Annotated in this window: 56 protein-coding genes, 1 other RNA gene and 2 pseudogenes (2 of these 59 cut by a window edge); 51 read left to right on the forward strand and 8 right to left on the reverse strand. The window is 31.1% G+C overall.

Going from position 1 to position 57671, the window contains the following annotated elements; translation table 11 throughout:
- From hflX to V7Q02_RS04360, 9 genes are all read left to right on the forward strand, one after another.
- On the forward strand, window positions 1-1114 hold the 3' portion of the coding sequence (hflX, locus tag V7Q02_RS04320; protein ID WP_333859751.1) for a GTPase HflX. 719 nt of this gene lie to the left of the window's left edge; only the last 1114 of its 1833 coding nucleotides appear in the window; its start codon lies off the left edge, out of view; its stop codon occupies window positions 1112-1114.
- A gap of 169 nt (window positions 1115-1283) precedes the next feature.
- A complete protein-coding gene (locus V7Q02_RS04325; protein WP_333859753.1) occupies window positions 1284-2180 on the forward strand; it encodes a nucleotidyltransferase domain-containing protein in 897 nt (298 codons plus the stop codon).
- Window positions 2181-2306: 126 nt separating this feature from the next.
- Window positions 2307-3677, forward strand: coding sequence for an aminotransferase-like domain-containing protein (locus V7Q02_RS04330; protein WP_333859754.1), 1371 nt, complete (start codon window positions 2307-2309; stop codon window positions 3675-3677).
- Between the two features lie 157 nt (window positions 3678-3834).
- Entirely contained in the window at window positions 3835-4476 is a 642-nt protein-coding gene (locus V7Q02_RS04335) for a YigZ family protein (protein WP_333859755.1), read from the forward strand.
- Between the two features lie 136 nt (window positions 4477-4612).
- Window positions 4613-5353, forward strand: coding sequence for a YebC/PmpR family DNA-binding transcriptional regulator (locus tag V7Q02_RS04340; RefSeq protein ID WP_333859756.1), 741 nt, complete (start codon window positions 4613-4615; stop codon window positions 5351-5353).
- Between the two features lie 163 nt (window positions 5354-5516).
- A complete protein-coding gene (locus V7Q02_RS04345) occupies window positions 5517-5900 on the forward strand; it encodes a tyrosine-type recombinase/integrase (protein ID WP_333859757.1) in 384 nt (127 codons plus the stop codon).
- A 39-nt stretch (window positions 5901-5939) separates the two neighbouring features.
- On the forward strand, window positions 5940-6467 hold the full coding sequence (locus V7Q02_RS04350; RefSeq protein ID WP_333859758.1) for a dihydrofolate reductase: 528 nt from the start codon (window positions 5940-5942) through the stop codon (window positions 6465-6467).
- The gene (locus V7Q02_RS04355; RefSeq protein ID WP_333859759.1) at window positions 6461-7045 is read left to right on the forward strand and encodes a hypothetical protein; all 585 of its coding nucleotides are present in this window, start codon (window positions 6461-6463) and stop codon (window positions 7043-7045) included. Before V7Q02_RS04350 ends, V7Q02_RS04355 begins: the two co-directional genes overlap by 7 nt.
- A 171-nt stretch (window positions 7046-7216) precedes the next feature.
- Window positions 7217-7888, forward strand: a complete 672-nt coding sequence (locus V7Q02_RS04360; protein WP_333859760.1) for a hypothetical protein — start codon at window positions 7217-7219, stop codon at window positions 7886-7888.
- A gap of 405 nt (window positions 7889-8293) precedes the next feature.
- Here the strand turns inward: V7Q02_RS04360 and lepB are convergent, their stop codons facing one another.
- Window positions 8294-8788, reverse strand: coding sequence for a signal peptidase I (lepB, locus tag V7Q02_RS04365; protein ID WP_333859761.1), 495 nt, complete (start codon window positions 8786-8788; stop codon window positions 8294-8296).
- A 307-nt stretch (window positions 8789-9095) separates the two neighbouring features.
- Between lepB and V7Q02_RS04370 the strand changes: the two genes are divergently transcribed.
- The 27 genes and pseudogenes from V7Q02_RS04370 to V7Q02_RS04500 all read left to right on the forward strand — a co-directional run bounded on the left by V7Q02_RS04370 (window position 9096) and on the right by V7Q02_RS04500 (window position 33798).
- Entirely contained in the window at window positions 9096-9335 is a 240-nt protein-coding gene (locus tag V7Q02_RS04370) for a BhlA/UviB family holin-like peptide (protein ID WP_333859762.1), read from the forward strand.
- A 149-nt stretch (window positions 9336-9484) separates the two neighbouring features.
- On the forward strand, window positions 9485-10951 hold the full coding sequence (locus V7Q02_RS04375; RefSeq protein WP_333859763.1) for a cell wall-binding repeat-containing protein: 1467 nt from the start codon (window positions 9485-9487) through the stop codon (window positions 10949-10951).
- Window positions 10952-11112: 161 nt separating this feature from the next.
- The gene (locus V7Q02_RS04380; protein WP_333859764.1) at window positions 11113-11406 is read left to right on the forward strand and encodes a hypothetical protein; all 294 of its coding nucleotides are present in this window, start codon (window positions 11113-11115) and stop codon (window positions 11404-11406) included.
- Window position 11407: 1 nt separating this feature from the next.
- Complete coding sequence (locus V7Q02_RS04385) at window positions 11408-11923, forward strand: hypothetical protein (protein WP_333859765.1); 516 nt, start codon at window positions 11408-11410, stop codon at window positions 11921-11923.
- A 112-nt stretch (window positions 11924-12035) separates the two neighbouring features.
- Window positions 12036-12173, forward strand: a pseudogene (locus tag V7Q02_RS04390) (YebC/PmpR family DNA-binding transcriptional regulator); the annotation flags it as partial.
- A 206-nt stretch (window positions 12174-12379) separates the two neighbouring features.
- Entirely contained in the window at window positions 12380-13204 is an 825-nt protein-coding gene (locus V7Q02_RS04395) for a ComEC/Rec2 family competence protein (protein WP_333859766.1), read from the forward strand.
- Between the two features lie 52 nt (window positions 13205-13256).
- Complete coding sequence (locus V7Q02_RS04400; protein WP_333859768.1) at window positions 13257-13853, forward strand: hypothetical protein; 597 nt, start codon at window positions 13257-13259, stop codon at window positions 13851-13853.
- A 172-nt stretch (window positions 13854-14025) separates the two neighbouring features.
- On the forward strand, window positions 14026-14616 hold the full coding sequence (gene ruvA, locus V7Q02_RS04405; protein ID WP_333859770.1) for a Holliday junction branch migration protein RuvA: 591 nt from the start codon (window positions 14026-14028) through the stop codon (window positions 14614-14616).
- Between the two features lie 14 nt (window positions 14617-14630).
- The gene (ruvB, locus tag V7Q02_RS04410; RefSeq protein ID WP_333859772.1) at window positions 14631-15683 is read left to right on the forward strand and encodes a Holliday junction branch migration DNA helicase RuvB; all 1053 of its coding nucleotides are present in this window, start codon (window positions 14631-14633) and stop codon (window positions 15681-15683) included.
- Between the two features lie 49 nt (window positions 15684-15732).
- A complete protein-coding gene (queA, locus tag V7Q02_RS04415) occupies window positions 15733-16758 on the forward strand; it encodes a tRNA preQ1(34) S-adenosylmethionine ribosyltransferase-isomerase QueA (protein WP_333859773.1) in 1026 nt (341 codons plus the stop codon).
- Window positions 16759-16772: 14 nt separating this feature from the next.
- Window positions 16773-17903, forward strand: coding sequence for a tRNA guanosine(34) transglycosylase Tgt (gene tgt, locus V7Q02_RS04420; protein WP_333859774.1), 1131 nt, complete (start codon window positions 16773-16775; stop codon window positions 17901-17903).
- Window positions 17904-17940: 37 nt separating this feature from the next.
- The gene (yajC, locus tag V7Q02_RS04425) at window positions 17941-18249 is read left to right on the forward strand and encodes a preprotein translocase subunit YajC (RefSeq protein ID WP_373844703.1); all 309 of its coding nucleotides are present in this window, start codon (window positions 17941-17943) and stop codon (window positions 18247-18249) included.
- Between the two features lie 55 nt (window positions 18250-18304).
- Entirely contained in the window at window positions 18305-18691 is a 387-nt protein-coding gene (locus V7Q02_RS04430) for a TIGR04086 family membrane protein (RefSeq protein ID WP_333859776.1), read from the forward strand.
- A 124-nt stretch (window positions 18692-18815) separates the two neighbouring features.
- Complete coding sequence (scfA, locus tag V7Q02_RS04435) at window positions 18816-18953, forward strand: six-cysteine ranthipeptide SCIFF (protein ID WP_333859777.1); 138 nt, start codon at window positions 18816-18818, stop codon at window positions 18951-18953.
- A 76-nt stretch (window positions 18954-19029) separates the two neighbouring features.
- The gene (gene scfB / locus V7Q02_RS04440; protein ID WP_333859778.1) at window positions 19030-20400 is read left to right on the forward strand and encodes a thioether cross-link-forming SCIFF peptide maturase; all 1371 of its coding nucleotides are present in this window, start codon (window positions 19030-19032) and stop codon (window positions 20398-20400) included.
- 147 nt (window positions 20401-20547) lie between these two features.
- Window positions 20548-21822, forward strand: a complete 1275-nt coding sequence (secD, locus tag V7Q02_RS04445; protein WP_333859779.1) for a protein translocase subunit SecD — start codon at window positions 20548-20550, stop codon at window positions 21820-21822.
- A gap of 1 nt (window position 21823) precedes the next feature.
- Window positions 21824-22705, forward strand: coding sequence for a protein translocase subunit SecF (gene secF, locus V7Q02_RS04450; RefSeq protein WP_333859780.1), 882 nt, complete (start codon window positions 21824-21826; stop codon window positions 22703-22705).
- A gap of 171 nt (window positions 22706-22876) precedes the next feature.
- Window positions 22877-23728, forward strand: a complete 852-nt coding sequence (locus tag V7Q02_RS04455) for a DHH family phosphoesterase (protein WP_333859781.1) — start codon at window positions 22877-22879, stop codon at window positions 23726-23728.
- 125 nt (window positions 23729-23853) lie between these two features.
- Complete coding sequence (locus V7Q02_RS04460; RefSeq protein ID WP_333859782.1) at window positions 23854-24372, forward strand: adenine phosphoribosyltransferase; 519 nt, start codon at window positions 23854-23856, stop codon at window positions 24370-24372.
- 99 nt (window positions 24373-24471) lie between these two features.
- The gene (locus V7Q02_RS04465; protein ID WP_333859783.1) at window positions 24472-26652 is read left to right on the forward strand and encodes a RelA/SpoT family protein; all 2181 of its coding nucleotides are present in this window, start codon (window positions 24472-24474) and stop codon (window positions 26650-26652) included.
- Window positions 26653-26727: 75 nt separating this feature from the next.
- Window positions 26728-27177 carry a D-aminoacyl-tRNA deacylase gene (gene dtd, locus V7Q02_RS04470; RefSeq protein WP_333859784.1) on the forward strand — a complete coding sequence of 150 codons (450 nt, stop codon included), beginning with the start codon at window positions 26728-26730 and terminating at the stop codon, window positions 27175-27177.
- Window positions 27178-27262: 85 nt separating this feature from the next.
- Window positions 27263-27862 carry an MBL fold metallo-hydrolase gene (locus V7Q02_RS04475; protein WP_333859785.1) on the forward strand — a complete coding sequence of 200 codons (600 nt, stop codon included), beginning with the start codon at window positions 27263-27265 and terminating at the stop codon, window positions 27860-27862.
- Between the two features lie 42 nt (window positions 27863-27904).
- Complete coding sequence (locus tag V7Q02_RS04480; RefSeq protein WP_333859823.1) at window positions 27905-29353, forward strand: coproporphyrinogen III oxidase; 1449 nt, start codon at window positions 27905-27907, stop codon at window positions 29351-29353.
- 34 nt (window positions 29354-29387) lie between these two features.
- The gene (gene hisS, locus V7Q02_RS04485; protein ID WP_333859786.1) at window positions 29388-30638 is read left to right on the forward strand and encodes a histidine--tRNA ligase; all 1251 of its coding nucleotides are present in this window, start codon (window positions 29388-29390) and stop codon (window positions 30636-30638) included.
- An 84-nt stretch (window positions 30639-30722) separates the two neighbouring features.
- A complete protein-coding gene (aspS, locus tag V7Q02_RS04490) occupies window positions 30723-32504 on the forward strand; it encodes an aspartate--tRNA ligase (RefSeq protein ID WP_333859787.1) in 1782 nt (593 codons plus the stop codon).
- 108 nt (window positions 32505-32612) lie between these two features.
- Window positions 32613-32789, forward strand: a non-coding RNA gene (gene ssrS / locus V7Q02_RS04495) — 6S RNA.
- A 58-nt stretch (window positions 32790-32847) separates the two neighbouring features.
- Window positions 32848-33798 carry a DMT family transporter gene (locus tag V7Q02_RS04500; RefSeq protein WP_333859788.1) on the forward strand — a complete coding sequence of 317 codons (951 nt, stop codon included), beginning with the start codon at window positions 32848-32850 and terminating at the stop codon, window positions 33796-33798.
- Between the two features lie 17 nt (window positions 33799-33815).
- Here the strand turns inward: V7Q02_RS04500 and V7Q02_RS04505 are convergent, their stop codons facing one another.
- Complete coding sequence (locus V7Q02_RS04505; RefSeq protein ID WP_333859789.1) at window positions 33816-34487, reverse strand: DUF6483 family protein; 672 nt, start codon at window positions 34485-34487, stop codon at window positions 33816-33818.
- Window positions 34488-34695: 208 nt separating this feature from the next.
- On the opposite strand from V7Q02_RS04505, the gene trhA reads away from it, so the two are divergent.
- The 4 genes from trhA (at window position 34696) to V7Q02_RS04525 (ending at window position 39946) form a co-directional block, all read left to right on the forward strand.
- Window positions 34696-35343: a PAQR family membrane homeostasis protein TrhA gene (gene trhA / locus V7Q02_RS04510; protein ID WP_333859790.1), complete on the forward strand. Its 648-nt coding sequence runs from the start codon at window positions 34696-34698 to the stop codon at window positions 35341-35343.
- 200 nt (window positions 35344-35543) lie between these two features.
- Window positions 35544-36107, forward strand: a complete 564-nt coding sequence (locus V7Q02_RS04515; protein ID WP_333859792.1) for an MEDS domain-containing protein — start codon at window positions 35544-35546, stop codon at window positions 36105-36107.
- A gap of 529 nt (window positions 36108-36636) precedes the next feature.
- Complete coding sequence (gene gabT / locus V7Q02_RS04520; RefSeq protein WP_333859793.1) at window positions 36637-38013, forward strand: 4-aminobutyrate--2-oxoglutarate transaminase; 1377 nt, start codon at window positions 36637-36639, stop codon at window positions 38011-38013.
- A 220-nt stretch (window positions 38014-38233) separates the two neighbouring features.
- Window positions 38234-39946 (forward strand): methyl-accepting chemotaxis protein, encoded by a 1713-nt coding sequence (locus tag V7Q02_RS04525; RefSeq protein ID WP_333859794.1) that lies wholly within the window; start codon window positions 38234-38236, stop codon window positions 39944-39946.
- 49 nt (window positions 39947-39995) lie between these two features.
- Here the strand turns inward: V7Q02_RS04525 and V7Q02_RS04530 are convergent, their stop codons facing one another.
- The 4 genes from V7Q02_RS04530 to V7Q02_RS04545 all read right to left on the reverse strand — a co-directional run bounded on the left by V7Q02_RS04530 (window position 39996) and on the right by V7Q02_RS04545 (window position 43199).
- Window positions 39996-41849 (reverse strand): sensor histidine kinase, encoded by a 1854-nt coding sequence (locus V7Q02_RS04530; protein ID WP_333859795.1) that lies wholly within the window; start codon window positions 41847-41849, stop codon window positions 39996-39998.
- Between the two features lie 104 nt (window positions 41850-41953).
- Window positions 41954-42088, reverse strand: a complete 135-nt coding sequence (locus tag V7Q02_RS04535; RefSeq protein WP_333859796.1) for a cyclic lactone autoinducer peptide — start codon at window positions 42086-42088, stop codon at window positions 41954-41956.
- A gap of 18 nt (window positions 42089-42106) precedes the next feature.
- On the reverse strand, window positions 42107-42745 hold the full coding sequence (locus V7Q02_RS04540) for an accessory gene regulator ArgB-like protein (protein ID WP_333859797.1): 639 nt from the start codon (window positions 42743-42745) through the stop codon (window positions 42107-42109).
- Window positions 42732-43199: a hypothetical protein gene (locus V7Q02_RS04545; RefSeq protein WP_333859798.1), complete on the reverse strand. Its 468-nt coding sequence runs from the start codon at window positions 43197-43199 to the stop codon at window positions 42732-42734. Before V7Q02_RS04545 ends, V7Q02_RS04540 begins: the two co-directional genes overlap by 14 nt.
- Window positions 43200-43939: 740 nt before the next feature.
- On the opposite strand from V7Q02_RS04545, the gene V7Q02_RS04550 reads away from it, so the two are divergent.
- The 4 genes from V7Q02_RS04550 to V7Q02_RS04565 all read left to right on the forward strand — a co-directional run bounded on the left by V7Q02_RS04550 (window position 43940) and on the right by V7Q02_RS04565 (window position 46840).
- Window positions 43940-44131, forward strand: coding sequence for a hypothetical protein (locus tag V7Q02_RS04550; protein WP_333859799.1), 192 nt, complete (start codon window positions 43940-43942; stop codon window positions 44129-44131).
- Between the two features lie 27 nt (window positions 44132-44158).
- A complete protein-coding gene (locus tag V7Q02_RS04555; RefSeq protein ID WP_333859800.1) occupies window positions 44159-44299 on the forward strand; it encodes a hypothetical protein in 141 nt (46 codons plus the stop codon).
- Between the two features lie 591 nt (window positions 44300-44890).
- On the forward strand, window positions 44891-45862 hold the full coding sequence (locus V7Q02_RS04560) for a sensor histidine kinase (protein ID WP_333859802.1): 972 nt from the start codon (window positions 44891-44893) through the stop codon (window positions 45860-45862).
- Between the two features lie 78 nt (window positions 45863-45940).
- Window positions 45941-46840, forward strand: coding sequence for a tRNA 2-thiocytidine biosynthesis TtcA family protein (locus V7Q02_RS04565; RefSeq protein ID WP_333859824.1), 900 nt, complete (start codon window positions 45941-45943; stop codon window positions 46838-46840).
- 79 nt (window positions 46841-46919) lie between these two features.
- On the opposite strand, the gene V7Q02_RS04570 is transcribed toward V7Q02_RS04565, so the two are convergent.
- Together V7Q02_RS04570 and V7Q02_RS04575 are read right to left on the reverse strand one after the other, a co-directional pair.
- Entirely contained in the window at window positions 46920-47339 is a 420-nt protein-coding gene (locus V7Q02_RS04570; RefSeq protein ID WP_333859803.1) for a hypothetical protein, read from the reverse strand.
- Window positions 47340-47478: 139 nt separating this feature from the next.
- Window positions 47479-47919: a cell wall hydrolase gene (locus V7Q02_RS04575; RefSeq protein WP_333859804.1), complete on the reverse strand. Its 441-nt coding sequence runs from the start codon at window positions 47917-47919 to the stop codon at window positions 47479-47481.
- Between the two features lie 197 nt (window positions 47920-48116).
- Here V7Q02_RS04575 and V7Q02_RS04580 point away from each other — a divergent pair, with 197 nt between their 5' ends.
- The 7 genes and pseudogenes from V7Q02_RS04580 to V7Q02_RS04610 all read left to right on the forward strand — a co-directional run.
- Window positions 48117-49166, forward strand: coding sequence for a cell wall-binding repeat-containing protein (locus tag V7Q02_RS04580; protein WP_333859805.1), 1050 nt, complete (start codon window positions 48117-48119; stop codon window positions 49164-49166).
- Between the two features lie 568 nt (window positions 49167-49734).
- Window positions 49735-53667 (forward strand): cell wall-binding repeat-containing protein, encoded by a 3933-nt coding sequence (locus V7Q02_RS04585; RefSeq protein ID WP_333859806.1) that lies wholly within the window; start codon window positions 49735-49737, stop codon window positions 53665-53667.
- A 136-nt stretch (window positions 53668-53803) separates the two neighbouring features.
- On the forward strand, window positions 53804-54265 hold the full coding sequence (locus tag V7Q02_RS04590; RefSeq protein WP_333859807.1) for a hypothetical protein: 462 nt from the start codon (window positions 53804-53806) through the stop codon (window positions 54263-54265).
- A 573-nt stretch (window positions 54266-54838) separates the two neighbouring features.
- A complete protein-coding gene (locus tag V7Q02_RS04595; protein ID WP_333859825.1) occupies window positions 54839-55162 on the forward strand; it encodes an Ig-like domain-containing protein in 324 nt (107 codons plus the stop codon).
- A 321-nt stretch (window positions 55163-55483) separates the two neighbouring features.
- Window positions 55484-55843 (forward strand): annotated as a pseudogene (locus tag V7Q02_RS04600) (nucleotidyltransferase substrate binding protein); the annotation flags it as partial.
- 1 nt (window position 55844) lies between these two features.
- Window positions 55845-56153 carry a nucleotidyltransferase domain-containing protein gene (locus tag V7Q02_RS04605; protein WP_333859808.1) on the forward strand — a complete coding sequence of 103 codons (309 nt, stop codon included), beginning with the start codon at window positions 55845-55847 and terminating at the stop codon, window positions 56151-56153.
- Between the two features lie 291 nt (window positions 56154-56444).
- Window positions 56445-57671 carry the 5' portion of an ATP-binding protein gene (locus V7Q02_RS04610; protein ID WP_333859809.1) on the forward strand. It continues 471 nt past the right edge of the window, so 1227 of the gene's 1698 nt are visible here — the first part of the coding sequence; its start codon is at window positions 56445-56447; its stop codon lies beyond the right edge, outside the window.

A 57671-nucleotide genomic window follows, 5' to 3' on the forward strand; every position in this document is an offset into this window, starting at 1 on the left:
TGTGGGAAAAGGGAAAGTGAGCGAGATAGGTATTCTTGCCCAAATTCATAATGCTAATGTAGTGATTTTTGATGATGAGATATCCGGCTCACAGGCTAGAAATTTGGAAGAGAGTTTGAGAATAAAGGTAATAGACAGAACTACATTGATACTTCATATATTTGCTACTAGGGCTAAAAGTAAAGAGAGTAAAATGCAGGTAGAGCTTGCCCAGCTTAAATATAGATTGGCTAGACTTTCAGGACTTGGCATAGCTCTTTCAAGAACAGGGGGAGGTATAGGTACCAGGGGACCAGGAGAAAAGAAGCTGGAAACAGATAAAAGGCATATAAGAGAAAGAATATATGAGATTAATAGGGAATTGAAAAAGATAAAGACTGTGAGAAAAGTACAAAGAGAAAAGAGAAATGAAATATATAATGTGTCTTTGGTAGGTTATACTAATTCCGGGAAATCTACCTTGAGAAATAAGTTGTGTGAGATAGCTGTTCCTAAAGAAAATATTATAAAGGAAAAGGTGTTTGAAGCGGATATGTTGTTTGCAACGCTGGACACTACCACCCGTGCTGTGGAATTAAAAGATGGAAGAACCATTACAATAACTGATACTGTAGGATTTATAAATAAGCTTCCTCATGATTTGGTAGAAGCTTTTAAATCCACTTTGGAAGAAGTTTATTATGCTGATTTACTACTTCATGTAGTGGATATATCTTCAAAAGATGCATATCAGCATATAGAGGCGGTAGATAAGGTTTTAAACCAGCTTGAAGTAATTGATAAACCAGTACTTTTAGTATTCAATAAAATAGATAAAGGTAAAACAGAAGAAGTGGAAGATATAAAGAATAGATATAATGCTTTAGAAAGCATATATATATCAGCAAAGCAAGGTATTAACCTAGAGGTCCTTTTAGAAAAAATATCTCATATGCTGCCAGGAAGCATAAAAAGGGTGGAGTATTTGATTCCATATACAGAACAGGCTGCGGTAGCTTTTATACATAGAAATTGTAAAATAGAACAGGAAGATTACAGGGAACATGGAACTTATATAAGTGCCTTGGTAGATGAAGAAGTTTACAATAAGTGTAAGAAATTTATAATTGAATGACAAACTGCGTTTTAAAATTGGGATATTGAAAAAGAGTGGAGCATAGAAGTAATTACTCTTCTTTAAATCTTCCTATTGTATTCTTATAAAAATATATTATATAATATATAAAAATTCAGAATAATCTTTGTTTACGGGAATTTAAATTTAAAGGAGGCGTGCAATTAATATGGGAAGAACTATATTACAGTATCAGAAAGCTTTTAACAGTGCTATTAATAGATTTAAAGCCAATAAATTGGTTCTGGCAGTTATGGTTTTTGGAAGTATGGTTAGTGGAGATTTGTGGGATGAATCAGATATTGATTTACTTGTGGTATTTGATAATAAAAGAACCGGCTTAAAAGATATATATACAGAAGAAAAAGGTATACCAATTCATGTTAAACTCATGAGTAAAAGTAATTTTTTGCAATCTTCTGATGAGGACTTAAAGGGAGGTTTTATTCATAGAATAATATCTTCTTCCAGGTTGGTATTTTCAAAGGATATGGAAATAACCTCCCAATATGATGTTGGCAGATATTATCCTGACTTGGACAGAGAAAGGTGGAATATGGTATATCTTGGTGAACTGTTTAAAAATATAGGATTATGTAAAAAGTATCTTCAAAATGATGTCATATATACATCCTATATTGCAGCAGTACGTTCTGTGGAGGAATTTTCAAAGCTATATGTAAATTCTTCTGGTCATATGATAAGTAAAGATGCGGTAACTATTGCAATGAATTTAAATAATAGTTTTAGAAAATATGTTGAGGAGTTATTTTTCAATAAATCGGATATGGCTGCAGCTATAAATGATACTATGGATTATTTTAAAAAATATATAGATAAGAATATAAGAAATATTACAAAAATACTTTTAAACTATATGAGGGAAAAGGATTCTTTCTTAAGTTCTGAAGATATAAAAAATGATAGGTTATTTTATAATTACAATATAAATATGGAAGAAATATTAAATAGTTTATGGCAGAAAAATCTACTAAAAAAAGATACAAGAGATTATAAGATGAAAGATGGAACTGTTTTGACCCAGGAAAATGTATATTTTATGTAATTATTAATATTATTAACACTGATTAGTAAAAGTGTTGCATAGATATATCGTAATATATGGGTATTAAGACTTTAGGAGGTGAATCTTATCTTAGACAAATATTTTATACATCTAAAGGAAGGAGAAATGCCCAAGTATCTGTTGATAGAAAAACATATAAAAAAATTAATTGATGCCAATATAATAGAGGATAGAGAAAGATTGCCTTCTATAAGAAATTTAGCTAAACTTTTGAATGTAAATAATATTACGGTGATAAATGCCTATAAAAAACTTCAAGCTGAGGGATATGCAATTCAAAAAATAGGAAGTGGCACTTATGCCAAAAAAAAGGATGTACATAAGAACTTTAATAGGGAATATTCTAAAGCTTTAAGAAGGATATTTAATGAGGAAAAGGTACATTATGTAGATTTTACAGGAGAAACTCCCAGTGGGGAATTTTTTCAAATAGATTTTTTCAAAGATGTTTTAAATGAAGTGTTGGATAGGGATGGAGCTAAAGCTTTAATTTGTCAGGAATCTTTGGGATATGAAGGTCTTAGAAGCAGCATAAGTAGTGTTTTTTGGAATAATAGTGTTGATAAAGAAGATATACTTATAATTTCCGGGGCACAGCAGGGAATAGATTTGATTTCAAAGGCAATATTAAATATAAATGATAGTGTAATAGTTGAGAAACCAACTTATAGTGGTGCTTTATCAGTATTTAAATGGAGAAAAACAGAGATCTTTGAGGTACCTGTTGAAAAAGATGGAATTAATGTGGACAAGTTTGAAAAAATACTTAAAAAAAACAACATAAAATGTTTTTATACCATGAGTTATTTTCAAAATCCTACAGGAATAAGTTGTAGTAATTATAAAAAGATCCAAATATTAAAGTTGGCACAAATATATGATTTTTATATAATAGAAGATGATTATCTTTCAGAATTAATTTATGATAACAGCATAAGGTATAATAGTTTTAAAAGTTTAGATAATAACGATAGGGTGGTATATATAAAGAGTTTTTCAAAAATATTTTTGCCAGGTATAAGAATAGGATATTTAATACCTCCCAAAAAATTTAAGGAGAGTATTCAAAATTCTAAAATTAATACGGATATATCCACATCAAGTATTATGCAGAGAGCTTTGGATTTATATATTAGAAAAGGATTGTGGAAAAATTATATAGAAACTTTAAATTGTGCTTATAAAAAAAGATATACTTATATGAAGAAATGTATACTGAAGTATTTAGGAGACAAGGTAGAATTTTTAGAACCAGGGGGAGGATTGCATGTTTATTTAAAAATTAAAGAAAATATAAAATTAAATTCTATAGATGTTTTTAGGCAAGGAAAAGATAGAGGAATTTTAATTACCCCTGGACTTTTATTTTATAAAAATGCGTTGGAAGGAAAAAATTATTTTAAAATAGGCTTTTCTCATACAAATGAAAAAGAAATAGAATATGGAATAAAAACATTAAGTGAGATAATCAAATGATTCAAGGATTCAGTTGGAAGCCTCACTTCAGCTCTTTTAAATCAAGTAATTCTTAGGTTCAGGTGGAGTTTGTCTATAAGTAATGTACATCGTAAACTATGAATTGTGAATTGTGAATTGTGAATTGTAAATTGTGAATTGGGAAAGGTGGGTTATTGTGAGTTATTTTACAGTGAAAGATGAAGCTAATTCTAGATTTGAGGAAAAAAAATCTATATTTATAGGTAATATAAAAAGGGTCTGTACAGAGAATGAAGCTAAAAAATTTATAGGAAAAATAAAGTCAGAAAATTCTAAGGCAGCACATAATGTGTATGCCTATATAATTGGACAAAAAATGAATATACAAAGATATAATGATGATGGAGAGCCACAGGGAACTGCAGGAATACCTATATTAGAAATAATAAAGCAGAATAAGATAACAGATGTGGTTATAGTTGTTACGAGATATTTTGGAGGTACGCTGCTTGGAAAGGCGGGACTTATTAAATCTTATTCAAAGGCTGCAATTTCAGCAATTGCTCAGGGAAAAATAGTTGAAAAAGTACAGGGGTCTTCTGTAGATATATTTATAGAGTATGCTAATTTAGGAAAATTACAATACATGTTTGAACAAAAATTAATCTATATAGAGAATATAGAATATGCAGGTAAGGTAAAAGTATCTATAAATTGTGTTGTAGAGGATGTGGATAAATTAATAAATGAAATTATAGAAGCTACAAATGGAAAATGTGAAGTAATAGTTGGAGATGAAGAGTTTTACTTCAAAATGGACAATAGGCTTGTGAAGTAAATTATAAAAATCAAGTAATTTTAGCTATTAATATGATTTATGGGAATTATTCATAGCCAAGTTTGTATATAATTAGGTTTATGTGATATAATACCTTCGGATAATAAGTATACATGGCAGTTAGGGGGAAATTTATATGTCAGGACATTCAAAATGGCATAATATACAAGCAAAAAAAGGCAAAGCAGATGCAAGAAAAGGTAAAATATTTACTAAGATAGGAAAGGAATTGGCTATTGCAGCTAAAGATGGAGGATCAAATCCAGATACTAACTCTAAGTTGAGAGATATTATAGCAAAAGCTAAATCTAATAATATGCCTCAGGATACAATAAATAGAGCTATTAAAAAAGGTGCAGGAGAAATGGAAGGAGTAAGCTATGAGGAAATAGTTTATGAAGGATATGGTTCAAATGGAGTAGCGGTAATAGTTAAGGCTTTAACAGACAATAAAAATAGAACAGCAGGCAGTGTTAGAAGTATATTTTCAAAACAAGGAGGCAATCTGGGAGCTAATGGATGTGTATCATGGATGTTTCAGACCAAAGGCCAGTTGGTAGTGGAAAGAAAAGATGATATGGATGAAGATGAAATTATGATGCAGGCATTAGATGCAGGGGCAGAGGATTTCAATGCTGAAGAGGAAGTATTTGAAATAATTACAACTGTAGAGGATTTCAGTGGTGTACGAGAAAAACTGGAAAATGAGGGGCTTGAATTTATATCCTCAGAAATTACAATGATACCGGATAACATGGTGGCTGTTGATGTGGAGGCAGCAGGAAAAGTTGAAAAACTTATAGATAAGCTGGAAGATGATGATGATGTTCAAAGTGTATATCACAATGCAGATTTTCCTGATGAGTTTGAAGGATAATAGGAAAATCAACGGTTTACATATGGTTTAGGAAGTTTTCAAACAGGGAAAAAACCTAAATGTTTATCATCACTATAGATAAATATTGAGGTTTTAATGTTTAGTGAATACGATAACCATTTTTCATGTAATATATATCCAATTTACATGAGGAGTGGTTTTTTTGTTATTAAGAGATTTATTAAGAGAGTATATTTACGAGTGTGAAATTAAAAAGTATTCTCCAAGAACTATTAAAGAGTACAGGAATAATATTAAGTTGTTTTTTAATTATTTAGAAAAGGAATATAAAATTATAACTTTAGAACAAGTATCACATGTTCAAATTAAAAATTATTTAAAATATTTGACTAATAAAGGATGTAAAGAAACATATGTTAATGGAATACTTAAAAGTTTAAGAGGATTATATAAGTATTGTGAGCAGGAGGAATATGTAAATAATAATCCATGTAAAAGAGTTAGTTGGCAAAAGGAACCTAAAGTTGTTGTTAATACATTTATGGACACTGAGGTTATTAAGATGCTATTAGAAGTTAATGTGTAATGATAAGTTAGAGTAAATTAAGATTGGGGAAATTTAATTATGATTTCATTAATAGTGGCAGTATCAAAAAATAATGTTATAGGTAATAATGGAATAATACCATGGAAGATAAAAGGGGAACAGAAGAGATTTAAAGAGCTAACTACTGGAAAAACAATAATTATGGGTAGAAAATCTTTTCAAGAGATAGGAAAACCATTGCCAAATAGAGAGACAATTATTATTTCAAATACTGTAAATATAGTAGCTGATAATTGTACAACTGTAAAATCTTTGGCTGAAGCATTCGATTTAGTGAAAGGAGAAGATGAAGTATTTGTTGCTGGTGGAGGGCAAGTATACAAAGAGGCGTTACCTTATTCAGATAAAATATACTTAACTGTAATTGATAAAATAATTGATGGTAATGTTTATTTCCCTCAAATTGATAAAAATGACTTTGTAAAAACTTATGAAAAAAGAATTGAGAATGAAATATCATATACATATTATACTTATGAGAGAAAAAGGAACTACAAGATATATAGTAGCAAAAAAAGTAGGAACCAGTGGAAAAACATATGCTAAGGCAAGATTGGTACTTAAGTGGAGAAAATATAAAACGTTATAAAAAATGGAAATTAGAAAATAAAGATGGTCAATATGAAAATGTAGAAGATAAAACTAAATTAGAAAATAAATTTAAACAAATTGACGATATTATAATGGGCAAAATGCAAAGATTAAGAAGCAAATACAAAAGATTTATAGTTTCTAATATTAACAACGAAAATATTTGTTTAAACGATATTGAATTCATGAACTTATGGGATAAATATATGGGAAAATATAATATGAGAAAAGAATTAAATAGTATACATACTATACTTACAGAAGGTGGATTTTATGTTTATGAAAAAAGGAAAGAATTCATTTGTACGATAGCAAGTAGAGATTTTAAAGAAATGTATTCAGATACTTTTAAGATCATAATTTTTGATGGAACTACTTTATATGATCCACTATATCCAAAAATGTATAATAATGGTAGTATAAAATTTCTAGACATAGAAAATACCAGAATTTATAATAATCTTCAAATAAATGTATACAATAAACACAAAATAAGTAAAATCAAATTTAAAGATATGAGATATTTACCATAAGCTTGTGCCAAATTTATAAATAATAGAATAAAAGGTTTTAATAAGGTATATGTGGTTAGCTATAGTGAACAATCAGTTATTTTGAGCAAGTTATTAAAACATAAGGAATGTATTCCGTGACTTAATGAAAATGAAATCCATTATTTTGGAGCTATTAAAGGGAATAATGTAATGCAAGAATGTACTAAGATGTTTCAAATAGGTTGGAGCACATTGCCAGATTATGAATATGTTATCCAGTGGTTATCTACATCTAATATTGAATTCAATAATATATTAAAAAATTATGCAGATATTAAAAAAGCAGAAGAATATAGTGAATCTTTAGAAGTTAAAGATAGAAGTTACAAAAAATATGGAAATAATGTATATAGTAGTAAATTTAAATGTTGGGAGTATGGACGTGCAACTTTAAATCATTTTAAAAGCTTATCTGTAATAACAAATTTCTATCAAGAGATACATAGAACAAAATTAAGGAATTATAATTGCAAAGATAAAATAGAAGTTAATGTATTTTCAATCAATCCTTTAATTTTAGACATGTTAGAAAAATTATTTCCTAAGAATGGAAATCTAATAAATATAATAAATGATATTCAACCTGAGTTTGCAGAAAGTAAAGTTGGTAATAGAAAAAATGGAGATAAGGCACAAATATTAAAGGACTTTATTGTTAATAAGTGGAAGATTGGTAAAGTGTTAAAAATTAAGAATATAGTTGAAAAAACTGGACTTAGTAGAAATGATGTGGATAATCTTAAAAGAAAAAACAATTATTTTATAGAATTATTTAATAAGTATAAAACGGGTAAAAATGGTACCTACAAAAAGGTTTCATGAAAAAATCGTACAATCTTCTATATATATTATATAGGAAAATGTACGAAAAAATTAAATTTGAAAATATAGTAAAATAAAAAATAAATTATATATATGATTTGTGGTACAAAAAATTAAATAAGATATTCTCTGGTGTTCTGGATTTGCGTAGTTCACGGAGCAAAGACATAACGCCAGAACTTTTGGTATTTTCGTAAAAGTACTATATAAATATATTAAAAGTGAAAGATAGATATAACAACATGGGGCTTCGCATTTATCCCCTTGGTCGGGGAAAATGCTCTTTTTCGCCCCATACCCCATAGTGGATTATATGATTAATTTATATTTCACTATGCTGCTCCACAATAAGTTAACAATTATATATTGATTAAAAGAATAAAAGAGGAAACTTTATATCTTGTCCTATCTAAAAATATTATTTATATCACAAAGCATTTTAGCTTTAATTCTATCTATAGGAATACTACCAAGATATCTACTATCATAACTATTAGGTCTATTATCACCTAAAACAAAAACTTCATTGTCGGGTACTGTAAAAGAGGTAATGTCACTATATGTTTCTATATCAGATGGTAAATATTTTTCACTTAATTCCTTATCATTTACAAATACTTTGCCGTCATTAATAGTAATTTTATCATTTGGTAATCCTATAATTCTTTTTACATATAAAACATTATTGCCAGTATATGGATGGAATATAATGATATCACCATAATTATAATCCTTAGTTATAGCAGAATATTTATCAATTACCAGTTTGTCTCTATCCGTTAGAGTGGGGTACATAGACATTCCATCTACTTTTGCAGTATCAACAACAAATAATTTTACTGCCAAAATCACTACAACAACTAAAATTGAAGAATAGTATTCTTTTAAAAATTTTTTCATAAAGTAAACACCTTCCTTTGTTTAGATTATACTAAATAAAATTCTAGTAAGCAAATAATGGAATGCCACTAAAAATAATTTAAACTCTCATAGAGCCAATTTAAGCCATGTTTATATTTAAGGTATACAATTTTACACTACTTCAAATTTTAAGGCACATTAAATGCGATTTTTTAAGAAAGTGACCTCTTGAAAGCGTTGGTATTACTAGATTTTTAAAAATGAAAAATTAGATATATATAGATTGATGGAGTAAAAATTTAGTTAATGTGTCGTAGAAGATACACATTATAAAATAGGGGGGGGAATGATTAATATAGATACTATATTCTTAGAGATAGTAAAAGTATCCTCTATCTTGGGACTTATGATTATATTCTGGCATTATAGTCGACAGGACTACAAGAATTTTGTGGACAAGGTTCAGGCAGAAAATGCTTGTAGAGAAAGAAGATATCAGGATACTATTACAACTTTGTCTAATAATCTTAATATTATAAAATATGTAAAAAATGATATAGAGGAAATAAAGTATAAACTCAAATAAGTTATAATCTCAGGAGTAGTATCCCATTATGGATATTTAGAGAAAAAAGTTGATATAATAGAATATTTTAGAAGGATTTTACTATAATTTGTAGAATATTAATATTATATGAATAAAGTGTTAATAAATATAAAATGGGGGAATCTATTGTGTTGTCAAAAAGAATTAAATTAATAATGACTTCTATTGTTATGATATTTGCTTTAGTATATTCAAATAAAGTATTTGCACAAAGTAATATTACTGTAAATAGGATTGCAGGCCAAAATAGGTATGAAACTAGTAATGCGATTATAAGTAAAGGATGGTCTCAAAGTAATGTTGCAATTCTTGTGAATAGTGAAGATTTTCCTGATGCTATAGTATCAAGTCCGTTAGCAAAGAAATACAATGCACCGATTTTACTGACGGAATCAAACAGTTTAACTGATTCTACTAAACAAGAATTACAAACTTTGGGTGTTAAAAATGTTATTATTATTGGTGGCTTGAGTGTAATATCTGATAATGTGGACAATGCAATTAAAACTTTAGGAGTAAATACTCGAAGAATTTATGGACAAGATAGATATGAAACATCTGTTAATGTTGCAAAGGAATTAGGAAATGTTACAAATGCCTTTGTACTGAGTGGAGAAGATTGGGAAGATGCTTTAACTATAGCTCCTATAGCTTCTAAAATGCAAGCACCTATATTATTAATAGCATCAGATGGTACGATACCTAGTAGTGTTAGTAATTATGGTAATGATAATTGTGAAGCATATTTTAATGTTGTTGGTACTGAAAATTTTGGAAATGAGGTATTACATGAAAATTTTGTAGTTAGTCCTTCTTTTACTATGATTCATTTCTTAGAAGGTGATAATCCAGTAGACATAGTTAACCAAATTATAAAGGATTCAACATATAATAATAGTATAGATTTAAGTAATTTATATTTAGCTAGTAATAGTAATTTTGCAGATGCGTTAAGTGGTTCAGCTTTGGCAGGAATAAATGGAAATCCAATAATATTAGTTGGAGATAGTAACCAGAGTAGTATAAATAGCTTTATTAGTGATAATAGTGATAATAAAGTAAGTAGTATAAATGTACTAGGTGGAACTGGAGTATTAAGTGATTATGTTGTAAATCAAATTATAGGTAATGAACCTTCAGAAATAGTATTAAAAGATACAGATAAACCTTTGATTTCCACTGGAGCTGGAGATGCAACTAATAATGAACTTTGGTTAAAGTATTCTGATGGTACAGAAGAATTATTAGTTTCATCACATTCTGCTGAAGATATAAAGGATGTGATTGCTTTTATCCAAAATCCACAGTTTTCACTAGATAAAAAGAAAATTTATTTTATGTCTGCGGCTTGGGCTACCTCATACTCAATACACGTTGTGGATATAGAAAATAAAAATGAGCATTTTGTATGTGATGGAAATTCCTTAAAAATAATTCAGAGTGGACTTTATGCTGGAGATCTAATTGTGAATAAACACAAATATTATGGTGCACCTAACTATGGATCTTATGATGATTACTATATTGTAACTCCCGAAGGACAACAAATAAAAGATATAGGTGATGATCCTGAAATTTTGAGCCAATATCAATAATTATACCATCAAAAATAAATAAAAATTTAAAGGTATCACAAAAATGTGATGCCTTTTTTATATTTTAAAATCAAGAAAGGAAGTAGATATAGAAGACCGTATTAGAAAGATTAAAAATAGAATTAAATAATAAAGATTACTTTACAGATGATGTATATACAATGTATTTGGAGGAAAATAATTTAGCTTCTACAAATACATATAATAAAGAAGCAATGCAGTGTAATTTGTTACTTGCAATAATTGACATATTGGAATCTTTAAGTAATGATATTGATCTAATGAGAAAAGTAGAAGATGGTATAAATAATTTAAATGTGGCTGAATGTTATAAGTTAGTGGAAATGAGAATTCAGAAAATAAAGGATAGAATTGCTTCAATTCCAGATAGTGATACAGAGGAATATTCTAATGTATTTATGTTATTTACTAAAAATAGTAAGGTGATGATATAGAATGAATACAGTATTAAATCATTTCAACCAGGCATTGAAAAGAGTGGGAAAGACATGTGTATTAAATAATAATAGTAATATTATTGGTATATTTAAGGAGATAGATGATAAGTTCAATTCTATAGATACAAAGTATTTTTTAACTATAAATAATCTTAACCAGGGTGATATGATAAAATATAATAACATGAATTACCTGGTTATTACAAAAAGTGAGAATATTAATGGCGTTTATAATATATATACTGTGAGAAAGTGTCCTTACAATATTAATTTTAGCATTAATACATCCATGAATATTGTTACTGGATACATAGAAACAAAAACCTTAGATACTCAAGCAAGTCAGTACATAATTTTACCCACTGGAACTATAGTAGTTACAGTTCCATTAGATTCTATTACAGAGCAAATTAAAATAAATAATAGATTTATAAAGATGGGTGCAGCGTGGAAAGTTACAGGGAGAGACAAGAGTTTAGAAGGATTAATTAAAATTACAGCAGAAAATGTATAATATTAGTGATGTATATAGCCATCAAATCTTAATATTTAGTAAAATAGTTATGATAAACGATGCTATGGTACATTGTTTTGATAAAAAATTTGATAATGATATATATTACATAATGATACCGGATAACATGGTGGCTGTTGATGTGGAGGCAGCAGGAAAAGTTCAAAAACTTATAGATAAGCTGGAAGATGATGATGATATTCAAAGTGTATATCACAATGCAGACTTTCCTGATGAGTTTGAAGGATAATGTAATATCGTGCTTACATATAACACCTTTAAGTGTATAAATTATACACATTTAAAGGTGTTTTTGATGTATTAATGTATAGTATACTATAAAAAGGACGTTCCATAGGGGCGCCCTTTTTGATTTTTAGAATATGAAAGAAAATTCATGGGGAAAATATATTTTAAGATGCTGTTATTTAAAAAAATATGGAGGAATAAGTTATTATGAAAAAAATAATAACGATTGTTGCTGTATTTATATTAGCGATAAGCATGAATACTATGGTTTCTGCAGTATATGAAAAATGTGAAGTGCATTTTTTAAGTGTGGGGCAGGGCGACTGCGTTTTAATAAAGGTAAAAGGTAAGTGTTTTTTAATAGATACAGGGGCAAAATATTATAGTAAGAAAGTGATAAAATACTTGGATTTAAATAATATAGATAAAATAGAAAGCATAATATTGACTCACTACCATAGTGATCACTATGAGGGTATAATGAAAATAGTGCAATGTAAAAAAGTAGGTAGAGTATATCTTCCGGCACATGAAAATCCCATTAAATATATAATAATGAATAAATTGCTTCAAAAGGGTGTGTCCGTAGAATATATAGGTGAAGGTTGGAGATTGAAATCACAGGGGATAAATCTTGAAGCTGTAGCTCCTTTGTATAAAGACAGTAACATAGAAAACAACAACTCCGTTGTATTACAAGGCAGTGTAGGTCAGCTTAATTATTTTTTTGCAGGAGATTGTGAAAAAGGTGAAGAAGAAAGTATGATAAAATTGGGGAAACTAAAAAAATGTGATGTACTTAAAGTTTCTCACCATGGAATTCATACAAGTACTATTGAAAAATTTTTAAAAGAAGTAAATCCTAAAGTAGCCATTATTACAAGTAATAAAAGTACTCCCAATAAAGTGGTAGAAAATAGATTAATAAATAGGGGAATTACAGTTTGGAGGACAGACAAGCAAGGTAATATATTTATTAAAAATAAGACCTTATATTGTGACAGAAATTATACTAGTATAAGATTAAAGTAATATGTATAATTTTACAATAAATTGTCCATAATATTCGATAAGGAGGGATATTATGGATAAAAGAAAATTACGTACGGTAATATTGGTCATTTTTACTATTTTAATTTTTAGTTTAAGCTGTTATATATGTGTTACGGGATTTCAGAATGCAAACATGAAGAAAGAATTACTTCAAGTTAAGGAAAAAAATAAAGAAACTGTAAAGACAAATTCTAGTGTAGCTACTACTGTTTCAGAAAAAGCAAAAATTATATTTAAAATTAAATATAACAAAAGTGGAGAGTATAAGATAGAAAGAGAAGAGTCCGCAGGAGAACTTTCCGGAAAGAATAAGGATGAAGTTCAAAATACCTATAAAAATGCAGGATATAAAATAGAAAAATTTGATGTACAGCAGGTAATACTGGTGAAAGAAATGGATAAATATGCTCCGGACAAATATGTTCTTGGCATAAAGAATGGATTTATTGCCATATATAAGACTGATAAAGAAGGCAATATGTTTATAGAAAATGAAAATACGGATATAACTGATATAAAAACAAAAAAGTTGAAGGAAGAGGATATTAAGCTTTTAACTAAAGGAGATAAGTATTTTCAGTGCAATACAAGAGAAGAAGCACAGTCACGCCTGGAAGACTATGAGTAATAGCGGCTTCCAGGGCTTTTTCTGTTTTTCACTTAATGATATAATTGTTATAGTGCAAAATTTTGGACGAACCTTAATTTTAAAATATTTCATTGAACTAAAGTATTTTCCATGATAAAGTAGTATATGTTACACTAAAATTAAATAATTCAAATTTTGGAGGAGTTTCTGGATGTATGAATATATAAAGGGCATATATAAAGGCGTAAGTAAAGATTACATAGTAGTTGAAAATAACGGAATAGGATATAAGATAAATACCTCTGGAAGTACTATTGCCAAAACTCCCAAAATAGATGAAAATATAACTTTATATCTTCAGCAAATAGTGAGAGAGGATTTTATAGGACTGTATGGTTTTTTGACAAAGGAAGAAATCAATATGTTCAATCTTTTGCTTGCCATAAACGGTATAGGGGCAAAAGCTGCACTTTCCCTTTTGTCTATAAGCAGTGTTAATAATTTGAAATATGCTATAATATCTGGAGATGAAAAAATTTTATCAAGGGCTCCAGGAATAGGGAAAAAAACTGCCCAAAGAATTATATTGGAACTTAAAGATAAGATGAAACCCGAGGAAATTATAGACAACGAAAAAAATCATGGACAGATTTCCGAAAAAGAAGAGACAGCAGAAGTTTTAGAGGCTCTTATGGCCCTTGGATACTCTGAAAAGGAGGCAGGTAGAGCGGTTGCTTTCATAGATAACAATGATTCAATTGAATCAATGATAAAAAATGCTTTGAAATTTTTAATGAATTAGGTTAGGTGATGGGTATGGAAGACAGAATAGTTACTCCACTTAATATTAAAGGCGATTCAGAAGGTGAGTACAGTTTAAGGCCTAAAAATCTCGGGGAGTATATAGGACAGAAAAAGGTAAAAGAAAAATTAAAAATATTTATAGAAGCTGCTAAAAATAGAAAAGAAGCTTTAGATCATGTACTGTTTTACGGCCCTCCAGGGCTTGGCAAAACTACACTGGCCAATATAATTGCTCTTGAAATGGGTGGGAATTTAAAGATTACCTCAGGACCTGCCATAGAGAGGGCAGGAGATTTGGCTGCAATACTTACAGGACTTGATGACAGGGATGTACTTTTTATAGATGAAATACACAGATTGAATAGAAGTGTAGAGGAAATACTATATCCAGCTATGGAAGACTATGCACTTGATATAGTCATAGGAAAGGGGGCAGCTACCAAATCCATAAGATTGGATTTGCCAAGATTTACTCTCATAGGAGCCACTACTAGAGTAGGACTACTGACTGCCCCCCTAAGAGATAGATTTGGCGTTTTATGTCCTATGGATTTTTACGATGAAGGGGAATTAAGTGAAATTGTAATTAGATCCTGTAATATACTCCAAATAAAAATAGAACCTGAAGCTGCAGTAGAAATAGGAAAAAGATCCAGAGGCACCCCGAGAATCGCCAATAGACTTTTGAAAAGAGTAAGAGATTATTCTGAAGTTAAGGGAAATGGGATAATAGATTTAAAAACCAGCAGGGCTGCACTGGAGTTGTTGGAAGTAGATAAAGAAGGTTTTGACAGCATAGACAATAAAATATTAAGAGCTATTATAGATAATTTTAATGGAGGACCTGTTGGCATAGAAACTCTTGCCTACTTTATAGGGGAGGAATTGGATACTATAGAAGACGTATATGAACCCTATCTTCTTCAGAAAGGGTTTATAATCAGAACTCCCAGAGGAAGAGTTGCCTCAGATAGTGCTTATAAGCACTTCAATAAAACTAGAAAAAGCAGTAATGTGTATCATAAAAATTTAAAACAGTCATCTTTATTTGATGGCGAAGTATAATTTTACATATGAAAATGTGTTACACAGGATGAAATGGAGTGAAACTTAATTGGAGGTTACAGATTTTGATTTTTATTTACCAGAGGAATTAATTGCACAAAAGCCTTTGAAACAAAGAGATGAAGGGAGGCTTATGGTGCTGGATAAAAAAACTGGTGAAGTTTCTCATAAGGTATTTAAAGATATAATAGATTATTTAAATCCAGGAGACTGTGTTGTATTAAATGATACCAGGGTTTTACCTGCCAGACTTATAGGGGTAAGAGAAGATACAGGAGGTAAAATGGAGCTTTTGCTGTTAAAAAGAAAGGATAGCTGTACCTGGGAAACTCTAGTTAAACCTGGTAAAAGGGCCAAGGTTGGAAATAGGTTTTATTTTGGGGAAGGACAGTTGAAAGCTGAAATAATAGATGTAAAACAAGATGGAAATAGAATAGTCAGATTTGAGTATGAGGGAATATTTGAAGAAATATTGGATCAATTGGGACAGATACCACTTCCACCGTACATAAAGGAGAAACTGGAGAATAAAGAGTTATATCAAACTGTTTATTCTAAAGAAGAAGGATCCGCTGCAGCACCTACAGCAGGACTTCATTTTACCAGAGAGTTGTTGGATGATCTTAAGAAAAAGGGAATCAATCTGGCATTTTTAACATTGCATGTAGGGCTTGGTACTTTCAGACCTGTTAAAGTGGAAAATGTAGAGAAGCACATCATGCATTCTGAATTTTATTCCATGTCAAAAGAAACTGCAGATATGATAAATAAAGCTAAAGAAAGTGGCCACAGCGTGGTTTCTGTGGGAACCACCTCCTGCAGGACTCTTGAAACCATAGGAGATGAAATGGGCAGGGTGAAGGAGCAGTCAGGATGGACAGATATATTTATATATCCGGGATATAAATATAAAGTAGTAGATAAACTTATAACAAATTTTCACCTTCCCAAATCCACTCTTATAATGCTTGTAAGTGCATTTTACGGAAGAGAAAATACGCTGCATGCTTATAATGTGGCGGTAAAGGAAAAGTATCGTTTTTTTAGTTTTGGGGATGCCATGTTCATAAAGTGAAGTGAGGTGCTTAGATGTATAAATTGCTTAAAAAGGATGGAAGTGCAAGGAGAGGTGAATTCATTACGCCGCATGGAATAGTTCAGACTCCGGTTTTTATGAATGTAGGTACACTGGCAGCCATAAAAGGAGCAGTTTCAGCTGGAGACTTAAAAGAAATAGGATGTCAGATAGAACTTTCAAACACTTACCATTTAAGTTTAAGACCTGGAGATGAAGTAATCAGAAAACTTGGAGGACTGCACAAATTTATGAATTGGGATAAACCTATTCTAACTGATTCTGGGGGTTTTCAAGTATTTTCTCTTTCAGGTATGAGAAGAATAAAAGAAGAAGGAGTATATTTTAATTCCCATATAGATGGCAGAAAAATATTTATGGGACCGGAGGAGAGCATGAAAATTCAAAGTAACCTGGCATCTACAGTAGCCATGGCTTTTGACGAGTGTGTTGAAAATCCAGCTCCTAAAGAATATATTGAAGATTCAGTGAAAAGAACTACCCGTTGGCTTAAACGCTGTAAAACTGAAATTGACAGGTTAAATTCCATGCCCCATACTATAAATAAGAAACAGATGCTCTTTGGTATAAATCAGGGGGGAGTATATGATGACATACGGGTTGAACACGCAAAGATAATAAGTGACATGGAACTGGATGGATATGCTATAGGGGGGCTTGCCGTAGGAGAAACCCATCAGGAAATGTATAGAGTTCTGGAAAAAGTAGTTCCTAACTTTCCACAAAATAAACCAATATATTTAATGGGAGTGGGTACTCCGGCTAATATACTGGAGTCTGTGGAAAGAGGAGTGGATTTTTTTGATTGTGTAATGCCTTCAAGAAATGGCAGACATTCTCATGTATTTACATCCCATGGTGTAATACATCTTCTAAATGCAAAATATGAATTGGATGATAATCCTATTGACAATGAGTGCAGATGTCCTACCTGTAAAAATTATACCAGAGCCTATATAAGACATCTGTTTAAGGCAAAGGAGATGCTTGCCATGAGACTTTGTGTAATACATAATCTGTACTTTTATAATAATTTAATGAGGGAAATAAGAGAGGCTATTGATAAAAGCTGTTTTTCTGCATACAAGATGAAAAAACTTAAAGAATGGAATGAACCAGCTTAAATAGTTTTCATATATAATTTATTTCTTGTAAAAGGAGGTGAAAATTTTGGAGTCATTGTATAGATTGGCACCGCTTATAATTGTGTTAGCATTTTTTTATCTGCTTATATTCTTGCCAGAAAGCAGGAGAAGAAAAAAGTATAATGCTATGCTGCAAGAACTGAAGGTAAATGATGAAGTTATGACTAAAGGCGGTATAATAGGTAAGATTACACATATACAGGATAAAGTTTTGACTATTCAAACAGGACCTGACAGGGTAAAAATAAAATTAGATAAAACAGGAGTATTAAATGTTTTATCTGAAACAAAAAAACCAGAAGCTACTGACATTGATAAAAAATAAAAAGATGTTTGAAATTCAGGTATAAAGCACCGTTTATCTACATAGATACTATTAGATGGGGGGTGTTTTAATTTTGGAAAAGAATAATAATTACCTTCCAGCAGTGGAGGGGGTTTTAAGAGGGTTTATAATTACAGTTATTTTGCTCTTGATTTTTGCAGTTGTAATGACATTTGTAGAAGTTAGCTCAAAGGCAAGTTATATATTTTACTTAATTACTACAATACTTAGCATAATGTATGCTGCCATTTATGCTGTGAGGAAGATAGGAAAAAGGGGATGGTTTATAGGAATATTGGTGACTATTTTGTATCTCTCTATATTGTATATAGTCTCCATTATTTCGGGGCACTCCATGGTTATAGGTAGCGGTGGATTTTTAAGGGTTTTGCTTGCTGTTATAGTAGGGGCCTTATCAGGTATTATTGGAATTAATCTGTAGACATCACAGGGGGATATTTTCCTTGTAAATTATGCTTTTATTTTGCTGAAACTGCTAAACTTTATTTTATATTAGGTTTATGTTATAATCAATCAGATAACTTAATTACATGGAGGAGTTTAATATGAAGCATATAAAAACTATAAATAACAGCAATATAAAAGATAGTTTAAAAAAACCAGGATGTAAGGAATGTGCTAACTCGTGCCAATCAGCATGTAAAACTTCCTGCACAGTTGCTAACCTTGCTTGTGAAAACTAACATAAAATTTTAGGCAGTAACAAAATAGTTGCTGCCTAAAATTTATTATAATAACTAATTGATAGGAGGGAGAAATTTGGCAGATATTCATAAGTTTACTCAAGGCTCATATTTTTATGTAATAGATGTGAACTCTGGAGCAATACATGAAATTGATAAATTGGTATATGATATTTTGGATGATGAAAAGTTGTTTGAACTGGACTATGTGGTGAAGTTACTTAAAAACAAGTATGAAAAAAGCCAGATTGTAGAAGCTTACGGAGAAATAAATCAGCTTGTTAAAGAGGGTATACTTTATTCAAGGGATTTATATGAGGACATTGTATTAAAAGACAATAATCCTTCATTTATAAAGGCATTGTGTTTAAATATTGCTCATGATTGCAATTTAAAGTGTAAGTATTGTTTTGCAGATGAAGGTGAATATAAAGGGGAAAGGCTGCTTATGCCTGCACATATTGGCAAAAAGGCTATTGATTTTGTTATAGAAAAATCAGGCCCCAGAAAAAATATAGAGATAGATCTATTTGGAGGAGAACCTTTAATGGCCTTCCAGTGTATAAAGAAAATTGTGGAATATGCAAAAGAACAGGAGGTTAAAAACAATAAGAAAATAAGATTTACCATGACTACCAATGCTACTATGCTAAATGATGAAATAATGGGGTATATTGATAAGAATATGGGAAATATAGTACTTAGTCTAGATGGTAGGAAGGAAGTAAATGATAAAATAAGGGTAAGAAAAGATGGAAGTGGAACTTTTGATACTATATTGCCTAAAATTAAGCATATGGTGAAAATTAGGGACAAGTCCAAGCAATATTATGTAAGGGGAACTTTTACTAGAAATAATATAGATTTTTTTGAAGATGTAAAATTTCTTCAAAATGAAGGCTTTCAGGAAATATCTATAGAACCTGTGGTACTTCCGCCAGATAATCCACTGTCTCTTCGTGAAGAAGATTTACCTGAAATCTATTCTCAATATGACAAATTATATGAGGAGATGTTGAACTGGAAGTCTGGTGATAAAAAATTCAAATTTTATCACTTTAATATAGATATTATGGGAGGCCCTTGTATATATAAAAGAATATCAGGATGTGGAGCAGGTCATGAGTATGTAGCTATAACTCCTCAAGGAGACATATATCCCTGTCATCAGTTTGTAGGAAATGAAGCCTTTAAAATGGGCAATCTAAGTAATTGGAAAGATCTAAGAGAAGATATATCCCGTGAATTTAGAAATTCTCATATATATAATAAGCCGCAGTGCAGAAAATGCTGGGCTAGATTCTACTGCAGTGGAGGGTGTCAGGCAAATAATTATAATTTTAATGGAGATATGAAAATACCTTATGAACTCGGGTGCAAAATGCAAAAAAAGAGAATTGAATGTGCCATTGCCCTTAAAGTTAGAAGTATGACAGACAATATTTAATATTATACATTTTTTACAGAAAGTTAATACTATTTGGTATTTTAATAGGGTTCATGTGTATTGACGGTATTTTTTTTAAGTAATATAATTGCTAATGTGAATATATGAGAGTGAAGAATATTTGGTTAGTGGCGAAGGAGGATAATAATGAAATCTAAGGTGAAAAGTGCCATAGTTTTCTTGCTATGTTTGATTATAATAGGTTTTCTGGCCTATTCAGGAGCATATGGGATAACTTTAGGCGGATATGAATTGAAACCCTTTAGCAAAGTTATAACTAGAGGCCTTGACCTTCAAGGGGGAGTTTCTGTACTTGAGGAAATTCAAGGGAAAAATGTAGATGAAAGTACCATAGAAAGAACAATAGAACTTTTGTCCTTAAGAGTTAATAAATTAGGTGTAAGTGAAACAGTAGTTGCAAGAGAAGGCAAAAACAGAATAAGAATTGACATACCCGGAAAATTTGATGCTAAAGAAGTAATAGACGGCGTAGCTAAAACAGGAGAATTGAAATTTGTAGGACCTGATAATAAAACCATACTTACAGGTAAAGATGTAAAAGATGCCACTGCCTCCATTGATTCTCAAAATAATAGTAAAGCTGTAATAAACTTAGAATTGAATAAAGATGGTACTAAGAAGTTTTCAGATGCCACTGAAAAATTTATGGGCAAAGAAATCGCTATCTATTTAGATGAGCAAAAACTTACTCATCCACAAGTAGATGCACATATAACTGACGGCAAAGCTATTATACAAGGCATTCAGACCCTTAAAGAGGCACAGAGACAGGCAAATTTAATAAAATCGGGAGCACTTCCGGTTACGGTGAAGCCAGTACAGGTTAAAACCATAGGAGCTTCTCTTGGCGCTAATGCACTGCCTCTTAGTATATTGGCAGGGGAAATAGGCATAGGACTTGTAATGTTATTTATGCTTCTTTACTATAGATTACCCGGACTTATTGCAGACATAGCTTTGACTTTATATGTATACATAGTTTTGGCTGCATTTGCCAACATAGGTGTCACCCTCACCCTGGCAGGCATTGCTGGATTCCTGCTGACAGTTGGTATGGCAGTGGATGCAAATATACTTATATTTGAAAGAACCAAGGAAGAGCTTAAAAGCGGCAGAACCATTAAGGCATCCATAGATGCAGGATTTAGAAGAGCTATGACTTCCATATTAGACTCTAATATAACTACAATTATTTCAGGCTTTATACTCTACAGCATTGGAACAGGTTCTGTAAAGGGATTCGCCCTTACACTTATTATAGGTACGGTTTTAAGTATGTTTACAGCTATAACTGTCACAAGAACTCTTATGAAACTTGCTGCCAACATTGGGTGGTTTAATCACAAACAGACTATTGGAACCTTTGGGGTACATGATTTTAGAAAGGGGGTAGTAAAATAATATGGATAATATATATAAAATTATTGAAAAGAGAAAAATATGGTTTACTATATCCCTTATAGTAATTACAATTGGAATTTTTACTATGGCTACAAAAGGACTGGAATACGGACTGGATTTTAAAGGTGGTACCATAGTTGAAATAAATCTAGGCAGTAATTTCAATAAAGAAGATGTAGACAGCATAATAAAAAAATACTCAAAGGACTTTCAATCTACTAAGTCAGATAATAAATCCATAACCATAAAGTCCACTTCCTTAAGTACTGATAATGTGAATAACATTGTAAAAGATGTAAAGGCCAAGTACAAAAAAAGCAGTCTTACAAATCAGGAGAATATAGGTACAGTTATAGGGAAAGAGACTAAAGTTAAGGCTATACAAGCCGTCATAGTGGCCATCATAGCCATGTTTATATACATAGGCATAAGATTTGAACTGAGTTACGGTATAGCTGCTATTATATCTTTACTTCACAATATACTTGTAATGCTCTCAGTCTATGCAATATTTAGAATTTCCATAGATACTAATTTCATAGCTGCCACACTCACAGTTATGGGATATTCTGTTCATGATACTATAGTTGTGTTCGATAGAATAAGGGAAAATCACAAGTATATGAGAGGTCAGGAATCTGAATTAGTTGCAGATGCCAGTGTAACTCAGACTCTGGCAAGATCCATAAATACTGTACTTACAGTTGTAATAACTTTAACATCCGTATATGTTCTGGTACCTTCTGTAAGGGTTTTCTCAGAGCCTATACTCATAGGAATAATAACAGGATGTTATTCATCCATATGTATAGCCAGTCCATGTTGGGTTATAATTAAAAAGAGTATGATAAAAAGAAAAAAGAGATTACGGAATGCAATGTAGTAAAATATCTACTATAAAAAATAATACTTAGAATAAGATAAAATAAAAAATTTAGAGTATATTAAAACTCTAGATTTTTTTATTATGAAAAATGTGGTCATACTGTATTTGTAATAGAAGATAATATCATTTATAATATAAGTGCTTTCGATGAATTTGGAGGATTTTGTTATGGAATGGCAAAGGCATAATATACAGGATTTTGATTTTTTAGGCATGGAAAACCCTTTCCTTTTGAAAGATATGGAGGAAGCCATGAAAAGGATAATAAAATCTGTAAATAAAAGGGAAAAAATTGTAATTTATGGTACCTGTGATTTAGATGGTATAACTTCAGTAGCTATATTGTTACTTGTATTGAAGTATCTAAATGCAGATGTAGAGTATTTTATTTCCGACAAAATTAATGATTTTAGTATAAAATCTGATATAATAGAGAATCATATAAAGTTTTTAGGAGCAAAACTTATAATAACTACAGGCTGCGGAATTAAATCTCTGCCTGAAATAGAACTTTGTAAAAAGTTAGGGATTGATGTTATAATAACAGACTATCATAAATGTGGAAAATATCTGCCTCAGACCATTGTCATAAATCCGAATCAACCAGGCTGTGGATATCCCTTTAAGGATCTTATGGCAGTTGGGGTTGTATTTAAATTATGTCAAGCCATATCCATTTATTATAATGTAAAATATGTAAGCAAATATTTAGATCTTGTAACTCTGGGCATTTTTTCTAAAAATTATCATATAACTGGAGAAAATAAAATAATGGTGAGAGAAGGTATGCGCTGTTTGAATTATACCAATAATTATGGGGTGAGGGCTCTGTTGAAAATAAATAAGGTTCATATTATAAACCAGGAAAATATATATGAACTTTCAAATAAGATAATATCTTCAATGAGTTGTAAAAGATATATAGACAATGCCCGAATTGCAGTAGAACTCTTTACAACTGAGAATATAGACAGGGCAGAACAGATAGCCAAATATTTAAAAAATGAAATGATATGTTAAGTGTAAATTTAAAATTAATTATAACTTGAAAGTTTATAAATATTTAATATATAATTATATGGTAAAAGAATTAGAATAGGATTACATTCAATGGGCGTATATAAGTTTTTGAGGGGGAATTATGATTGAATTTGAAAGATAACATAAGAATAATAGAAGGATTCCCGAAGAACGGAATAAGTTTTAAAGATATAACCACTTTGCTTCGGGATAAGGATGCTTTTAAATATACAGTGGATAAAATAGCTGGGTATTTAGAGGATAAAAATATTGATATAGTGGTGGGACCGGAGGCTAGGGGTTTTTTATTTGGAGCTCCAATAGCTTATACAATAGGAGCAGGTTTTGTTCCTGTGAGAAAACAGGGAAAATTACCCTATGATACATTAAGTGTGAAATATGATTTAGAGTATGGAAGTGATGTGCTTGAAATTCATAAAGATGCAATAAATAAAGGTGATAGGGTAGCTTTGGTAGATGATTTGCTTGCAACAGGAGGAACCACATCTTCTGTAGCTAAGTTAATAGAACAAGCCGGTGGAGAAATTGTAACTATAGATTTTGTAATAGAATTGACAGATTTAAAGGGAAGAGAAAAATTAAAAGACTATGATATACTTTCTTTGATACAATATGACATTTAAAGTGTATAAATTTGAAATTATAAGTTTCTATAGGATATAATATTAACAAAGAATAATGGCTGGTTTGTAAACCAGCCATTGATTTTAGGGAGTATCAGTATGTTTGAAAGATTAATGAGATTAATAGATGAAAATTGTAATAACATTGATAAAAAAATGGTTAAAAAAGCATATTATTTTGCAGATGAAGCTCATAAAAAGCAAAAAAGAGAATCTGGTGAGCCCTATATAATGCATCCTGTAGAAGTAGCTTGCATACTGGCAGAAATGGGAATGGATACAAGTACTATAGTAGCAGGATTGCTTCATGATATAGTGGAGGATACTGAATTTAGCAGGGAAGATGTAAGCAGGGAATTTAGTGTAGAAGTTGCAAATTTAGTGGAAGGCGTTACTAAACTTGGGAAGATAGAGTATAAAACCAAAGAGGAACAGCAGGCAGACAATGTAAGAAAGATGCTTCTTGCCATGTCAGATGATATTAGAGTGATACTTATAAAGCTTGCAGACAGACTTCACAATATGAGAACATTAAGGTTTCTGCCTGTAAGAAAACAAAAAGAAAAAGCTAAAGAAACCTTTGATATATATGCCCCTCTGGCCTATAGATTGGGTATGTCCAAAATAAAATGGGAACTTGAAGATCTGGCCTTTAGGTATATTAATCAAAATGAATATTATTTTATAGTTAGAAAGATTGCAGAAAAAAGGGTGGAAAGAGAAAAGTATATAGAGCAGATAATAAAACAATTAAAAGAAAATATGAATAAAGCAGGTATAGATACAGATATTGAGGGGAGACCCAAGCACTTTTACAGCATATACAGAAAAATGGTAAAGAAAAATAAAACCATAGATCAGATTTTTGATTTAACTGCAGTTAGGATTCTGGTGAGTACCATGAAGGACTGCTATGCTGCCCTTGGTATAGCACATACTATATATAAGCCTGTACCTGGTAGATTTAAAGATTATATAGCAATGCCAAAGGCAAATATGTATCAGTCTCTTCATACTACTGTTATAGGCCCCCAGGGGAAACCCTTTGAAATACAGATAAGAACCTTTGAAATGCATAAAACTGCAGAATACGGTATAGCGGCTCACTGGAAATATAAAGAAGGAGCTGAAACTGCAGAAGATATAGATAAAAAACTTACCTGGCTCAGGGAAATGCTGGAATGGCAGAGGGAAACTTCAGATGCAGAAGAGTTTATGGAAAGATTTAAAATAGATTTATTTTCAGACGAAGTATTTGTATTTACTCCAAAAGGTACTGTTATAAATCTGCCCTATGAAGCTACTCCCATAGATTTTGCCTATAAAATACACACGGATATTGGAAATAGCTGTGTAGGTGCAAAGGTCAGCGGCAAAATGGTTCCACTGGACTATCATCTTAAAACAGGAGAGATTGTAGAGGTATTTGTATCGAATACCCCTAAAGGACCAAGTATTGACTGGCTGAACATGGTCAAAAGCAATCAGGCAAAAAGTAAAATAAGATCCTGGTTTAAAAAGGCAAGAAGAGAAGAAAATATAGTAAAAGGCAAAGAACTTTTAGAGAAAGAAACAAAAAAGCAGGGGTATAATTTTGGTGAGATTGCAAAGGGAGAGATTGTAGAGGTTGTACTTAAAAAATACAATATAAATTCTATAGATGATCTCTATGCTTCTGTAGGAATTGGTGCCATAAATCCATCCACTGTTGTTCTTAAAATGAAGGAAATGTATATAAAAATTTCCAGACCAGGGGGAGAAGATTGGAATAAACTAGAAGATAGACTTAATAAAAATACAGATAAATCCACAGATAAAAAAATAAAAAAGTCCCCTGGAGTAATTGTAAAAGGGGAAACCAATGTACTGGTAAGATTTGCAAAATGCTGTAATGCTGTACCTGGAGATTCTATAATAGGATATATAACCAAAGGCAGAGGTGTATCTATTCATAGAAGGGATTGTAAAAATATGCAATTGCCACTAAAAAATAAAGATAGCAAATTGATAGAAGTAACCTGGGGTAATCCCAAGGGAACAGAGTATATTACAGAAATTCAGATAAAAGCAGAAAACAGAGAAAGACTTTTAGCTGAAATAGTGGAAATTATAAGTCAGAGCAAGGCTACATTATATGCTGTAAATACCAAACCACCTAAAAACGGCATATCTATTATCAATATAAAATTAAAAATATTGAATAGAGAAGATATTAAAGAGGTAATAAAAAAGTTTAGAAAAATAAAAGGTATTATTTACGCTTATAGGACAAAGAATTAATTGTTAAATAGGGGTGTTTTCAAGTAAACATACTTTTATCGTTGATTTAAGGATATCTTAGAGGGAGTGTTATATATGCGAGCAATAGTTCAAAGAGTAAAAGAATCCAAGGTTCAGGTAGAGGGTAAAATTGTAGGTGAGATAGGAAAGGGTTTAAATGTGCTCTTGGGTATATCCGTAGAGGATAAGAAAGAGGATGTAACCTATATGAAAGATAAGATATTAAATCTTAGAATATTTGAAGATGAAGAGGGAAAACTTAATAGATCTCTTCTGGATGTTCAGGGAGAACTGCTTATAATTTCTCAATTTACACTGTATGGAGATTGCAGAAAAGGAAGAAGACCTAGTTTTGTAAAAGCTTTAGGAGGGGAAAAGGCATACATCCTCTATAATGAGTTTGTAGAACAGTGTAAAGGGGCTGTACATAATGTCCAAACAGGAGAATTTGGAGCGGATATGCTGGTATCTATAGAAAATGACGGTCCGGTAACTGTTATGATAGACAGTAAAAAAACATTCTAATAGAATAATTGTATGTTATTAATTAAAATTCAAAAGAGAAGTGTAGAAAAATTTACACTAACTAATATTTCAGGGAGGTATATTTATGAAAATAAAGAGTTTGGTTGTGGGGTCTTATGGGACCAATTGTTATATATTAATAGACGAGGGGAGCCTGCAATGTGCGGTAATTGATCCAGGCGGAGATGCCCTGCAGATAATAAAGGCTTTGGATGATTCAAAATGCAAAGTGAAATATATACTGCTCACTCATGGACATATAGACCATACAGGTGCCGTAGCAGAGATAAAAAATAAATACAATGCGCCTATAGCAATAAGTGAAAAGGACTATAAAATGATGCAGCAGGGGGCTTTTGTATATGGAAACATAGGAAATGAGGCTCCTATCTACATTGAAGATAACCAGGTCTTTGAAATAGGAGATATAAAGTTAAAGGCTGTTTATACACCAGGACATACTCCAGGGGGAGTAAGTTTTATAACGGATAAAGTAATATTTTCAGGGGACACACTATTCCAAAGTTCCATTGGAAGAACTGATTTTCCAGGAGGGGATTTTGAAACGATTATAGACAGCATAAAAACTAAAATTATGGTTTTACCCGATGAAACTGTGGTATTGTCAGGCCATGGCCCGCAAACCTTTGTAGGAGAGGAAAAGATGCATAATCCTTTTCTGTAGTTGCTTAAGGTGTGACCATTGAAAGGCGAAAGGGCTGCTAAAATGGAAGTAAAGGTTAAGTTGAATTGTGATAAGTATAGATATCATATTTTTCAGATAATTAATTTATTCTACGAATTTTCAAATATAATTTTTGTAGAGAATAGCAATTGGGATTTTAATATAGAAATACTGGCAGATAAAGTTGTAATAGAACACGATAATGAGGTTTATCAGGGAAAATTTGAAAGCTGTTTAAAAGAAAAGGAAAATATAAGAAAGATAATATTTCTGTATTTTAGCAGTAAAACCTGTAAAAAATTGCCCTGGGGGACTTTGATTGGCATAAGGCCAAGTAAAATAGCATTAGAACTTATGGAAAAAGGGGAAAATTACGAAGGTATAATTGAATACTTTCGTAATCATTTTTGTTGTGAAAAAGGTAAAGCAGAGCTTTGTGTAAATGTAGCGGCAAAAGAAAGATCCCATGTAAATACACACAGTAGAAATATAAGTGTATATGTAGGAATGCCATTTTGTCCTACCAGATGTCTTTATTGTTCTTTTACTTCCAATCATATTGGAAAGCTTAAGCATTTGGTAGAACCTTATCTTGAAAGTTTGATCTATGAAATGAGGCAGATTTCAAGTTATATTATAAAAAATGGATTAAATATAGAATGTGTATATTTTGGAGGGGGTACCCCTACTTCTATTGACGATGAAAAATTTGAAAAAATAGTCTATGAAATATATAATAATTTTGTATGTAATGGTAAAGTAAAAGAATTTAATGTGGAATGTGGCAGACCTGATAGCATAACTTTAAATAAATTGAACACCATGAAAAAATACGGGGTACACAGAATAAGCATAAATCCACAGACCATGAATGACAGTACCCTTCAATTCATAGGGAGAAATCACACTGTAGAAGATGTAAAAGAAAAATTTTATATGGCAAGAAAATGTGGATTTACCAATATAAATATGGATATAATTGTAGGGCTTCCGGGAGAGGGTATCAAGCATATAGACAAAACCTGCAGTGAAATAGAAAAACTTTCTCCAGATAGCTTTACAGTACATGGTATGTCTGTGAAGCGGGGATCCAGGCTTTATGAAAATATGATAAACAATACAAAATATTCAATTCCAGGTGCAAAGGAGCTAAATCTTATGTATGAAAGAACAACCAGAGCTGCTAAAGCATTAAATATGGAACCTTATTATCTATACAGGCAAAAAAATATGGTAGGTAACATGGAAAATGTAGGCTATGCCGCAAATTACAATTTTGGACTTTATAATATAGAGATGATTGAAGAAAAACAGACTATAATAGGATGTGGAGCTGATGCTGTTACCAAGGTGGTATTTTTAGAGGAAAACAGGCTGGAAAGACATGGAAATATAAAAGATATAAAAGAATATGTAAATAGAACAGGGGAAATGGTGAGAAAAAAGATAATGCTTTTAAACACCCTTTATGGAGATTCTTCAATTCAGTGATTAAACAAAAAAATTAGGAAGGAAGTAAATCGTTATGGCTATACAAGCACCTAAAGGTACAAAGGATATATTACCTACGGAGTCTTATAAATGGCACTATTTAGAAAATAAATTCAAGAATATAGCACATTCTTATGGATATAGAGAGATGAGAACACCCGTATTTGAATATACAGAACTTTTTCAAAGGGGAGTAGGAGAAACTACCGATGTAGTGCAAAAAGAAATGTATACATTTCAAGATAGGGCGGGAAGGAGCCTTACTTTAAAGCCGGAAGGTACGTCTCCTGCAGTAAGAGCCTTTGTAGAAAGCAGTTTGTACAATGAAGCACAGCCCACAAAATTATTTTACTTTACCCCGGTTTTAAGATATGAAAATGTTCAAAAGGGAAGACTTAGAGAACATCATCAATTTGGTATAGAAGCTTTTGGTTCCAAAGAAGCTTCTCTGGATGCAGAAGTAATAAGCATTGCCATGAGAATATATAAAGAACTTGGTGTAGGTGGAATAGAACTGAATATAAATAGTATAGGATGTTCAAAGTGCAGAAAGGAATATAATAATATATTAAAGGCTTTTTTAAAGGAACAATACAATAATATCTGTGACACCTGCAGGACAAGATTTCATAAAAATCCTATGAGAATACTGGACTGCAAAGAGAAAAATTGCAAAGAAATAGTTAAAGATGCACCTTTGATGATTAACCATCTGTGTGGTGAGTGCAGAGAGCATTTTGAAAACCTTAAAATGTATCTTGAAGGTCTTGGAATAGAGTATAAAATAAATCCTCTCATAGTAAGGGGGCTTGACTACTATAGTAAGACTGTATTTGAAATAATTGATAAGAATATAACCATATGCGGCGGGGGAAGATATGATTATCTCATAGAAGAAGTGGGAGGACCTAAAATGCCTGCGGTAGGTTTTGGCATGGGAATAGAAAGAACACTGCTTACACTTAGTGAAAATGGAATAGAAATACCTAAGCTTCCTTATATAGATCTGTATATAGGGGTTATGGGAGATAAAGCAAGAATAAAGGCATTAACACTGGCAAATAAATTGAGAGAAAAAAATGTAAGATGTGAATATGACCACATGAACAGAAGTGTAAAAGCAGAAATGAAATATGCAAATAAGATAAATGCAAGATTTACAGTTATATTGGGAGAGAATGAAATTGAATCTGGAATTGCCAAATTCAAAAGAATGGAAGACGGACAGCAATTTGAAATCAGTTTAGAAGATTTAAATGCAATTTTAGATTTAATCAGTATGTAGTTGGAGAGCTAAAATGTTCAAATAATAATTAGATAGGAGTTGAAAATCTTTTATATGCTTTAGAGTATATAAGGAGATATAATTATGGGAGAAGAATTTAAAAAACTTAAGAGAACCTGTATGTGTGGTGAATTAACAGAAGCAAATATAGGAGATAAAATTACTGTTATGGGTTGGGTTCAGAGAAAAAGAAACTTGGGAGGTCTTGTATTTGTAGATCTTAGAGATAGAACCGGAATACTTCAAATAGTATTTGGAGAGGAGATAAACAAAGAGGCTTTTGAAAAATCAGACAATGTAAAGTCAGAATACTGTATAGCTGCAGTAGGAACTATTGTAAAAAGAGAATCTCCTAACCTGGAAATTCCCACAGGCATGATAGAATTGAAAGGAGAATATATAAGAATATTTTCAGAGTCTGAAACCCCTCCAATATACATAAAAGAAAATTTGGATGCAGCTGAAAATATAAGACTCAAGTATAGATATCTAGACTTAAGAAGACCTGATATGCAGAAAATATTTATGCTGAGGCATAAAACCGCAAAGGTTATAAGAGATTTTTTAGATGAACAGGGATTTTTAGAAATAGAAACTCCTATACTTGGTAAAAGTACCCCAGAAGGTGCCAGAGATTATCTTGTGCCAAGCAGAAATTACAAGGGAAAATATTATGCCCTTCCTCAATCACCCCAGCTTTTTAAACAGCTTTTAATGGTTTCCGGTTATGATAGATATTTCCAAATAGCAAAGTGCTTTAGGGATGAGGATCTAAGAGCCAACAGGCAGCCGGAGTTCACCCAGGTGGATATGGAGATTTCCTTTGTAGACCAGGAAGAAGTAATGGATTTAAATGAAAGACTTATTCAAAGGGTGTTTAAACAGATACTGGATGTGGATGTAAAGCTTCCTATAGAAAGAATGACTTATAAAGCTGCTGTGGATAAATATGGCAGTGATAAACCAGATTTAAGATTTGGTATGGAAATAAATAATATAAGTGAAGTTGTTAAAGGTGTGGATTTTAAGGTATTTCAAAATGCACTGGAAAATGGAGGCTCTGTAAGGGCAATAAAGGTAAGTGGTTCTGCCGCCCTTGGAAGAAAGCAGCTGGATAAGTTGGTTGAGTTTGTAAAAACCTATGGTGCTTCAGGACTTATATGGATGGCTTATAAGAAGGAAGGAATCAAGTGTTCCATATCTAAGTTTCTCACAGAGGAGAATACCCGGAATATATTAAATAAAATGGAAGCAGAAGAAGGAGATTTAATACTTATAGTAGCAGACAAAAATAAAGTTGTATTTGAAAGTCTTGGCGCCCTTAGAGTTCATATGGCTAAACAAACAGGTATATTGGAAGGAAATAATGATTTTAAATTTGTGTGGATAACAGAATTTCCTCTTTTATCTTATAATGAAGAGGAGGATAGATACCAGGCAGAACATCATCCTTTTGTCATGCCTATGGATGAAGACATAAAGTATTTAGAAAGTAATCCTGAAAAGGTAAGGGCAAAGGCCTATGATATAGTATTAAATGGAGAAGAACTGGGCGGAGGAAGTATAAGGATACATGATACCAAGCTTCAGGAAAAGATGTTTGGTGCAATTGGTATGACAAAAGAAACTGCCTGGGATAAATTTGGATACTTTCTTCAAGCTCTTAAATTTGGTACACCCCCCCATGGAGGACTTGCCTATGGATTTGACAGGATGATAATGTTTTTAGCGGGTACTGATAATATAAAAGATGTTATAGCTTTTCCTAAAAATCAAAATGCATTTTGTCCATTGACAGAGGCGCCAAGTTCAGTGGATAAATCCCAGTTAAAAGATTTAGGGATAGAAACAAAAAATATTTTTTAGTTTAAAATTAAATTATATGATTATACTAAAGATAAATTTAAAAAAATGTAGTATAATAGTATTATAAGATAACTTCTGTTGTAATTTTAAATTAAATAAAAAATTTTAATATTCCTACTATGTACGGGGAATGAGTTAATGTTGGCTGAACATTTCATAAAAGGGAATCCTACTCTTTTTGTGGAATGAAACTCAATTTATTTTGAGCACAAGAAGCAAAAAGGAGATGCCCACCTGTTAAGAGCGGGTTCAATATAGCTTATTCTGCGGCATGGTGGGGGTTTTAATTTTAGGTAAAAATTATTACTTTTAGTTACATAAAAAATATGAGGGAGATGACAAAATGGGATATGTATACATTATTTTAGCTGCTGTGATTTTTAGTACCATGGAAATAGCAGGTAAAGTAATTTCCCATGTTATAAATCCATTTCAGCTTAATTTTTTAAGATTTTTAATAGGAGGACTTATACTAGTACCTTCTACTATTAAAATGCTTAAAAAGAAGAATATAAAGTTAAATATAAGGGATCTTGGATATTTTGTCATAACAGGGCTTTTATGCGTAGTAATTAGTATGTCCTTTTTTCAGCTTGCTATAGTTTACACAAAAGCTTCTACTGTGGCCATAATATTTAGTACAAACCCTGTATTTACAATTCCTTTTGCACATTTTATTTTAAAGGAAGATTTGAAAAAGTCCACTATTTTTTCTTTAGTGTTAAGTTTAATTGGAATAGCATGTATTTTAAATCCCTTTCAAGCATCACAAGGGACAGATATTAAAGGTATAATATTATGTGTAATATCTGCACTTACATTTTCAATATATAGTGTAATAGGTAAGATGAGGGCTTCTAGATATGGGAGTATAGTCATGAACTGTATAACATTTTTAGTAGGAGACGTAATAATGTTGATTTTAATAGGTATTTCTAAAATTTCAACATTCAAAAATGTGGTTTCAAACAGCAGTTTTCATATTCTTTCAGATATTCCAGTATTTCAGGGTATAACCTATTCAAATATATTCATTATAATATATTTAGGTGTAGTTGTTACAGGACTAGGATATCTATTTTATTTTCTTGCTATGGATAATACCTCTGCATCCACTGCATCTATAGTATTTTTTATAAAGCCGGCTTTAGCTCCGATTCTTGCATTAATACTGTTAGGGGAGAATATGCCAGCTAATACCATAATAGGGGTGTTATTTATATTAGCAGGTTCCCTTATGACATTTACGGAAAAAAAGAGTGATATTAAAGAGAAAGTTAAAATAAATGATTAAGACCTAAAAGGTTTTAATCATTTATTTTTTAACAATTTTTTATTTAAAGAACTCAGTGATTCAATTATTTCTTCTTTAGGAAGATTACCTTTATTTAACTCATCTTCACTTTTTAAAAGTAAAGTTTCATAAAACTCTACAGCATCTTTCAAACACTCTTTGGAAAAATTACTGTCTTTTAATATATCATATAATATATCTTCTGCCTTATCAAAGCTGCCAACTTTAAGATAATATTTAACCAGGGTGTCTTCAATATCTGGAGAGAGTTTATAAGGGGAAACCTTAGCTATAATATAATCCATATCTGAAAAATAGTTTTCTAAATCACAGTGTTCATTTTTAATTAAGAAGGCATTTAAAAAAAGATTTAAAGATTTTTCATATATGTAGAAAGCATCTTCTCTATTATGTTGACTTTCTAAAATATCTGCTTCTTCCTTTAGTAATTTGCCCATCATTATATATTTATCTGCATTTATGGTTCCATCACTTTTTATTATTTCAAGTAAATTTTCAGTGGAAAAGGAATTAAAAAATTTTATGCTCAGCCTGAATATATACTTGAAGGCATCATCTATTAAATCCAGAGCTTTTATATAATTTTCATTTCTTTTATTGTAGAGTATTTGTTCTAGCAATTCTTCAAATTTTTTAATTAGTTCATCTGTTATGCTTCTTTTTAACATGGTCAGCCCTCCCGAAATTTTCACAAAACCTATATTAATACATACATATTATACTAAAAAATCAGTTTGTTTGCTATAAATACATGGGGAAAATCAATAACAGGTATTGAATATAAATATCTCATGTGCTATTATTACATATAGTACATATAGTTTACAAAACTACATATAATAATATACATATTAGAATTTAAAGGAGTGGTTTCATTTGTATAATGAAGTAAAATTATATACAAGAGGAGAGGAAATAGCAAATGCCATAACTCATGGTATAGCTGCACTTTTATCCATAGCAGGAATGGTTCTCTTAATAGTATTTTCAAGCAAAATGGGTGACAAATGGTATGTAATAAGTTATACAATTTATGGAATATCCATGTTTATATTATATCTTGGCTCTACCTTGTATCATAGTATAACCAACCCAAAAGCCAAAAGGGTTTTTAGAATAATCGACCATTCTTCCATTTATCTTTTGATAGCAGGAACCTATACTCCTTTTACTTTGACAATATTAAGGGATTCTGTAGGTTGGATAATATTTTGGATAGTATGGATTATGGCGATAATTGGAATAGTGATGAAAGTATTTTGGGTAGGCAAATATGATGTTGCGTCCACTTTGTTATATATATTTATGGGGTGGATAATAATTTTTGCCATAAAAATACTTTTGATAAAACTATCCACGGCGGCAATAGTTCTTTTAGTTTCAGGAGGAATTATATATACATTAGGTGCTCTTTTATATATGTTTGATAAAATACCCTATAATCACGCTATATGGCACCTTTTTGTTATGGGAGGAACTTCATGCCACTTTTTCTGTATACTTTTATATTTACTTCCCAATTAATTTAGCTAAAATTTTGAAGGGCATATGAATTTTTTACTGAGATTTATGCCATCCATATGAAATAGTATGTAATTATTTTAGATACCATAATGAAATTCACATAAATAAAGAAATTTTATTGAATATAAAAAGGAGTATGATGCTATAGTATAGAATATATTAAATTATGAAGTTAATTTATATTTATAGAGGGTAATAGTATGGATAAAAATAATGTTTTTGGGTTTCATTCTTCTTTTTACTATTTTGGATTACAGCATTTAGTTTTAAATATGTACAGTTATATTAAAGACGGTGTTGATAAGAATGAAAAAATATATATGTGTGTAGAGCCTGAAGTATACTGTGAATTAATGAAATATCTGCCAGATATATACCAATTTAACTATATAAAAAATTTTAGTATACATGAGGTTATTAGTTATTATAGTAAGTTAAATGAAGTAAGAACAAAACTTTCAAGGTATATAGATAAAGTTGTTAAAGCTGGCTATTCAGGAATTAGATTCATAATACAAACGGATTACATGATTTTAGGAAGTTCCAAGGAATGTTTTATGGATTTTAATAAATCTGTATCCCGTATAATACTGGGAATGAAAGCTTCTTTTATGACTTTGTATGATTTTGAAGATTACTTGAAATACAAATATATAATAGATGATGAAGTCATTTTGCAATCCTATAGAGTTCATTCTCATAGGCTCTATAATGGAAATCTTGAAATTTCCATGGACTCTATCATTCAAAATAATCCTAGTTAATAACTAGGATTATTTTAAGTTGAAGTTTTAAATAAAATTGATTAAATCTATGGAGTTATTACATATGGGAATTATTATATTATCAAGGCATTATAAGTTTAACCATAAATGATGAAAATTATGTATGGTATAAATATATTAGAACAGTGCATACAAGTAAATAAATTATTAAGATAATTATTGACATTTTGATAAAATGGTAATATTATTAATAAATAATGATAAATTTAATAATGAGTTTGGTTTATCATTATTGACATATCTCTTCTAGATAATATAACTCATAATATATCTCGAAAATTTATTTAGGCGCCTTTATTTTGAAATCTTCAGAATAAGGGCGTTCTTTTAAAATAAAGAACTTCCTACGCTGTATGAAGTAAACAAATGATGCATTATATAATTGTCCTTTTTATACATATGAATATTGATGATAATATGATAAATTATATATAATATATTTATTAAATAAATATATTATAAGCTTAAATATATTAATCTATCATAAAATGTATATGGGGGCGTTAAAATGATTGAGGAAAGAAATGCAAAAATTATAACTGAAATACCAGGACCTAGATCTAAGGAACTCATAAAAAAAAGAGAGCAATATGTGGCTAAGGGAGTAGGATGCAGTACACCAATATTTGTAGAAGAAGCTAAAGGTGCACTGATAAAAGATATAGATGGAAATGTATTTGTTGATTTTGCAGGGGCTATAGGTGTTCAAAATGTGGGTCACAGGGATGAGGGGGTAGTGGAAGCTGTAAAGGAGCAACTTGACAAGTATATACATCCCTGTTTCCATGTAAATATGTATGAACCATACATTTCCCTAGCAGAAAAGCTTATAGAAATTACTCCAGGTAACTATGAAAAAAAGGCAATGTTTGCAAACAGTGGTGCAGAAGCAGTTGAAAATGCCATTAAGATAGCTAGGGCCTATACTAAAAAAACCGGGGTAATTTCCCTGTGGGGTTCTTTTCATGGCAGGACTAACATGACTATGTCCATAACAAGTAAATATAAGCCTTATAAAGAGGGATTTGGACCATTTGCCCTGCAGACTTATAAAACAGAGGGAGCTTATTGTTACAGGTGTGCTCTTGGATGTAAATATCCAGAGTGTGGTTTAGCTTGTGCTGAAAAACTAAGGACTATGCTAAAGACTGTTAATTCCAAGGATGAAATAGCTTGTTTAATAGCAGAACCAGTACAGGGGGAAGGTGGATTTATAGTACCTCCAAAGGAGTATTTTAAGATTATCCAGCAAATATGCAATGAAAATAATATAGTATTTATTATTGATGAGGTTCAGGCTGGCTTTGGTAGAACTGGAAAGATGTTTGCCCATGAACATTTTAGGATTGAAGCGGATATTATAACCATGTCAAAATCAATTGCAAATGGATTACCTTTAAGTGCAGTAGTGGGGAAGGCAGAAATTATGGATGCTGCCTGTGTGGGTGGAATTGGAGGCACATACTCTGGAAGTCCCCTAGGATGTGTGGCAGCTTTGAAGGTCATAGAGAAAATAGAAAAGGATAATCTTTGTGACAGGGCTTTTGAAATTGGAAAGTATATTACATCAAGGTTTCATCATATGAGGGAAAAATATGATGTAATAGGGGACATAAGAGGACTTGGAGCAATGATAGGAATAGAATTTGTAAAGAACAGAAGCACAAAAGAACCTCATGCAGAATTAGTCAAAAAAATTACGCAATATTGTTTCAAAAGAGGAGTAATAGTTTTAAATGCAGGATTATTAAGTAATGTAATAAGATTTTTACCACCTCTTGTAATAACTCAGGAGCAGCTTAAATATGGCATTGATATAATTGAAGAAGCCATAGAGAATGAATTGAAAGTGGCAAGTAAGTTTGAATGTAAAAGTATAATTTAAATCAAGGTTAATTATATAATTTAAAATTGCTATCTAAAAAACTCTATATAATATATAATAAATCGGTAGGTGTAACCTACCGATTTATTTTTGTAAAAAATTATTTAAAAATAAGCCCAAGAGTGTCTAATATTAAAAATTTTATAAAATTAAGTTATAAGTTTAAATGCTAGTATGCTATAATAATCTAAAGTAAAATATGTAAAGGAGGATTTTTATAATGAATTGGTTCTCAAATTTAAAGATTTTTAAAAAATTGATGTTATCCTTTGTGGTAATAACGTTATTTACATGTCTGGTAGGAATCATATCTATAAATAAAATAGGAAAAGTAAATAATAGTTTAAACAATATGTATAATGTAAATTTAAAAAGTACAAGCATTCTCCAGGAGTTGAAGATAAATTTGATGGATGTAAGAGCAGATATGCTTGTCATTTTGGATCCTGTCAATAAGGAAAGTGTAAGTACCATTGTGAGTAATATCAATAAATTGAAAACATCCGATGAAAAACTTATATCAGATTATAAGTCTACCGTAATAAATGACAAAGATAAAGAACTGTATACACAATTTCAGCAGTATTTGGAAGGTTGGAGAAGTGCCAGAGAAAATTATGTAAAAGCCATACAACAGGGAGATTATTCAAATGGCAGAATACAATTTCAACAGACAGAAAACTATAGAACAAAGATGTTTTCTGTGCTCGATCAGTACATAGAGTTAAAGTTAAAAGCAGCTGGAAGAGACTATAATAATGGAATTGCCCAGTATAAATCTTCCTTTATGTTTTTGATTGTGATAATTTTAGCCAGTGCAGCTTTATCCATAATTCTTGGAATTATTACATCAAATAATATTAACAAGCCTATTTTGAAAGTTAAAGAACTGGTAGATAAGTTTTCAAATTTTGATTTTTCTTCAAATGTAAATGTAATAAGGAAAGATGAATTTGGACAGGTTGCCATGTCTCTCAATAAGGCACAAAAAAATATAGTGGACTTAATAAAAAATATTATGGAAGATTCTGAAAATATGAGCAGTTCCAGTGAAGAATTATCTGCAACTGCACAGGAACTTTCATCTAAAGCCCAAAGTATAGACAATTCATTAAAAACTGTGGCGGGCAGTATACAGGATACAAGTGCAGCATCCCAGCAGATAACTGCCTCTATAGAAGAGGTGGACTCAAGTATAAATGAGTTATCCCAAAAAGCCATGGAGGGAAGCAATAACTCCGTCCACGCTAAGGAAAGAGCAGACAATGTAAAAAATACAAGTAAAACAGCTATGGAATATACGGAAGAAATGTATGGAGAGAAAAAACAAAATACATTAAAGGCTATTGAAGATGGTAAAGTGGTAGAAGACATAAGACAAATGGCAGATACCATAGGGAGTATAGCGGAACAGACAAATTTACTTGCTTTAAATGCAGCTATAGAAGCTGCAAGGGCAGGAGAACATGGAAAGGGTTTTGCTGTGGTGGCAGATGAAGTTGGAAAACTTGCAGAACAATCCTCGGAAGCTGTGGTAGGAATTCAAGATACTATTGTAAAGGTTCAGGAAGCATTTAAAAATATATCAAAAAGCAGTGAGGAATTGTTGAATTTTATAAATGATAAAGTAAATCCTCAATTTGAAACTTTTTCAGGTATGGGAATAGAATATTATAATGATGCAGATTTTGTAAGTAAGATGTCAGAAGAGTTGGCATCTATGTCCGGGGAATTGGCTGCCACTATAGGACAGGTAAGTGAAGCAGCACAGGGTATGGCTTCCACTGCACAAAAATCCTGGGAAAATACAGATATAATACAAAACGGTGTTGATGAAACTGCAAAAGCTGTAGAACAGGTGTCAATGACTGCACAAAGTCAGGCAGAATTAGCTCAGCGACTAAATGAAATGGTTCAAAGATTTAAAATTTAATCTTGATTTTGGCAAAAGGGTTTGCAGTTTTTTAAGGCTGCAGACTCTTTCAATTAGTAAGAGAGTATATATCAGAAAACTCTATATCTATTTTTTCTACATCGGTTCTAAATAATATGTTATTTTTAGATTCATCTTCATTAATTATCTCTACAGGCAATTCTATGGAAAATTTACTTCCTTTTCCCGGTTTGCTGGTAACTTCTATTTTTCCCTTATGCATGGTTACAAAAGATTTTACAAGATACAATCCTACTCCGCTTCCTTCATGTTCTCTGGATAGGGAACGATTGGCCTGACCAAAGCGCTCAAATATGACATGGAGTTTATCTTCAGGAATTCCATCTCCATCATCTTCCACGGTGATAAGTACCCTTTCTCCCTTGTCTTCCACATTTACATATATGGTGCCCTGGGAGTTTGTATATTTGAAGGCATTGGAGAGCAAATTAAGCATTATGCGTTCCATTTTATCAGGATCAAAAGCCATAATCTTTTCTTCTGTATTGGTATCAAAGATTAACTCTATATTTTGGGAATTAATATGGGAAGCAACGGATTGAGTAATATCCTCAACTACACTGACTATATCCATATTTTCCTTGTTAAGAGTAATAAATCCGGAGTCCACTCTGGTTATATCAGTTATATTATTTATTAATCTTGTGAGTCTTAAACAATTTTGTTTCATGGTTTTTAAATAATTTTTACATTTTTCCATATCGCTGCCTTCATATTTCTTCAAATAGATATCCATAGTTTGAATAGCTGTGAATATAACATTGATAGGTGTTTTAAATTCATGGGACATATTTATGAAAAAGTCCATTATAAGAGTGTTAAATTCTTTTGTTTCATTCAGTAATTTTAAGTTTTCTTCTGCAGTATTTTTTAAGGTTTCCATTTGCTTTTGGGAAGTTAAATCCAGCAGGAAAGTCAGTATAACAGCTTTATTGTCATAAATAAAAAACGAAGAAATATTTCTTACAGAAATAATTTTCCCCCTGCGGTTTAGTATGTTTTCTTCCCCCATAACTTTAGACAGCTTTTCATTTATAATATCTGTATATTTTTTTTTCATGGAAGAAATATCCTCAACTCTATAGTGGTCATATAAGGATCTGTCATTTAATTTTAGAGGATCTTCATATCCAAGAAGTTTGGAAGCACTTTGATTTGCATAGATTATTTTTCCCTTGTCATGAACTATAATTGAGTTTACGGAATCCTCAAACAACATGTGAAAACACATTTCATTTTTAAACAGTGAAAATTCAATATTTTTTCTTTTTATATTCTGTTCTTTCAATTGGGAGTTTAACAAGTTCAATTTATTATCCTTGTTTTTGTTATTTTCAGCTTCTATATCCACATAATAACCAAGTATCCAGGATATGAATATGAATATGCCCACCAGTATAAGATCCTTTTGGAAAGCTATATTTATCTCCTTTACAGTAGGGGCATATAATAAATCTACCCCCAGTATAAAAAAAGAGGAAAAAAAAGCAGTTATAATTCCATATCGAGAGCCGTATTGTATCACTGCAGCTATTATTAGCAGTAAAAACAGGTACTTATATTCATTTTCGTAAGAATTAGACAGGTATATGGGCAGTGCTATTATCAGTGTAAAAAATATTGTCTCCATAAGCCAGGATTTTCTGAATACATTTGAAGAGCGTTTTGTTTTAATGTTAATTACAAGCCACATTATGCAAATCAATGCTAAAATACCTGATAGAAAGGCTGTGGTATATAAACTGAAATTCATATTTTCTTTTATATTAAAGTATATCCAGTAATTAGGTAAATTGATGTATATAATAACTGCAACAAATATTATTATAGCTATTTTTATCATAGATAACATAACAGACATATCTTTTATAACAGGTTTCATAGAAAGTCCTCCCATCACATAAGCTATATTTGGATTTTTAAAAAATAAAAATTACCAATTTATAAATCAGTAATTTTTATTTAAAAGTGTTGTGCTTAAAGTTTTTATTCTCTTAAGCACTCAGGTTCTTCAGGTTGATAAGAAAACCACATACATGCTGAAGCGGAAACTATAGAGGCCATTAATGTGCATATTGTTACACATAATGATAAAAATAGTCTTATAAATTTACTTTTCATAGGTATTGATAACTCCTTTCAGGTATAGATTTTATCAGCTTTTTTGAAAATTGTTATGCCTATTTTAGTCAGAGTAATAGACTGCCATAAAATGCCTAAAATAATGCTGTGAATAATTTTCAAGTAATAAAGCTTGGAGGTTGTTTCATAAAATGCAGATAAAACTACTATGAATATAGAAAACACTATTAATACAATAATAGAATTTTTTTTGAATTTTTTTTTCATATTCAAATCTGTTATAGGTTTTTTAATGCTGTCTACAGGAGCTTTTAAAATAACTATTATAAATGAAACTGTTATGAAAAATATACCTATAATTATAGTGTTTGTAAGAGAAATATTGTAGGAAAGTTTATCAATTATAAGTCCTGCAGCACAGGATAAAGCAGTGCCTATTATAATACATCTATTGGGAGAAGAAGCATGTACACCTCCGGAGTATTTTCTTAAAATGCTTGCTGCAGTGGAAAATATAAGGGCTTCATAAAGTACTCCTAAAATAAATCCTGCCATTACAATCCATAAAATAGATGATATAGTTTGAAGCAGATTGATTGCACCATATACTATAATTTGTTCTTTATTATTATCTACATTTAAAAGTATTTTAGCCTTTTTTCCAAGGGAAACTGCCAATTTTTCAATTAGATACATCTTTAAATTTTTCTCTTCTTGTTATTACATAGTTTAATATTATTACTATTAAAAACAAAATTACAAGTGAAGGAATGCCAAGTATACATTTTTTAATTGAATCTGTGGGAGTAATAGTTGAGTTAATGCCAACAAAATCTAATAATAACATATTTAAAAACTCACTTAGTGAAAGTGATAAAAACATAACTAATGTTCCATAAATAGAACTTACTATAGGCATTCCTGCTATAATCATAATAATTACATCCATAGTTATTATAATTATAGTGTGTACTCCAAAATATATAGGAAGGCTTCTTATTAAAAATGTAAGTATACTCATTACAATGCCTAAAAAAACATATTTTTTTAGGCTAAAATATGTTTTACATATTATACTTATTCCCCAGATTACCAAAAACATTTCAGGAATGCCCCTTAAAAAAAGTTCTATCCAATGAAGTTTCAACATATATTAAACTCCTTTATTTTTCTATGTATAAGTGAAAATTCTACATAAAAAGTAAAATTCCTTCTTAAAATATCAAAATAAATAAAATTTTTAATATTTTAAGAAGAAGATCGAGCTTTTGAGGAATTTACATGTTTATTTTTAAAATAATAAATTATAAGTATGAATAAAGATACCATAATAAGAGAGGGTATTCCCAGTAAACATTTTTTTATGGAGACAATCATAGAATCCACATATGTAAAAGTTGTTTTAATATGAAAAATATTTAGTATTAATATATTTAAGAGTTCGCTTCCGCTAAGAATTAAAAGCATGCATACTGTACCATAAATAGTGGAAATCAAGGGCATACCTTGAATAACTATAAAACTTATGGCTAAAATAATGACAATTAACATATGAATACCCCAATATACAGGAAGTCTTCTAATAAAGAAAATGCAAAGAGAAAGCAGTACACTGGAAATTATGTAATTTTTTACAGGTAAGAGTTTTCCGGCTATTATACCCACTCCAGCTAGTATTAAAAAACTTTCAGGGATACCCCTGAAGAGGATTTCTATCCAGTGAATTTTGAACATGATGATCTTGTCCTTTCGTTTTGTAGTTTTAAAATGTTATTATTAATTTAAATTTTAGTAGTGAAAAATTAATTATGTTGTTTTTTGAAATATTGAATTAATTTAATAAATAGAAACATTATAATGAGAGAGGGAATTCCAAGTAGACATTTTCTAATGGAGCCCATAATAGAATTTGTAGATATTAAATCTATTTTAATGCCAAATGCATTTAGCATTAGAATATTGAAAAACTCACTTAAGCTAAGAATAAAAAATGTGAGTAGTGTTCCACATAAAGAAGTGATTAGGGGAATACTATTAACAAACATAATACTTATTATTAAAATTATACCTATAAATGTATGAATTCCCCAGTATATAGGAAGAGATCTTATGAAAAAAATACATAGACTTAGGATAATAGATGGTATAAAATATCTTTTTAAATTAAAAGTTGTTCTATTAATTACACATATTCCCCAAATTATTAAAAAATTTTCAGGAATGCTTCTTAAAAAAAACTCTATCCAATGAAGTTTAAGCATAATTATATGTCCTTTCACAAATAAGTGTTAAATTATTATAATATAAATCTACAATTTTCTACAAATCCTACATTTATTTCATTTCATGATATATAAATTCTACAAAAAGAAAAATAATCCTTCTTAAAATTCTGAAAATATATAAAAATTATATATTTAATATATAAAATAATATTTTATACATAACATTTAAAATATTCAAAAATATGCCTTTAAATATTTATTTTTCATTGTATAAATGGTATAATTACTACTGAATGTAAAATTTTATTGTATCATTTTAAAATAATGCCTTTACTTACATTAAATCATCAGGTTAAATATAGTTCTTGCAAAAAAAAGTTCTATAATAAGATAACTATCAATATAATTATCAATATAGTTACAGTGTTTTATGAAGTCATTCTAAGGTAGATTGAAATACGTCCATTAGGAATTGTTTTTTCATTCAAGCTTTAGAAAAGGTTTATCTCCAGAGACGGCATACTTATTTTCTTAAATTTAATGAATCAGGCATTGTGATAAGGGGGCAGTTTCGGGATAAAAATATAATTATTGATACGGAAATGGGTGTGAAAATGTGAATAGTTTTAGTAAAGAAGGTAGAGTGGATAAAAAGTTAGTGGATAACTCCGAAGGATTAAATGTTTTGTGTGATATGACTTTAGAGAAGCAGGTTCAAAGGCTTAAAAGCTATGTGGAAAGAAATACTGAACTTTTAAATGAAAGTGAAAAATTCAATAAAAATATTACAGAATTTATATCTGACATATCCCATGAGTTAAAGACACCCTTAAATGTTATTTTTGCTGCGATACAAGTACTGGATACATGTAAGAATTGTAGAGGCAGGGAGCGCATTGATAAACAAAATGAGTATCTTAAAATAATGAAAGAAAACTGTTACAGGCTGATGAAGCTTATAAACAACTTACTGGATATAAGTAAACTGGATTCAGGGTTTATAAAACTGAACTGCCACAATAGAAATATTGTAAATATTGTTGAAGATATTACGTTATCATTGGTACCTTATGTAGAAAGTAAAGGTATAGAATTGATTTTTGATACAAATGTTGAAGAAAAAATAATGGCTGTGGATTCAGATAAAATGGAGAGAATAATTTTGAATCTGCTATCTAATGCAGTAAAATTTACTCCACCGGGAGGAAAGATATATATAAATGTTCAATGTGATGATAAAAATGTGCATATTGTAGTAAAAGATACTGGAGTAGGAATACCGGAGGATAAATTAAAAATCATATTTGAAAGATTTGGACAGGCAGGCAATAGTACTGTGGAAGAAAATAAAGGAAGCGGTATAGGGCTTTATCTGGCAAAATCTTTTGTACATCTTCATGGAGGACAAATTAGTGTAAAAAGCAAAAAGGGAGAAGGTAGTGAGTTTACTGTAACACTTCCTGTAAAAACCATAGAAGAAGAGAATTGTACAGACAAAAGTAATTGTATAAATGATGAAGAAATTACCTGCAAGAGTAAGATGGATCAAATTAACATGGAATTTGCAGATATGTATTTTAAAATTTAGGCATTATTAATATAAAAACAGTTTTAAATTATTGATTATAAATGCTATAATGTTCTGGTGAAGAACGGAGTGATAGCATTGGATGAAGTAAAAGAAACAGGATGTAAAATACAGAAGTCTTTATATGAAAAAAAAGAATTAAAAGAAATAGAGCATAGTATCACAAAAAGATATAGAAAAAGGATATGGTCAAAATTTGTAAGAGCTATTAGTGAATTTAATCTGGTAGAAGAGGGAGACAAAGTGGCAGTAGCGGTATCTGGCGGCAAAGACAGCATGCTTATGGCCAAGTTATTTCAGGAACTTAAAAGGCACTGGCAGGTAAATTTTTATGTGGAATTTATTGCAATGGACCCAGGCTATCATGAAAGCAATAGAAAACTTCTAATAGAAAACTGCAATTATTTGAATATTCCACTACATATTTTTGAATCCCGCATTTTTGACGTGGTAGACAATGTTGCAAAGGATTATCCCTGCTATATCTGTGCCAAAATGAGAAGAGGAGCCTTGTATTCCAAAGCACAGCAGCTTGGGTGCAACAAACTTGCGCTGGGGCATCATTTTAATGATGTAATAGAAACAACTCTTTTAAATTTGTTTTACGGGGGAAGTTTTAAAACTATGCTGCCAAAATTAAAATCTAAAAATTTCAAGCATATGGAGCTTATAAGACCTCTTTATTTTGTAAAAGAAAGCGATATTAAGGCATTTATGAAAAATGCGGGAATATCTTCTTTAAATTGTGGATGTATAGTTGCAGCAGGAAAAACCGGCAGTAAAAGATATGAAGTTAAAAATATGATAGAAAAAATGAAAGTTAATTTTAAAGATATAGACAAATCAATTTTTCATGCGGCACAAAATGTGAATTTAGATGGGATACTTTCCTGGAAGAAAGATGGAAAATCATATTCCTATCTGGAATTCTATGATAATGAAAAAGAAAATGCTGAAGATATAATAAAGAATAGATAATAGACCAGCGGTAAAATAAATGCTGGTCTTAAATATTTTTATACCAATTTGTGATTTTCATTTGAAGTCAGGAATCACTTTATGGAGTATCAAATATTACTACAAATTTTATGGAATATATGTCCGCCATTTCTTTGGTATTTGTCTCTTCATTTCTAAGTATTATATAGCTTATGCCAACACTCTCTAAAATACCGGTACGATCCTGGAGAGTTCCGGTGCCAAGGAGAAAAGTTGCCCTTACTCTCTTTCCTATCTGTGTTCTTAAGTACCCTTGAGTGTAATTTGTATCCTGGATTACGGGAGAACCGGGAGCCATTTCAAAAGTGGAAGGTGGTGCAGGTATGACAGGAGTGGGAGTAGGAGTAGTCTGTCTTGGATTATTATCTTTCCATGCATCTTGTATAAAATCATCTTCTGGTATTTCCTCACACATTTCCGGTGTGAATTCAGGAGTCATAGGCATGGTCCTAAAATATTCAGGGTAATTTGAAATCATTAAAATACCTCCATATTTTTATTATTTTAATTATAAACTATACATCGTGCATTGTGCATCGTGAACTTTAAACTGTGCATTGTAAATCGTGAATTGTGCACTGTAAATCGTGAACTGTGCACTGTGCATTGTGAATTGTCTAAGTTTGTGCATAAAGTTCTGTAGGATTGTAAAAACAATGCTGTCGTACTTTTACCTGAAAAGAGCCTACACCGTTAGATGGAAAAATCCAGGGGCATGGAGCATAGGGATTGAAATACCAGAGAGAATAACCTATATCAAATAGTCTGTTGCCTGCAAGGGCCCAATCGGCTATATCATAATGTATTTGCTCTGGAGGGTTTGACCATATAGTTTGAGGATTGGTTACTCCTCCAATTTGTGAACGCATACAGTCAAACTGTCCTTCCTGGTAAAGTACTTTTCTTAAATCTCCCTGACCTATTCTATGATATTCACCATAGGGGACACGTACTCTGTTCATAATAGTAGTTGCAACAGCTCTCATGCCAACGTCCCCTTCTCCCCCTGCTTCGCATTTTATAATTCTTGCCAGAAGCTCTCTGTCTGAGAATCCCATAGAGTTCACCTCGTCAATTTTGCTTACAGTATTATTTTATTTATAAAAACTTAAAAAGTTACAACTATTTATGGCAAAAAGAAAAAATGGAATAAAAATCCTATACAAAAAGCAGATATTGCCTATAAAAAAAAGCAGTATTGTTATATAATAAAAATAATGTATATTTAATAATTAATTGGAGGAGAGGTAAACTGATGGCAAATAAGAAAAGATTTTTAAGTTCCATGCTAACTGCATTGGTTTTGTCGGCAGCAATTGGAAGTGGCAGCGTGTATGCAGCGGCAGTAAAGAGAACAGATGGAGGTGATGGGGGAAGAATAGGTACTGCAAACCAAGTTGCATTAGATTTATTTAACAAATGTGATAATGTAATACTTGTAAATGGATATGGCTACGCAGATGCAGTAAGTGCAACACCGCTTGCAAAGCAGCTTAATGCACCTATACTTCTGACTCATGGACAAACCTTGGAAACAGAAGTTGCTTCAACTATAAAAAGTTTAGGTGCCACCAAGATATACATAGTAGGAGGTACAGGAGTAGTATCTGAAGACATAGAAAATACATTAGAGGACAGTTATGAAGTAGAACGTATAGCAGGAACTACGGATACCACCAGAATGGGTACTAATGCAAAAGTAGCTGAAAGAGTACTTGAAATGAGCAATCAAAAAACTGCCATGCTGGTAAATGGGCAGGATGGATATGCAGATTCCCTTTCCGTGGCTTCCATTGCAGCGCAGAAAGGATATCCTGTATTATTTGCTTCCACAAAAGAGGTGGCACCTGTAGTTAAAGATATAATAACCTCAAAGGGTCTGGCAATACAAGCAGTTGGTGGAGAAGGAGTACTTCCCCAGTCCGTAGTAGCTTCTGTAGGTGGAGCTAAGGTAACCAGCGATACTGCAGACAGATTTGCAACCAACATTGCAGTGCTGAATTATTTTAAAGAAAATGGGGGACTGGACTTTACAAATATATATGTAGCCGCAGGAGGATCAACTCAGGATCAGTTTGCAGATGCATTGGTAGCATCAGCAGCTGCAGCCAAGACTGGTTCACCACTTGTACTCACAGGAGTAGGTGCAGGAAGTACACAGGTAACTAATGCTAATAGTTACATATTATCAAATGCAACTGATGATTCCAATATAATAATAGTAGGTGGAATTTCCTCTGTTTCTTCAGAAATAGAAGCAGTGCTTAAAAATAATGATGATTTAGAAATTATAGGCATTGAATAAAAGAGGATTTTTAAACATTATGTAGAATAATATATCATTGATCCAAGTATAATTAAATTATGCCTTTTATTTTTAGGCAGTATATTTTAGGAATATATTTCTTATAGGGCCTTAAATTACTATTAATTAAGGTATGGAAAAATTAGAAATGTTGTTGTATAATTGGATTGTAGATTACAAATTCTAATTAATAAATTATTTATCATAGTATATAAACTGTAGAAATTATGGATTTATTATGCTATAATAAGGAATGAATTGTTAGAAATAGCGTAAAAACATTAAATTTTTATAAAAATCAGCTTAAAATTGCATGTAATTGGTAGCATACATTATTAATTACATGGTATAATGATTTTTGTTTCATAAATGTTGACCAAGCAGTATAAGTATTAAGTATATAAATTTAAAATTGTACATAGGTATGTGTATATGCTTATAGTACTTGGACATACATTTTAAGAAAGTATATATTATAAAATATATATTATATATATTCAATAATCTTTTAATAATAAAGAGAAAGAATTTTAATTAAAATTCACTTAATCGAGGAGGGTATTACAATATGAGTAAAAAAGGTACGAAGGCACTTGCAAGTGCTGCACTTATGTCTTTAGTTTTAACTACAGCTTTATCAGCTGGTCCAGTTAAAGCAGCATCATCAGCAAGTATATCAAGGACAAGTGGTGCTGACAGATATGCAACAGCTGCCCAGGTGGCTAAGTCAAACTGGACAACTACTGATAATGTAGTATTAGTATCAGGAGAAGGATATGCGGATTCAGTAAGTGCTTCTGCATTGGCTAAAAAATTGGATGCACCAATACTTTTAACTACACCAGATACACTTAGTTCAGACGCAGAAAGTGCAATAGAACAATTAAAACCAAAGAACATATATGTTATCGGTGGAAATGCATCAATTTCACAGAGCATAAGAAATAACTTAAAAACCGATTATAATCTGGTAGAGCTTGGTGGAGTTAACAGATATGAAACTAACGTAGCAGTAGCTGAAAAGTTAGTTGAATTAGGTGTTAGTGCCAGCGATGTATTGGTAGTTGGAGGAGAAGGATTCTCAGATGCACTATCAGTAGCACCAGTAGCAGCAGCAAAAGGACAGATATTATTACTTGCAAACAACAATGAAAGTTCAATCCAATCAGTTATTGATTTTGTAAAAGACAATAGTTCAAAGGTTACAGTGGTTGGAACTAAAAATGTTATAAATGATGCTGTCTACAATGCTCTTGGAGCTAGCACTAGAGTAGATGGAGGAGCAGATAGATTTGCAACTAATCTGAATGTATTAAATAAATTTGAAGATAGTTTGAAAAAGGATAAATTATATGTGGCAAATGCAAGCCCTGCTACACCAGATAACCTATATGCAGATGCTTTAGTTGCATCAGCATTAGCTGGAAAATACACTGCACCGCTTGTATTGGTTGATAAAGAAAATTCAACTGCAACAGATAAGGCTGTGGATTATATTGCAGACACAGCTGATGGTACTGCTTTAGATGTAAATGTAATAGGTGGAACTGGTGTTGTTTCAGATGTTTTATATGATAAAATCAAGGATGCTATTGATGGTGAAGAGCCTGGCACTAATGAATCAGAAGTTAAATCCATTAGTGCTGTTAACTTGAATCAAATTAAGGTTGTATTTAGTGATGAAGTTGACGAGGATACAGCAGAAGAAGTGGCTAATTATAAAGTTGACGGAACATCATTGGTAGGGCAGGAAACAGATTCAGATGGCGAGTTGGTTTACGATCAGAATGGTGAAGGAGATAAAGAAGCTAAAGCCGTACTCCAGGATGATAACAAAACTGTACTTATAACTTTTGCTAAGCCAAGAAAACAATCCGATGATGTAGATATAACAGTTAAAAAGGGAATATTATCCGCAGATAAATCCAGCAGTGTTGATGAATATACTCAGTCTGTAACTTTCAGTGATACTACTACACCTACCATTGAATCAGTAAAGGTAAGAGGTAATAGTAAAATAACAGTTAAATTCTCAGAACCACTTAATTTAAAAGATATAAATTCTTTAAAGAGTAAGTTTAAGGTAGATGGACAAAGTATAAGCAGTATGGGATTAGATACAGAGAGTTCAGAAATCAAAGATCCTATATTAGGAAAAAATGAGGTATGGGCAGATGAAGTTGATTTTTATTTCAGTTCAAAACTTGCATCAGGAAATAGAACTTTAAAGGTATTAGACGGAGATGACAAATCAGATAGTGGTGCAACTGGATTGTTGTCAGATGCTGCAGGATTCCCATTTAAAGAGTCTACGGAAGATTTTAATGTAGATGAAGTAACTGGTGAACCTAAAATAGTCAGCATAAAAGCTGAAGATAGTGGAAAAGTATACATTAACTTTGACAGACCAATGGATGAAAAAACTGCTACAAAGAATAGTAATTATGAAATAAATGGGGAGGAAGTACCAAATAGTGCTGAAATCGAACTTAAAGAAGATGATACCCAGGTTAAGATAAGCAAAGTACCAGCAGGATTACTTAAGAAAAACTCAAATACATTATATGTTAATGATGCTGTAAAGGATGCTTATGGAAATAAAGTGGCAGATGACACTCGTGAATCTTTTGAACTGGAAGAGGATGATACTAAGCCGACAGTGCTTTCTGCTTATGTGCTTGAGGATGACGTTGTACGTGTTAGATTCAGCAAAGATGTAAATGCAAAAGAAGCAACAGATAAGTCAAATTACAAGATAAAGGATAAGAGTGGTACAGATATAAGTGAGAAAATTGAGGATATAACTATCCCAGGAAAATCAGAAGAACCTGATGATGGTGATTCAACTGACGTAGTTGATATAAACTTTGAAGAAGATTTAACTGATACTAATTACACAATAACAATTGAAAATATAACAGATACTACATCTAGTGAAAATGAAATGGATAAATGGACTGAAACAATCGATGGAGCACAAGATGTAAAACCAGAGGTAGAATCTATAACAACAGGAGCTAGTGACCAAAAAGTTGTTGTTAACTTTAGTAAGGAAATGGACGAAAGTTCTATTTCAGAACTTTCAAACTACAAATACAGAAATGGTAATGGAGATCTAAAGACACTGCCAAGTGATACTGAAATTGATGCAAGTCCTGATAGAAAGTGTGCAATAATTGAATTCCCATCAAATTATACAATAGTAACAGGTGGAGCTGAAACTGGCAAAGATAATGATGTTATAGAAATAGATGTTTTAACAGGAGTTCAGGATGTGAATGGAAATGAGCTTGAAATTTCTGTAGCTAAATCTATAGAAGAAGCAAAGAATGTAACAGCAGTAAAACCTAATTCGCTTAAAGTTTACTATGATGAAGATGATGATGACGAATTAACCGTTAGTTTCAAGTTTACAAAATCTATAGATAATTTTAATCCTAAGGATTTTGCTCTTAATGGACAACGAGCAGATACTGGACGTATAGATGATGATGTAGTACTTTTAGTATATAATACTGATGAAAGTATTGAAGCGGTTAAAGAAGGTGGAGTTAATGCTACATTAACAGCGATAGATGATAATGGTGATCCAATTGCGATAGCTAAATCAACAACTGATGTATCCGGAAAAAATGTTGCTGTACAAACAGATAGTGATGAAAAGCCAATTGTAGGAACTATAACTCCATACTCATATCAGGCAGCACCTAAAATCATTTCAAATCCAGAAGATGTATGGACTGCAACAGTAAGCGATACTCAAGCAAAGGTTAATATAGTATTTGACACTCCAATTTATAAAAACAGCGTTAATCCAGATGACTTTACTTTCAGAGCTGGCAGTACTGTAGAGGCAGATGATATTGAGGTTGACGGTAAAACTGTAACATTTATATTTAATAAGTCAGAAAGTGTGGCTAAATTTAAAGCTGAAAAAGATAAAAATGGTTCAGTTAAGATAACAGCTGATAATGATAAAGCTAAGGATATTACTACTGAGAAAGATAGAGATGGTGAGTATGCTCATTTTGTTCCAGATAGTGATGACTACCCTATAAATATAGAGATTACCGAAGATACTGGAAATACTGACGAGGTAAATAAAACAGCTTTAAGTGAGGCAATAACAAAAGCAGATAATTATAAAGCAGCAGGTTATACTGTAGATAGCTATAAAGCACTCACAGATGCAGTAACAGCAGCAAAAGCTTTACCATCAGGTGCAACTCAGGCTCAAGTGGATGCAGCAACAAAGACTATAGATGATGCTATAAAAGCATTGATACCAAAAGCAACAATTGAACAGGCAGGTACTGCAATAACTGGAAAAACAGTAGTAGTCGCATCATTGCCAGCAGATGTAGATGCTACTCAGTACGATATGACAATAGAAGGAAAAGTATTGGACTATGATTCCTCAGAAAAGAAGTTTACCATAACTCTTGATGGAACGTATACTGTAGAACAGCTAGAAGATTTGGTAAAGGTAACTAAAAAATAATTTGACTTAATTTATTAATTAATAGATAAGGGAGTAAATCCCTTATCTATATTAAAATAAATAATAAACACTTCAGTTAAATTTAACGCAAATAGTTTTATTGATGCTAATAATTATCCTGAAGGGAATGGAAAAAATGAATACGAGGAAATGTTTTATAATATTGTCAAGTTTAGTTATAGCAGTAGTACTGATCTATACTATGACCATTAAGGTTAATGCAGCAGTTGAGTCATATGTTGTTAAAGATAATGATAGAATTATTAGGTTTAACTTAGATAGCTTAACGAAAGACTATACCAATAATTTACTAGGGAGACAATCACCTATGTTTGATGAATATATGAATCATGTTTCACAACTTACAGCTTTCGAAGATACTATAAAGGGTCTGGTATCATATGATGCGGTTTTACCAATATATGTAGATTTGCTAAAAAAAAACAAGGGGAATGAGTTTAATATAAACTCTGTTACAGAAAATGCTTCAGATGAAGATATGGCAAAGGGTATTACTGTAAATTATGAGTGGAATAATGGAAATATAATAAAGGTAGATGAAACTTCAAGTGAATTTGATGTATATGATATTTATTAGTTAATTATGACTATTATAGATAAGTTGATATAAAGGAATTAATATTATATGATTCTGTTTATACAGTATATAGAGATATGTTAAAAAATATAATCATTTATTGTAAATTTTCAATGATAGAAATAAGAAAGGAAGGAAGTGAAACCTTCCTTTTTCGTTCGTGTGTTTGGCTATAAAAATTTTAATAATATAATTATACAATCAATAGTAAATTTATTTATGGATTTAAGGTATAAGGTATACCTTGGAACTTTCATACAGCAATTCTTTATAAGATCTATAAAGAATTGCTGTATGAGTCGGAACAGGTACAAAATTAATCTAAATTAAAAACATACGATAATAATTTTTAATTGTGTATAATAGAGTTATAAAATTTTCTGTTTTCTGTAAAGAAGATACTTCGAATTTAAAGTTAGAAATTAAATCTGCAATTAATGATATCTTAAATGAAGATGATTATTTACAGTATTCCTATTGACAGACAGTTAGATATCACAGGATCATAACTGGGATACTTCTGTTTATCCCGCTGCCGTCACAGTTTACAAGTATCCTTCAGAGGGTGTCACTATTGACTTTTCAAAGTATAAAAAATGGAATAGTCAATCCAATATATCAAAGAATAAAATGTGGAGTATAAAATTTACCAAACCTTTTGATGCAGCTACTGTAAACAGCAGTAACGTATTAGTATATGAAAAATACGATGATCTTTTGTACCCTGTAGAAGATATAGAAGTTACCTGTAGTAATGACAAGGATACAGTGTACGTCAAGCCATCAGGAGAATATGATGGGGGAAAAACTTATTATCTGGTTATAACACAAAATGTTTTATCTGAAGATGGAAAAGCCATTCCAAAACCTATTGTACTTACATTTACAATAGAGTGAGGAGTAATTTTGTTTTAAGTAAAAAGGCGTATTGAAAACACCTTAATTTTCTGTGGTATAGAACAGGGATTTTATTCATATAAGTATTTTATATTTGATAAATTCAGGTTATTGATAATAATAACTGGAAAAGATATAATTAAACCATAATAACCATAAAGAGAACTTTTTTCAGTATTGCCTACTTGAAGAAGATGGCGGTGTTATCAATGGTAGCCTTGGTATAGATAAATGTGAATAGACTAATTCAATATTTGGAAGAGGTGTTTTTAATGGATCAATTTAAAGATGTAAGATGTAAGATGGAGACAAAGGTTTGTAAATTTTCAGCGTTCATATAATTTATTAAGTAAATATATTACTCAACCTCTTGAAACCGAATTAGAGCGGGCTGGTATTATACATTTTTTTGAGATTGCTTTTGAACTATCTTGGAAATTGATGAAGGATTATTTGGGGGCACAAGAATTGCGTACAAAAAGTCCCAGGGAAACAATCAAGCAGGCATATCAAATAGGTCTAATTGATGACGGCCACATTTGGATAGATGCTCTTTCAGATAGAAATTTGACTGTACACACTTATGACGATAAACTGGCAGAGAAGATGGTTAAAGATATAGTGCAAATTTATTTCCCAGAGTTAAAAAAACTCTATGAAAAATTCATTGAGGAGTTTTAAAATGTTTGGATTATTGGAGAGAGATTTAAAATATATACTAAAGGCTGCTGATAAATATCCAGAAATAGAGGAAGTGATTATTTTTGGAAGTAGGGTCATGGGTAATTATAAAAAAGGCTCTGATGTTGACATAGCATTAAAAGGCAAATGTGTAAATAGAAAAATAGTATTTAGATTTAGTGATGACTTAAATGAAGAGTATCCTCTGCCGTATTTTTTTGATGTGGTAAATTACAATGATATTTCAAATGAAGAACTTAAAAATTATATTGATAGTGTAGGGAGAGTTATTTATAAAATTCAGCTATAGTAAAAATAATATGAATCTATGAAATCCCAGGAAAGTTTTGTGGATTCAAAAATCACTGTAACCTATTGTACTTGCATTTACAATAGAGGAGCAGTCTTATTAATCAGAAAGGCGTGTTAAAAACGTCTTTTTTAAGATCTAAGGCAAATGGCAATTCCTCCTCCGCTTATAGAAGTGGAAGTATCCTTGCCACAAAGAGGATGAAAACAAAGTGCAAATGTAAATATGTATATTATTGTGTATGGAAATGGTAAAATAATATTAAGAAAACAAATACAGGGGTGATATAAAGTGAAGAGGATACCTTATGGCATTTCTAATTTTCAGGTTTTAAGAGAAAAAAACTATCTTTATGTGGATAAAACACATTATATAGAGCTTTTAGATAGATATGCACCGTACCAATTTTTTATAAGACCCAGAAGATTTGGCAAAAGTCTGTTTATATCCATGCTTGAAAATTATTACGATATAAATAAAAAGGATAAGTTTGAAAAGTTATTTGGTGATTTATATATAGGTAAAAGTCCTACGGAAGAGAGAAACAGTTTTCTTGTGTGGAAAATAAGCTTTGCCGGTATAGATGCAGGTCACGGAGAAGCTGAGCTTAGAAAAAGTTTTAATACCAAGATAACTTATTCTGTGAAAAATTTTTTTGTAGCATATTCTCATTTTTTTAAGAATGAAAAAATGGTTGAACATATTATTGAAGCGGAAGCAGCAGTTGAATACATAGCTTATCTTTCCAGAAAATCAGAAATACCTGTTTTTGTACTAATAGATGAATATGATAACTTTGCCAACGAACTGATAACTGGAGGAAAACAGAGTACGTATAATAGCATACTTCATGGTGAAGGTTTTGTTAAGGTATTCTATAAAGCCGTAAAAGATGCAACTATGGACAATTTTACAAGAATATTTATGACTGGAGTAAGTCCTATAATGCTGGATGATTTGACTAGCGGGTTTAATATAACGAGAAACTACACTTTAGATGAAAAACTGAATGCCATGCTTGGATTTACTAGGGATGAACTATCATGGATTATGGATGAAGTTGCCTTAAATGATGAAGAATTGAGAAAGAACATATGCAAAGATATGACTGAATACTATAATGGATATAAGTTTAACGAGAATTGTAAATCTGTATTTAATCCAGATATGGCTATGTATTTTCTTGATGGATTTTTGGAATATAATCGTTACCCTAAAGAAATGATAGACAATAATGTAAAAACAGACTACAGTAAGGTCAATCAAATAGCATATAATTTTAATGACAAAGAAGCATTAGAGAAAATAATGACTGCAGGGGAAACTTCTACTGTTTTAGTGGATAGATTTAATAGTCATACTATGTACAGCGAAAAGGAGAATTTTAAATCTTTACTATTTTACCTTGGAATGCTTACTATAAAAGAAGCAGGACCTCTTGGAACTGTGCTAAAGATACCTAATTATGTCATAAAAACTATCTATTGGGAGCAGCATTTTCAAAAAATCAATGAAGAT

Origin of the sequence: Clostridium sp., from assembly GCF_036781005.1 — a bacterium.
In the GTDB taxonomy this organism is placed as follows: Bacteria; Bacillota; Clostridia; order Clostridiales; family Clostridiaceae; genus Clostridium_B.

Bases quoted from the DNA above. Each gene is read 5' to 3' on its own strand.
- aspS (WP_333859787.1), top strand. From the start codon at position 30,723: ATGGGAGAAGAATTTAAAAAACTTAAGAGAACCTGTATGTGTGGTGAA.
- V7Q02_RS04535 (WP_333859796.1), bottom strand. From the start codon at position 42,088: ATGAAAAGTAAATTTATAAGACTATTTTTATCATTATGTGTAACAATA.
- V7Q02_RS04360 (WP_333859760.1), top strand. From the start codon at position 7,217: ATGCAAGAATGTACTAAGATGTTTCAAATAGGTTGGAGCACATTGCCA.
- V7Q02_RS04400 (WP_333859768.1), top strand. From the start codon at position 13,257: ATGGATAAAAGAAAATTACGTACGGTAATATTGGTCATTTTTACTATT.
- V7Q02_RS04605 (WP_333859808.1), top strand. From the start codon at position 55,845: ATGTTTGGATTATTGGAGAGAGATTTAAAATATATACTAAAGGCTGCT.
- V7Q02_RS04505 (WP_333859789.1), bottom strand. From the start codon at position 34,487: ATGTTAAAAAGAAGCATAACAGATGAACTAATTAAAAAATTTGAAGAA.
- V7Q02_RS04330 (WP_333859754.1), top strand. From the start codon at position 2,307: ATGCCCAAGTATCTGTTGATAGAAAAACATATAAAAAAATTAATTGAT.
- V7Q02_RS04355 (WP_333859759.1), top strand. From the start codon at position 6,461: ATGCTAAGGCAAGATTGGTACTTAAGTGGAGAAAATATAAAACGTTAT.
- V7Q02_RS04530 (WP_333859795.1), bottom strand. From the start codon at position 41,849: ATGAAACCTGTTATAAAAGATATGTCTGTTATGTTATCTATGATAAAA.
- dtd (WP_333859784.1), top strand. From the start codon at position 26,728: ATGCGAGCAATAGTTCAAAGAGTAAAAGAATCCAAGGTTCAGGTAGAG.
- V7Q02_RS04500 (WP_333859788.1), top strand. From the start codon at position 32,848: ATGGGATATGTATACATTATTTTAGCTGCTGTGATTTTTAGTACCATG.
- V7Q02_RS04480 (WP_333859823.1), top strand. From the start codon at position 27,905: ATGGAAGTAAAGGTTAAGTTGAATTGTGATAAGTATAGATATCATATT.
- V7Q02_RS04590 (WP_333859807.1), top strand. From the start codon at position 53,804: ATGAATACGAGGAAATGTTTTATAATATTGTCAAGTTTAGTTATAGCA.
- secD (WP_333859779.1), top strand. From the start codon at position 20,548: ATGAAATCTAAGGTGAAAAGTGCCATAGTTTTCTTGCTATGTTTGATT.
- V7Q02_RS04585 (WP_333859806.1), top strand. From the start codon at position 49,735: ATGAGTAAAAAAGGTACGAAGGCACTTGCAAGTGCTGCACTTATGTCT.
- V7Q02_RS04370 (WP_333859762.1), top strand. From the start codon at position 9,096: ATGATTAATATAGATACTATATTCTTAGAGATAGTAAAAGTATCCTCT.
- hisS (WP_333859786.1), top strand. From the start codon at position 29,388: ATGGCTATACAAGCACCTAAAGGTACAAAGGATATATTACCTACGGAG.
- V7Q02_RS04395 (WP_333859766.1), top strand. From the start codon at position 12,380: ATGAAAAAAATAATAACGATTGTTGCTGTATTTATATTAGCGATAAGC.
- V7Q02_RS04555 (WP_333859800.1), top strand. From the start codon at position 44,159: ATGAAAAAAATACATAGACTTAGGATAATAGATGGTATAAAATATCTT.
- V7Q02_RS04475 (WP_333859785.1), top strand. From the start codon at position 27,263: ATGAAAATAAAGAGTTTGGTTGTGGGGTCTTATGGGACCAATTGTTAT.
- V7Q02_RS04350 (WP_333859758.1), top strand. From the start codon at position 5,940: ATGATTTCATTAATAGTGGCAGTATCAAAAAATAATGTTATAGGTAAT.
- V7Q02_RS04570 (WP_333859803.1), bottom strand. From the start codon at position 47,339: ATGATTTCAAATTACCCTGAATATTTTAGGACCATGCCTATGACTCCT.
- V7Q02_RS04455 (WP_333859781.1), top strand. From the start codon at position 22,877: ATGGAATGGCAAAGGCATAATATACAGGATTTTGATTTTTTAGGCATG.
- scfA (WP_333859777.1), top strand. From the start codon at position 18,816: ATGAAGCATATAAAAACTATAAATAACAGCAATATAAAAGATAGTTTA.
- V7Q02_RS04465 (WP_333859783.1), top strand. From the start codon at position 24,472: ATGTTTGAAAGATTAATGAGATTAATAGATGAAAATTGTAATAACATT.
- gabT (WP_333859793.1), top strand. From the start codon at position 36,637: ATGATTGAGGAAAGAAATGCAAAAATTATAACTGAAATACCAGGACCT.
- V7Q02_RS04380 (WP_333859764.1), top strand. From the start codon at position 11,113: ATGTATTTGGAGGAAAATAATTTAGCTTCTACAAATACATATAATAAA.
- V7Q02_RS04515 (WP_333859792.1), top strand. From the start codon at position 35,544: ATGGATAAAAATAATGTTTTTGGGTTTCATTCTTCTTTTTACTATTTT.
- ruvA (WP_333859770.1), top strand. From the start codon at position 14,026: ATGTATGAATATATAAAGGGCATATATAAAGGCGTAAGTAAAGATTAC.
- V7Q02_RS04545 (WP_333859798.1), bottom strand. From the start codon at position 43,199: ATGTTGAAACTTCATTGGATAGAACTTTTTTTAAGGGGCATTCCTGAA.
- tgt (WP_333859774.1), top strand. From the start codon at position 16,773: ATGTATAAATTGCTTAAAAAGGATGGAAGTGCAAGGAGAGGTGAATTC.
- V7Q02_RS04340 (WP_333859756.1), top strand. From the start codon at position 4,613: ATGTCAGGACATTCAAAATGGCATAATATACAAGCAAAAAAAGGCAAA.
- V7Q02_RS04550 (WP_333859799.1), top strand. From the start codon at position 43,940: ATGGAGCCCATAATAGAATTTGTAGATATTAAATCTATTTTAATGCCA.
- V7Q02_RS04580 (WP_333859805.1), top strand. From the start codon at position 48,117: ATGGCAAATAAGAAAAGATTTTTAAGTTCCATGCTAACTGCATTGGTT.
- V7Q02_RS04525 (WP_333859794.1), top strand. From the start codon at position 38,234: ATGAATTGGTTCTCAAATTTAAAGATTTTTAAAAAATTGATGTTATCC.
- ruvB (WP_333859772.1), top strand. From the start codon at position 14,631: ATGGAAGACAGAATAGTTACTCCACTTAATATTAAAGGCGATTCAGAA.
- V7Q02_RS04575 (WP_333859804.1), bottom strand. From the start codon at position 47,919: ATGGGATTCTCAGACAGAGAGCTTCTGGCAAGAATTATAAAATGCGAA.
- V7Q02_RS04430 (WP_333859776.1), top strand. From the start codon at position 18,305: ATGGGGGGTGTTTTAATTTTGGAAAAGAATAATAATTACCTTCCAGCA.
- V7Q02_RS04540 (WP_333859797.1), bottom strand. From the start codon at position 42,745: ATGTATCTAATTGAAAAATTGGCAGTTTCCCTTGGAAAAAAGGCTAAA.
- secF (WP_333859780.1), top strand. From the start codon at position 21,824: ATGGATAATATATATAAAATTATTGAAAAGAGAAAAATATGGTTTACT.
- V7Q02_RS04325 (WP_333859753.1), top strand. From the start codon at position 1,284: ATGGGAAGAACTATATTACAGTATCAGAAAGCTTTTAACAGTGCTATT.
- V7Q02_RS04385 (WP_333859765.1), top strand. From the start codon at position 11,408: ATGAATACAGTATTAAATCATTTCAACCAGGCATTGAAAAGAGTGGGA.
- lepB (WP_333859761.1), bottom strand. From the start codon at position 8,788: ATGAAAAAATTTTTAAAAGAATACTATTCTTCAATTTTAGTTGTTGTA.